The sequence below is a fragment of the Bacillus cereus group sp. BfR-BA-01379 genome, from assembly GCF_022663605.1.
Taxonomy (GTDB): domain Bacteria; phylum Bacillota; class Bacilli; order Bacillales; family Bacillaceae_G; genus Bacillus_A; species Bacillus_A mobilis.
Window position 1 is genome coordinate 1 of the sequence record NZ_JAKUFT010000022.1, and the last position, 57671, is coordinate 57671.

The window sequence follows — 57671 nt, forward strand, 5'->3', positions numbered from 1 at the left end:
AACAGGGTTCATATGAACAGGGTACACAACTTGTACGTCTTCATGCTTATCAACAAGACGTTTAATCGCTCGGAACATATTACGCATTGGCTCCCCTAAGTTTTCACGGCGGTGAGCTGTCATAAGTACAAGACGATCGTTTCCAAGTTTCTCTAATACAGGATGGCTATATGTTTCTTTTACAGTTGTTTTTAGTGCGTCAATCGCTGTATTTCCAGTGATGAAAATGCGTGACTCATCTTTATTTTCTTTCTGTAAGTTCGTTGCTGATTTTGCTGTAGGTGAGAAATGAAAATCTGCCATTACACCTGTTAGTTGGCGATTCATCTCTTCTGGGTATGGAGAATATTTATCCCATGTACGAAGTCCTGCTTCTACATGACCTACTGGAATTTGATTATAGAAAGCAGCTAAACTTGCGATAAATGTTGTCGTTGTATCACCATGTACAAGTACGATATCCGGCTTTGCTTCTTTCATTACTTTATCCAAACCTTCTAAACCACGCGTTGTAATATCAATTAAAGTTTGGCGATCTTTCATAATATTTAAATCAAAATCTGGCGTAATTCCAAAGATACTTAACACTTGGTCTAACATTTGACGATGTTGTGCTGTTACAGTCACAATCGACTCAATTTTGTCTGGATGCTTTTGCAACTCTAACACAAGAGGTGCCATTTTAATTGCTTCTGGACGTGTCCCGAAAATTGTCATTACTTTTAAACGTTCAGTCATTTCATTGCCTCTTTTCTTTCACTAGTTACAAATTCTATTATGACATATAAGAATATACATGAATACATGCCTTTTTAACGAAGAATAGAAAAGTCTCTCTTACAAATACTTTCTCTTCCAACCGAATAATAATCTATCCCTTGTTTCTTGACACCCTCAATAGTATAACAATTTCTTCCATCGAATAAAATAGGCTCTCTCATAAGTTGTTCGTACTTTTCTAGCGGATAAGCTCGGATAGCTTCCCATTCTGTCATGATAAAAGCCGCACTCGCTCCTCTAATCGATTCATCTATACATTCGCTATATTGTATAGTCTCTCCAAAGATATTTTTCATATTTAGAATCGCCTTTGGATCATATAGAACTACATCCGCACCTATATGAATTAATTCTTGTATCATAATAAGGGACGGTGCGTCTCTTATATCATCCGTATTTGGTTTAAACGCCGCTCCCAGCACCGCAATCCGCTTCTTATTCATATTTAATACTTTCTTCGCTTTCTCAATCAATAACAACTGTTGCTTATTATTCACTTCAATGACTGCTTTTAGCAAGCGAAAATCATGCGCCACATTCCCTGCAATTTGCACAAGGGCTTTCGTATCTTTCGGAAAACACGATCCCCCATAACCAATACCCGCATTTAAAAAAGACGCCCCAATCCTCTTATCCATTCCCATCCCTTGTGCAACGTCTAATACATTGGCCCCTACCTTCTCACATATATTTGAAATTTCATTGATAAAACTAATTTTTGTCGCTAAAAAAGCATTCGATGCATATTTAATCATTTCTGCACTTTTTATATCTGTAATATACATTTTTAAGCGTAATTCACTATACAAATTCTCTACTTTCCGTGCTGCTTCCTCATTATCTGCTCCAATTACAATACGATCTCCCTGAAAAAAATCGTAAATCCCTGAACCTTCCCGTAAAAATTCGGGATTCGATACGATATGTAATTCATATCTATTTTGTAATTTCTCCTCAATCCATCCCCTCATAACATCGTTTGTACCTACAGGAACCGTACTTTTCGTAACGACAATAATGTCTTTCGTCGCATATGCTCCGATATCATCACAAGCATTCCGAATATATGTTAAATCCGCTGTCCCATCTAATAAAGATGGGGTTCCAACTGCAATAAATATAAATTCTGCATCGTAAAATGCTTTTACTCTGCTTGTTGTAAAAGTTAAACAATCATTCGCACATGCATCATTTATTAATTCATATAAACCCGCTTCATAAATAGGCAAATCCCCTTGCTTTATACGTTCAATTTTCTCATCATTTATATCAAAACATGTGACTGAATGGCCTAACATCGCCAACCCTACTCCTGTAATCAATCCAACGTATCCGGTACCTATTATCGTAATTTTCATTTCCTTTTCGCACAGGAATATACAATAGAAAATATACGAATACATAGAATTCCCCCTGTGCTTCCCCCTCTCACATTAAAAATGCGAAAACTCTTTTACTTCTTTATTATATGAATTACTTTTTCCATTCTTTTTTAAGTTTTTGTAAAATTACATGCAAGAATATAGAATGAAACTTTATTCAGTGAGGGGCATTCATCCTCCAATAATTATTAGTTAAACCAATCGAAAGTTTACAGGAATTAAAGTTCCCAACTAAATTTTGAGGTGGAAGCCTTACTGTCCGTTCATGCGGATAAATTCCCACATTTTAACACGGAACTTACTCATTTCTACGTGTAACACTTATAATACTGAAATAAAAGTATTCACTATCGAAGAAAAAGAGAAAATGTCATATTCCAAAGCCCAATACAATTAACCTTCTCAAATGATTCAACATTCTGTATACAATTGTAATATATTCTATCTGCTTCCATTTACCGTAAATAGAAAAAAAGATTGAATTCTAATCTTTTTGTGATACCATATGTTATGAGCCTGTAAATAAACATCATAATTTTCAGATAAATGTACCAAAAAAATTTACGTTAGACTATAAAAGGGTGGGGTATTAATGGACTCACAAGTGATTTATGCCATTTTGGCATCTTTCATCACTGTACTCGTCGTTACTCCTTTAGTTATTAAGTTAGCTTTTAAAATAGGAGCAACAGATAAGCCAAACGCTCGTAAAGTACACCAAAAAATCATGCCTCGTCTTGGCGGATTAGCGATATTTATTGGTGTAGCTGTAGGATTTGTTGTCGGTGGCTTATATGAACAAAGAATGTTATCGATAACGCTAGGTGCGATTATCATTGTAATCATCGGTATTTTAGATGATATGTACGAGTTATCTGCGAAGGTAAAATTCGGTGGACAACTATTAGTTGCCATAATGATTGTAAAAAGTGGATTATTAGTGCAAGTATTATATATTCCAATCCTCGGGGATACTGAACTCGGATGGCTTGCTTATCCAATTACAGTATTTTGGATTGTAGGTATTACAAATGCAATCAACTTAATTGATGGCTTAGATGGGTTATCTGCTGGTATTTCATCTATCGTACTTGCAACGCTAGCATATATGGCCTTCACTAGCCCATGGGGCACTGGAGCCGCTATTATCTTACCACTAGCATTAATTACATTAGCAAGTACAATTGGATTTTTATTCTACAACTTCCATCCAGCAAAAATTTTCATGGGAGATACAGGCGCACTATTTTTAGGATACTGTATTTCTGTTATATCGTTACTTGGATTATACAAAAGTGTAACGTTATTCAGCTTTATCGTTCCAGTTATCATTTTAGGTGTACCTGTATTTGATACGACATTTGCAATTATCCGCCGTATCGTAAATAAAAAACCTATTTCAGCACCAGATAAATCGCATTTACATCACCGTTTACTTGCAATGGGCTTCTCCCATCGTAAAACGGTACTAATTATATACGCATTCGGTATCTTCTTTAGTGTAAATGCAATCATTTTCTCTAGTGCGACATTATGGTTATCCATTATTCTTCTTTTCGTTTTAATCTTCTTTACAGAGATTATTGCTGAAGTAATCGGGCTTGTACATGAACGTTACAAACCACTTATTTCCTTTTATAAAAAAGTGAAAAAACGAGAAGACTAATTGTAGTATAGCCTTTACTATTATGAAATATTCAAATAGCATCCTCTTTCTTATAAGAGGATGCTATTTTTTATTTTTTATTCCTCATTTCATATTTCCAAAATATAGTTTGTTTGAGAGTCCCACTATTGGAGAAAGATATACATAATAAGAAAAGGGTTATATTTTCTTTCTTACATCTTGATTGTCAAACTGAGGGTGAATGTTATGATCAAGCGAGTATTTCAATACATTATTTTATTTTTAACAATTACTATGTACGCATCATCTCATGCAGGGGCAACTACAATGCTTCCTGCTGAACATCATCCAAATACTGAAACTACCTCTCCTATCCAAAAAATCGCGTACTTAACATTTGATGACGGACCAAACAAATATACTACGCAAATTTTAAACATCTTAAAAGAAAAGAATGGAAAAGCAACTTTCTTTGTAATTGGTGGAAAAGTGCCACATTATAAAAAAACAATGCAACGATTAATTAAAGACGGACATTATATCGGACTTCACAGTATGTCGCACGATGTAAAACGTCTTTATACTGGTGATCCATCTGCTTTAATTACAGAAATGGAACAAACACAAACCATTGTTCAGCAAGTTACAAAATTAAATACACATCTCGTTCGTGTCCCATACGGTAGTATGCCTTACTTAAAAAAGAATTACCGTGATGCACTTGTATCCGCCCATTATAAAATGTGGGATTGGACAATCGATACATATGACTGGAAAAGCTATGACAATCCTTCTGCCATATTAGAAAGAGTACGTAATCAGAGCGATGAACAAGTCGAAGTGATTTTAATGCATGATTCGAGTGTAACCGTACAAATACTGCCACAAGTAATTGATTACTTACAGTCACAAGGATACAAACTTCTCCCCTATAATCCGTCTTCCCATCTCGAAGTGAACTTTTGGAAAGACACAAGATTGTAACAGCTTTAGTGCCTATATGCTAAAGCTGTTTTATTTTTCTCTTCCCACCCTTCCCATTTTTGTGTAAAATTTTAAATAGTGATGAAGTTTCGAGGTGAATAGAAATGAAACGAATAGATCTCATTTTTAACGCAATGCAAGAAGGAAATTATACAGAAGGTGTAACCGCGTCAGAACTCGCTACCCTGTTGCAGCTAGATCGCGCCAATGTAAGTAGCGACTTAAACAAACTTGTAAAAGATAAACGTTTATTAAAAACAAATACGCGTCCTGTTCGTTTTTATATAGAAACGAACGCTCCGTTGGAAACGCATTCAAATGAAATGACTTCATTAGATACATTTGCAATTGAAAATACAAGCCTTAAAATCGCAATCGAAAAAGCGAAAGCTTCTATTCTCTATCCCCCAAACGGTATGCATACTTTACTGCTAGGAGAAACAGGAGTCGGAAAATCTATGTTCGCTTCTTTAATGCACGAATATGCAATTGAAGTTGAACAGCTTCCTAAAAATGCACCATTTATCGTCTTTAACTGTGCTGATTACGCAAATAATCCACAGCTACTACTGGGGCAGTTATTTGGGATAAAAAAAGGAGCTTATACAGGGGCAAGTGATCAAAAAGGGTTAATTGAAAAAGCACATGAGGGGATCCTTTTCTTAGATGAAGTACATCGTCTTCCTCCAGAGGGACAAGAAATGCTTTTCACCTTTATTGACCGCGGGGTATACCGCCGCCTTGGAGAAACAGAAAACGAGCGTAAGGCACAAGTATTAATCATTACTGCAACAACAGAAGAACCAAATTCATTTTTATTAAAAACATTTACAAGACGTATACCGATGACTGTTACGCTACCACCACTTCGTGAGCGTACACATAAAGAACGCTTTGCTTTACTGCAACTATTTTTCACAAATGAAGCGATACGTCTGCGAAAAGAAATTCACGTTAGCCCGAATACAATGCGCGCCTTCGTCTTTTACAATTGTCCCAATAACATCGGGCAATTAAAAACGGATGTACAAATTGCCTGTGCGAAAGCCTATTCTGACTTCGTGACAAAGAAACGTGATTCTGTCTATGTTTCAAGTACAGATTTACCTTGGTATATGAAAGAAGGGCTATTCATTGAAAGAAAGAGCCGTCATCTATACCAAATACCAAATGAAACATTTGTATTTACGGGTAATGAAGGTTGGAGTAATCATAAAATAGAAAATGAAAAACAATCTTCTATATACGATTATATTGATTATAAATATGAAGAACTTCAAGCTCGCGGTATTGAAGAGGACGAATTAGAATTACTAATAGAAAATGATATTCAAAGCTTTTTCGTACAGTATTTTAACCAAATTTCTAAAAAGACGAGTCATGAAAATGTTTTTAAAATTGTGGATCGTAATATCGTTTCCGTTTGCGAAAAAATTGCGGTACTTGCTGAGAAGCATTTATCTAAGACGTTTGATGAAAAAGTATTTCTCGCTTTAAGCTTACATGTACAGACAACTCTACAACGTTTGCAAGCTGGGAAACAAATTCATCACCCACAATTAAATCAAATTCGTACAAAATATAAAGAAGCTTTTTCCGTAGCGATGCAATGCATTCAACTACTGGAGGATGAATTACAAATAACAATGCCTATTGATGAAGCAGGCTTTTTAACAATGTTCTTCGTTGTTGATCCAATTCCTGCCTCTCAAACAGAAGTAAAAGTATTAATATTAGCGCACGGTAACGGCATCGCAACAGAAATGGCAAACGTCGCAAACGAACTTCTCGGCATTGAGGAAGTAACCGGTATTGATATGCCGTTACATGAATCGCCGAAAGATTTCTTAGAACGTGTGAAAGTGTATATGAAAACACTCCAAAATGTAAATGGACTTCTCTTACTCGTCGATATGGGCTCGCTCGCTTATATTGGGGATATATTAGAAACTGAGTTCAAAATTCCGGTACGTGTTCTTTCCATGACAAGCACTCCACATGCACTAGAAGCAGCTCGAAAAGCACAGCTTGGCTACTCGTTAGATGCATTATATGAAACAGTGAAGAACTTAACACCGTTTTACTTAAACGTACAAGAAGAAAAGAAAAAACCACTATCACCAATGAAATCTGTTATTTTGACAGCTTGTTTAACTGGGGAAGGCAGCGCTTTAGCTATTCAAAAAATGTTAGAGAACTATTTGCGATTTGACAAAGACTTAATTGAAATTATTCCGATTAGTATCGTCCATGAAAAAGATTTAACGAAAATGATTGAGAACATAAAAAAAGAGCGGAATATCATTTGTATCGTCACAAATTTCGATGTGCAGGTACCATGCTTAACATATCATTTCCAAGACATTGTAAACTACACAGCGATTCAGTCAATTCAAGAATTAATTACGTATGAAGAAACATATGCAAAAATGGCTGATATTCTGGAACAACAAATGCAGCGGAACGACGGAGCATTACTTATTAAAACAATTCGTTACGCATTAAATACAATTCAAGAATTAATTTCCTTACAGCTAACTCCTGACAGCTTAATGGGTGTGATTCTGCATATGAGCTGTATGGTTGACCGTCTTCAAAAAGGAGAAAGCCTCCTCCCTCATCCAGATAAAGAGGAACGAAGACAAGATGAGTACTGGATGTATATGAAAGTGAAAAAAGCATTACAACCAATTGAAAATACATTTGAAATACAAATACCTGATGATGAAGTGTTTTATATTATGGACTTCTTCATTAAAAATCAGCCTGTAAAAAATTAACCGTGGTAGTTTTTTATGTATCGACCGTAACGCGAATTATATCAGCGTTTTTCAAAATATATCGATTTACCAACAATAACCGCTCAAATTTGCACCTTATAGAAAAAAAGGCTGTTCCAAAATATGGACAGCCTTTTTTCTACTTCTTTACTTTTCTGATTCTCCCCCTGATTTCACCCTTCTTATTGGACTTTGTATAAACATTTACATATACATTCGCCTGAATGATTTCTTGAAGTAGGTTATCAAACGCTCTCCCCTGTAAAGGCCCTTCAAAATCCTCCACATTGACTACACCAGTCACGACTCCTTCATTTACACTAATACCTTGCTTTAGCGGACCAAACAAATTTAAAACAACTGGACCAATTTGATCCGCTTTCCCTAAATGAATTTGGCATGATGTAACTTTTTCAATGTTTTTCAATATGATCCGATATTGTAATTTCTTTAAATCATTACTAAATATAAACTCCGTTACGCCATAAGCTTCTGTATTTACAGGAGGTATTTCCCTCTTGCCTGTTAACCTCGCAAAGAAATGTGTTGTCATACGGGCATTCTCCTTATATAAATTTCCCAGCACTACTTCTACTACTTTATGGTTTATACATAATCATTTATGACTTTTTCAAGTTTTAATTACGAAGAAAAGATTCACACAATCTTTACATTCGAATCGTTCCTTTTGCTTTACTACCTCTTGTATAATGCACATAAGAAAGCATTCTAGGAGGTTGTTTTGGAAAATAACAAATACACTTTTCACACATTATTAGAGATTTTTCTCGTCTCATTTAAATTAGGACTTACTTCATTTGGTGGTCCTGTCGCCCATCTCGGCTATTTCCACCACGAATACGTACAAAAAAGAAAATGGATGGATGAACGAAGCTATGGAGATTTAGTAGCACTATGTCAATTCCTTCCTGGCCCTGCTAGCAGTCAAGTCGGTATGGGGGTTGGATTATTAAGAGGCGGGGTATTAGGGGCTATTATTTCATGGATTGGATTCACTTTACCGTCTGTGCTTGTTTTAGTTTTCTTCGCCTCATTCCTTAATCAGTTCAATCTTGGAAGTGCTGGCTGGATTCACGGGCTAAAACTTGTAGCAGTTGCCATTGTTGCTCATGCCATATGGGGAATGGCGCAAAAATTAACGCCAGACCGAAATCGCGCGACAATTGCTATTGTAACTGCCGCAATCGCCTTATTATGGCCCAGTAGCTGGACACAAGTCATTCTCATTATAATATCTGGCTTTATCGGCTGGTTTTTATATCGTAACCAACCAATTAGCCAATCTCAAAATATAAAAGTACCTATTTCAAAAACGATAGCAGTTTCTTGTCTCGTCTTATTCTTCGGACTATTACTGCTGCTACCAATATTAAGACCGTTCTCTTATTACATCGCTTTATTTGATAGTTTCTATCGCTCTGGTGCCCTTGTATTTGGAGGTGGACACGTCGTACTGCCCCTTCTTGAAGGTGAGTTCGTACAAAACGGCATGATGACGAAAGAACAGTTTCTAGCTGGATACGGATTAACACAAGCCGTACCAGGTCCACTATTTACATTCGCCTCTTATATAGGAGCAGCGTTAAACGGGACACTTGGAGCCATACTTGCAACAATTGCGATCTTTCTTCCTGCTTTCTTACTCGTTATTGGTGTTTTACCATTTTGGGACAGTGTAAGAAAAATATCTTTCATACAAGGGGCACTACTTGGAGTCAATGCAGCTGTTGTCGGTATTTTATTAGCAGCTTTTTATGATCCTATTTGGACAAGCACAATTATGAACGCTGTAGATTTTGTTTTTGCGTCTCTTCTATTTTGCTTGCTCGCTTTTTGGAAAACACCACCTTGGGTTATCGTTATACTCGGAGCCTTTGGCGGATATATTCTATCCATCTTGTAAGCACAAAAAAACGACGGCATTATATAGCCGTCGTTTTTCTATTAAAACTTCACAAGTTCTATTCCTTCAGGCAACTCGCTCTCTGTTAAAATACGCAATTCTTTCACACGATCCATTACGTAAGAAGAGCGCTTCACAAGCTCTGGATCAATATAAGCTGGATGAACCATAATTTCTACCGTTTGTTCATCTTGTACTCTTTCTTTTAACTTCACAAAGTAATCTTCCGTCACACCATCCGCGTAAAAATCACTGTAAAACACGTCAGAAAACGGGCGTACTGCTCGCTCTTCCTCACAACGACGAATTGGAACATTATATGTAGCCGCTAACCTCTCAAGAACATCGTGCAAGATTGGTAATCCATGTACGTGATGATGGCTATCTAAATGAGTTGGTGTTAATCCGTAAGATAAGAACTTCTCAATTTGAGCAGTCCACTCTCTCTCAACTTCTTCTGGACTTACATTCCCTTTCCGTACAACGCTTTGTTTATGAAACAATCCATCGCTACTTACAAGTGATGGTACGTCTCCAAGAAGTGGTTCTCCTGCCGTTAATACGAGATGTACGCCTACTCCGAGTAGGTTATACTCTTTCGCTAAGCGCACCGCATGCTCTGTTCCTGGCATATTCATCATCATCGTCGTTGAATTTACCAGTCCATTTATATGTCCATCAATAATGCCGTAATTTGTACCTTCTGTAAGACCGAAATCATCTGCATTTACAATTAACTTAATCATCGTAATACCTCCTAATAGAATAAAAAAAGCGGGCTAAATAGCGCCGCTTTATTTCTCTACCTTTTTGAAGAACTGTGGAAGATATTCTTTATGTGCTTCCAACATTTCATCTAAAATTTGTTTTGCAACTTTATCTGATGGTACAAGTGGATTAATTGTCATAGCAAGCAGCGCTTTATGATAATCCCCTGTAACAGCAGCTTCAATTGTTGTGCGCTCAAATGATTTAATTTGCTGTACTAAACCACGAACTGGTACGGGAAGATCTCCAACTGCAATTGGTTTTGGACCTTCTTTCGTAATAATACAGTTCACTTCAACAGCCGAATCATGTGGTAAGCTTGCAATTGTTCCGTTGTTTCGTGTATTAACAGGCTGGATATCACCTTTATTATTGTAAATAGACGTAATTAAGCTACATGCTGCGTCACTATAATAAGCGCCGCCACGTTTTTCTAATTGTGGTGGTTTAATATCTAAGTTCGGATCTTTATACAACTCGAATAAATCATCTTCTAATTGTTTTACTACTTCTGCACGTGTACCTTTTTCAACTGAAGCTTCTTTCTCTTCTTCTAACATTTCACGTGTTTTGTAGTAATAACGATGGTATGGACATGGAATTGCACGAAGGCCGCGAATAAAGTCTGGCTCCCAGTTAAGCGCTGCAATATTTTCCATCGTAATTTGCTTTTCTGGATCTGTTACAAGCTCCAACACACGATCCATTACACTTACGCCATCTAAATATACATCTAGTCCGTATACCATATGATTTAAACCTGCGAAATCAACGTGGACACGACTTGCATCTACTTCAAGTAATCTTGCAAGACCCATGCGGATTCCGATTGGAACGTTACATAGACCAACTACTCTTTGAATATTTGTATAACGAAGGACAGCTTCTGTTACCATACCAGCTGGGTTCGCGAAGTTAATTAACCATGCATTTGGACAAAGCTCCTCCATATCCTTACAAATATCTAAAATAACAGGAATCGTTCTCAGCGCTTTGAATAAACCACCAGGACCATTCGTTTCCTGACCGATTACATCATATTTTAACGGGATTGCTTCATCTTTTGCACGAGCTTCTAATAAACCTACGCGAAGCTGCGTTGTTACAAAGTCAGCACCTTTTAATGCTTCACGACGATCCAGTGTTAAATGTACCTCGATTGGTAAACCAGATTTTTTCACCATACGTTTCGCTAAGTTACCAACGATTTCTAACTTTTCTTTTCCTGCCTCAATATCTACTAACCAAATTTCACGAACAGGAAGCTCATCATAACGCTTAATAAATCCTTCAATTAACTCTGGTGTATAACTAGATCCACCGCCGATTGTAGCAATTTTAATTCCAGTCATGCTTTATTCCCCTTTCGCTTCTAACTTTTTATAAAGGTCAATAAATTCTGCTGCTAATTCTTTCACTGTAATCGCATTCATTAAATGATCTTGTGCATGAATTAAGAGAACACTAATCTCTGTTTTTTCTCCTCTTGCTTCTGATTGTATGAGCTCTGTTTGGAAATGATGCGCTTCATTAATCGCTTCTTTCGCCTTTACCATCGCTTCATCAGCCTCTGCCATTTTCCCCTGTTTGGCAAATTGAAGTGCCTCCATTGCAAAGCTTCGTGCATTACCACTATTTAAAATTAATTGGAATGGAATTTGTTCTGCTGTAGTCATCATAATTACCGCCCTCTCTATTATGGTTCAACCGATTGAAATACCCCTTCAGTTTGAACATTTCTATTAAATTATTAATTTATGAATGATAGTTTGGTGTTCTTCTAGATGGGTCTCATCTTTTTGAACATGATATAAAGGTAATTGTTCTCACAGATAGTGTTATCTGTGAGAACAATTACTGTGTTACATAGGTACAGAGTTGTTATTTCCTTGTGCTGCTGCTTTTTCAGTACGAACAACAGAACGATCGCATAATACTACGAATGGATAGTAGATTACCATCGCAATTACAAAGTTGAATAACTGTAGAATTGCACCTGAAAGATGTCCACCTGTTACAAGATAACCACTAATAATTGGTGGTGTTGCCCATGGAATCATCACAACTGTTTTTGGTACCCATCCAATAGATATAGCTGTATAGGAAGTAATTACTAATACAATTGGTGTTACGATAAACGGTAAGAATAAAATTGGATTTAAAATAATTGGTGTACCAAAGATTACTGGTTCGTTAATGTTAAATGCACCAGGTCCAATTGATAAGCGAGATACACCGCGTAATTGTGCACTTTTTGCTACAAGTAATACCACTACTAAGAATGCTAATGTTGCACCAGAACCACCAAGATATACGAAAGTATCAAAGAATGGCTTTGTAATAATATTTGGAACATCAAATGCAGATGTACCACCTTGGAATAACTTCATATTTTTCTCTAATGCCGGTAGGTATAATGGCTCAATAATACCACCAACGATATTTGGCCCATGTAAACCGAAGAACCAAAGAAGATGAACAAGGATTACAATGATAATTGCACTTGGTAATGTCCCTGCTAAACTTTGCAGTGGTGATTGAATCGTATTAAAAATAAATTCATGAACACTTGTACCAGCTAATTTCACTGCTAATTGAATACCTGCAACTACTGTTAAGATAACAAATGCTGGAACTATAGCTGCGAAAGATCTTAAAACTGCTGGTGGTACTCCATCAGGCATTTTAAACGTAATGTTTCTTTGTACAAAGAAACGGAATACTTCAGTAACAAGGAGTGCTACGATAATTGCTACGAATAGCCCTTGTGCACCTGTCCAAGCTAAGTTCAATCCGCCTTCTTTCGGTGTTGTTGGCGTAAGAATAATTAACGCACCAAATGAAATAATACCTGCTGACAAACCATCAACGCCGTAAGATTTTGCTAAGTTATAACTTGTTGTAAATGCTATGATTAGTGCTAGAATTGCGAAAGAACCAGTCCACATTCCACCGCCAACTTGTTTCCACGTTTCACCAAACAAACCTTTCATGAAATCTTGGAAAACTTCAGACGGAAAACCATTAATTAGTGATGCCAGTGCACCAACTAAAATAAGTGGCATAACTGCAATAAATCCATCACGGATCGCAGCTAAGTGACGTTGCGATCCGATTTTACCAGCGACAGGAACAATATACTTCTCCATAAATGCAATAAATTTTTGCATTTCGCTTCCCCCCTAATTATTTTTTAAGTGTTAATGCGTGATCTAAAACTGCTTCTCCGTTCATCATGCCGTAGTGCATTGGATTAATAACATCGATTCCAACGTTTCTCTCATCAGCAAGCGTTTTCATTGAAGAAAGCATGTAACGAACTTGTGGTCCTAGTAATAATACATCTGCTTGATCGATATTTGTTTTTACTGCATCCCCAGATACAGCCCAAATCTTTCCTTCTAGACCGCGAGCTTTTGCAGCCGCTTCCATTTTTGTAACTAGTAAACTTGTAGACATCCCTGCTGAGCAACATAATAAAATATTCATTTGAAAATCCCCCTTGTGTAGTATAAAAAATTTATGTTTTATTTATTTTTCTTTACGCTATTTATTAATGCAATTAGCGTGCCAACTTTTTAAAACCACTAAAATCAGCACTTTTTCGACTGTTTTCTTTGTGTGTCAACGCTTTCAATTAGTGTGTCACCTAAAAAACACACAGTGTGTTATAAAACAACACGCTTTTAACACATAACTGTATGAAAATAGATTAGTGTTTAGTTGTCTAGTTGTGTTTAAAACAAAAACACAGTAATTTTTTTAAAAAAAGCGTAAAAATATTATATTTCAACTCAAATCAAAAACAAATACCTATTGAAGACACTCGTCTAGTTATTGTCCAGTCAAACTCTATTAAATTACATAGAATAGAAGAAAATAAAGTATTTTGAAAGGGGATTCCAATGCCAAAGCATAGAAAAAAGAATAGAATGAAGATTTATAAAATACAACTTCCAAATAAATGGTATAAACAAGAAGAGGATTCTGAATTAAATCCCAACACGGATACACTAGATCAACAGGACAAGCAAGAGAAACAAGATAAACAGGACAAACAGGACAAACAAGACAGACCTGACGAACGGGCTAAATCAGATAAACACGATGAGCATGAAAAGCAAGTACAATCGGAAAATGTAATAATAGTACCCACAAATTCACAAACCTTAGATGTATGGGATGAAATTTCTCTAAAAGAAATACAAACTGGTGAACATACAAGTTTATTTGAAAAAAAAAGTAATTATCAAAACATTAATTTACTCCAAGTAAGCGATATTCGTCTATATTTGGATAAGCAACTACAATTTAGTTCCGTCGATGAGCAAATTTATCATGAAGCACTTGTTCATCCGATTATGTCAAAGGTAATAGATCCTAAACGCGTTCTCATCTTAGGCGGTGGCGACGGTCTTGCTTTAAGAGAGGTTTTAAAATATGAAACAGTTCTACATGTAGACCTTGTCGACTTAGACGAAGAAATGATTACGATGGCTCGCAATGTTCCAGAATTAGTTTCTTTAAACCAACGTGCATTTTTTGATGAGCGTGCAAATGTTCATGTATGTGACGCAAAAGAATTTTTGAAATCTCCTTCCTCTTTATATGATGTAATTATTATTGATTTCCCTGATCCAGCGACAGAAATGTTAAGTACTTTATATACAAGCGAACTATTTGCTCGTATAGCTACGTTTTTAACAGAAGATGGTGCATTCGTCTGTCAATCTAATTCACCTGCTGATGCACCTCTTGTATATTGGGGTATCGGTAACACAATTGAACATGCCGGATTAACTGTGAAAAGTTATCATACAATCGTCCCTTCTTTCGGAACTGACTGGGGATTTCATATCGCTGCTAACTCTGCCTATGTACTCGATCAAATTGAGCAATTATATGTTGTTCCAACTCCTCGAACATTACCTTCTCTCCTTGCTCCTTTGTTTCAATTTAAAGAAGAAGTTTTAGAACACCGTAACCATGCCGTTTTAAATTCTGAATCTAATCTTACCCTACATCATTGCTATCAAATAGAAATGGAGTTTTGACAAGGAGGGTATAAATATATGGAATATTCTACGTTCGGGCGTCATATAATAGTAGATTTATGGGGTGTGGATTTTTCTCTATTAAATGATGTTCATTTTTTAGAGCATCATCTAATAGATGCTGCGAATCGCTCTGGTGCTCACGTTTTAAATGTAAATAACAAAGAATTCCACCCATATGGAGTAACGGTATTACTTTTATTATCAGAAAGCCATCTCTCTATTCACACTTATCCTGAAAAGAAATTTGCAGCAATTGATTGTTATACTTGTGGCACATCTGTCGATCCTCAAGAAGCCATTGATTCTATAATAAGCGTATTAAAACCAGAGCGTATGCATATAAAAAAATTAATTCGTGGTGTAGGAGAATTTGTTACTATCGATTAATTACCATTCCCATTTTCCACGAACAAGGAGGCTTGTTAATATGAAAATACCATCAGTGGAGCTCATAACACTCCACTGATGGTACGCACACATACATAATTTATTCATCTTAATTGATGATTTAGTTTTGTGATTTTTCGTTTCCAATATAACGTCATCATAAACCACAAACGACGCAAGTAATAATGAAAGTATCTTTACAAAACATAAAAAAACCTTGCATACGCAAGGTTCATTCCGATACTGACATCTTCCTATATAATTCTACAAATTCACTCGCTAATTCCTTCACCGTAATCGCATTCATTAAATGATCTTGCGCGTGCACCATCAGAAGGGTAACTTCGGTCTTTTCACCACCAGCTTCTTTCTGTATGAGCTCCGTTTGTACACGGTGCGCCTCTTTTAATTCCTCTAACGCTTCTTGTAATTTCGCTTCTGCTTCTGTAAATTCTCCACGCTTTGCGCAATCAATTGCTTCCATTGAACAACTTCTCGCATTTCCCCCATGCAAAATTAAGTGAAAAGCCTTCGTTTCTATCGTATCCATTTTAGTTCTTTACTCCCCCTTTTCTTCCGCCAACTTTTGTTTATCCCATATTTTTAAGAACGGTAAATAAATGAAGAATGCTAGTGCAAAGTTAACGAGTTGCAAAATAACACCTGAAATTTTTCCGCCTGATCCCAAATATCCACTAAATAGAATCGGTGTCGTCCAAGGTACAGCAGCTCCGCTCGGACGGGCAACTAGCCCCCATTCCATCGCAAAGTAAGAAACAATCGTTAATACAACAGGGACTACTATAAATGGAATAAGCAACAGTGGATTCATAACAATCGGCATTCCAAAAGTTACCATTTCATTGATATTAAATATACCGGGTGCAATTGACAATCTCCCTAAACTTTTTAATTGCTGACTTCTCGCAAACAATAACATTCCAATAACTAAAGCAAGTGTCGCACCAGATCCGCCCATATAAATCCATAAATCAAAAAACTGTGCAGTAATCGTATTTGGTATATCTTGCCCTGCTTGGTAAGCAACTCGGTTTTGATCCATTAACGACAACCAAACCGGACTCATTACACCACCAACAATAGTAGCTCCATGAATTCCACATGACCAAAGAACATGAACGAGAATAACAGCTATTATTGCGCCCCAAAGACTAGCACCAAGTACACTAAGTGGTTCCTGTAAAATTTGCCCCACAATATTATGGATACTGCCAAAAGAAGTATTTTCTATAATTAAGCGTAAAATCCAAATAACCGTTACAACAATAAATCCTGGAACAAGCGCGGCAAATGAACGTGTCACAGCTGGCGGAACTGTCTCTGGCATCTTTATAATTATCTTTTTTTGTACAATAAACCGATAAAGTTCAGTAGATATAAGTGCAATAATCATTGCAACAAATAACCCTTGGCTTCCCATTAACGCAGCTGGGATAGCACCTTCTACAAGTACACTCTCTTTTGTACTTGGTATAATATATGCAACTTGAAATGGCGTCGCAAGTAAAAACGTCACAAGCGACAATGCCCCGGATGCTAAAGCGTCCACTTTATAATATTCTCCAAGCCTGTAAGCGATTCCAAAAACAGCTATTAAAGCCATTATATTAAAAGTTGCACTAACTGGATACCCCAAAGCCCTCTGCCAATTCTCCCCAAACAAACCTGCCATAAAATCATTATAACCTGGTATTGGTAAAGCACTAATGATGAGGAAAAATGATCCTATAATTAAGAAAGGCATCGTCAATACAAGTCCGTCACGAATTGCTAGCAAATGCCTCTGTTCTGCAACCTTTCCCGCTACCGGCATTACATATTTTTCTAAAAACCGTATCATCTATCCCACTCTCCTCATGGTTTCATTAACAAAGCTGCTTGTAAGATAGCTTCTCCATTACAAAGCCCGTAATGGACAGATTGAATGACATCAACAGGTACTCCCTTTTCCTTACATAACTCTTTCATTTTCGGTAATAAATAACGTACTTGCGGTCCAAGTAAAAGCACATCAGCTTCATCTATGTGACTATTTACTTCAGAACCTGATACTGCCCAAATCTTTACCTCTATCCCTTTTGCCTCTGCTGCTTTCTCCATTTTAGTAACAATCAAACTGGAAGACATTCCCGCTGCACAGCAAAGTAAAATATTCATCCCTTTTCCCTCCCCCTTTTTCCAAACCTAAGTTACGGCGCATCCTTTGCCACCACTAGGTTACAAATATATATGTCTAGATTTCCTGCTGTATGCCGAGCTTAAAAACAAAAATTTCTCGGTTTTCACGCTATTCTATCTATCATTATTCTCCTAGTAAAGAGGACCCTAACTCGCTATAATAATTCAGTATGATTTTTTTAATTGATAGGAGGATATATTTATGAAGGCATATCGCTTTCCACTTATTTTATTATCTTCTATCCTAATTGGTGGTTTCATTGGTTATTTCATGGGTGCCGATGCAGTTGCTTTAAAGCCGCTTGGTGATATTTTCTTAAACTTAATGTTTACGATTGTTGTACCTCTAGTGTTCTTTAGCATCGCGGCATCTATTGCTAATATGGATGGATTAAAACGTTTCGGTAAAATTATGTCTAGTATGGCTGGGACTTTCTTATTTACAAGTATTTTAGCTGCTATTTTTATGATTATTGTCGTGAAAGTATTCCCGCCAGCACAAGGTGTTGTATTAGAACTAACGCAGCCTGATAAAGCTGAAAAAGCAGTTAGTGTTGCAGATCAAATTGTTGGTATTATAACAGTATCTGACTTCTCGAAATTACTATCTCGTGAAAATATGTTAGCTCTTATTTTCTTCTCTATCTTAATGGGAGTTGCAACTTCAGCAGTTGGTGAAAAAGGAAAACCATTCGCCACATTCTTACAAGCTGGTGCAGAAATTTCAATGAAAGTTGTATCTTTCATTATGTACTACGCTCCAATCGGACTTGCTGCTTACTTCGCAGCATTAGTTGGTGAATTCGGACCACAACTTCTTGGAACTTACTTCCGAGCAGCAATGGTATACTATCCAGCGTCTCTAATTTACTTCTTTGTATTCTTCACGTTCTATGCATACCTTGCAGGTCGCAAACAAGGTGTACAAGTTTTTTGGAAGAACATGGTATCCCCTACAGTTACATCACTTGCAACTTGTAGTAGTGCTGCTAGTATTCCAGCGAACTTGGAAGCAACGAAGAAAATGGGTATCTCTTCTGACGTTCGTGAAACAGTTGTCCTTCTTGGATCTACACTTCATAAAGACGGATCTGTTTTAGGCGGCGTATTAAAAATTGCTTTCTTATTCGGTATTTTCAACATGGAATTCGAAGGACCGAAAACATTAGCAATCGCACTTGTTGTTTCCCTATTAGTAGGAACAGTAATGGGCGCTATTCCAGGCGGCGGTATGATTGGTGAAATGTTAATCGTTTCTCTATACGGCTTCCCGCCAGAAGCATTGCCAATTATCGCAGCAATTAGTACAATCATTGATCCTCCTGCAACGATGTTAAACGTAACAGCAGATAACGCTTGTGCCGTAATGACAGCTCGCCTTGTAGAAGGTAAGAACTGGATCAAAAATAAATTTGCTTAATAAATAGAAAGAGGATGCTCCGACCGAGCATCCTCTTTTTTATTGTTAATCCATTCCGCCACAAATTTGTTATAATCTTCACAAATATTCCACACCCATCATCCATTCTCCGTACTATAATCATGTATGGAAAAGGAGATGGACATGATGACACAAAGCGCACCAGAATTTAAAGTTTTGCAAAGCATCGCATTCCTTGCTGTCGTTTTGCAAAGTTCCTTATTATATACAATGAATCAAGGAAATGTCTTACTTGAGCAATCCCTCATTATGGGCATGCTATTCAACCTTGCAAAATTTTCAGCACCTGCATTCATATTTATCGTTGGCTTTCACTTAATTCGGCAATATACGAAGCAACTAGCCTACACAGAATATATTTATGAAAAAGCCGCACATTTACTCATTCCTTATTTCTTCTGGTCTATTCTTTACTTATTAACAACAAACGATATGATTACACTACAAAGTGGTATAAAAAGTTTATTACTCGGAACAGCTGCACCCCATCTTTGGTACGTGATTATGATGTTCCAAATTCACTTATTGTTCCCTTTACTATGTACACTATTTTATTGGTTTCAAAAACGAACAGAAAATAAAAAAGACATATATAAATATATGACCATCTTTGCTTCTCTATATTTCCTCTTAATGTGGTATTCTTCTCACTACATTTTTAATGGAGAAAAATTGACTAGCTCAACCATTTTACATTATACAGACCGTTCCTTCTTCTTCTACTCATTCTATTTCGTCATGGGAGGAATCGCTGCTGTCGCATTAAAAACGTGGCGTACATTTGTCATGAAACATATCCCGCTTATTACAATATTATTTTTCATCTTATTTTTATTCATTAATTATGAGTTATTTAGTTTTTACGGAGCAAACTCTATTCATTTAACCGTTTCGACTTATTTGAAACCGTCTATGTTTTTATATATCGTATGCGAAATTATTATACTTTACGTGCTATCTATTACAATCGTACAGCGACGCGGTTTCTTATATAAAGCTTTACGATTTATCGGAAATTACACGTATGGTGCTTATTTAGCTCATTTTTTCTTCTTGCAACTATGCACAAAATTTCTTTCATTATTCACACTGCAAGAAAACACAATATTATATAGCCTATTATTATTTACAATAACGGCCACAATCTCAATTTCAGCAATGGTCATTTGTAGTACACTACCATTTCATACGTGGATTGCAGGACCTTCTCCTACGAAAAATGTGAGATGGGCTAAGATTATACTTCGAAAAAATCACGAAAAGGTATTCAAACCATATCTTTGATATAATAGAATTCCATATAAGAAAAGAAAGTAGGACACACCTATGATTAATCAAATTGGACAAATTATGTTATATGTAAATAATCAAGATGAAGCAGTACAATTTTGGACTGAGACAGTAGGATTCCAAATTATTGCGGAAGAAAATAACGGACAAGGCTTTCGCTGGATTGAAATTGCACCAACGAAAGAAGGAGGCACAAGCATCGTCCTTCACGATAAAGCGTTAATTGCGAAGATGCAACCTGAATTAAACTTAAATACGCCTTCACTTATGTTCTTCTCTAATAACTTAGATCAACTGTATAAAGATCTTTCTGAGAAAAACGTTACAGTTGGACAAGTTGTAGATTTACCTACAGGTAGAGCATTCAACTTTGCTGATAATGAAAACAATTACTTTGCGGTAATGCAGCGCAAATAAAAAAGAAGCTATCCTAAAAAATGGATAGCTTTTTCATTTTAAGAAACTTGTTCTGCATGCGTTTCCCTATGTTGTATATAACTCGTGATCCAAGCAATTCCACCAGCAACAACGAGATAGCATAACAATACTAAAATTTGCATTTGTAATTGCGACCAATCTCCTAAAGAAATCACATCTTGTAGCCCTCTAAGAGAATGGGACATTGGGAGAAATTGTCCAATCTTGCTAAGAACAGCTATATTTAATTCTCCTGGGAAAGTTCCCCCGCTCGTCGCTAATTGCAAGACGAGAAGCGTTACCGCTAAGAACTTTCCAACAAGACCAAATACCGTTACTAACATAAGAATAAACGTCATGAATGTAAAGGAAATAACGATACTTGATAAAACAAAGAGTGACACACTTGCAACTTCTAATTTCATAACTCCTAGTACAACCACATCCACAAGTAATGCTTGAATAAGCCCAATTACATATACCAATCCTAGTTTATTAATAAAATGTACCGTTCCGCTTACCTTCATATTTTGCCTACGGCCAAGCGGTAAAATATTTGATGCCATAATGCCGCCAACATAAAATGCAAGTGATAAGAAATATGGTGCAATACCTGAACCGTAATTAGGCACATCAGAAACTGTCGACTTCACTAATTGAACTGGCTCTGAGAACATCGTATTGCGTGCATCATCATTGCGAACATCCGCTATCTTCTCTGCGCCCTCTCCCAATTTCGTGGAGAGCTCTTTCGCACCATCGTCAAGTTTAACAAGTCCACTTTTTAACTTACCAGCACCGTTATTTAACTCTGTTCCGCCACTAGCAAGCTGATTTACACCTTTTTGCAGGGATATATATCCGTTCCCCCACTTCGTAAATCCATCAGCCAAATTCCCCGCACCATCTGCGATCTTTTTCGTTCCAGTAGTAGCCTCATTTAACTTAACACCAAATGTATTCATGCCCTCTTCAACCTTATGCTGACCAGCCGCAATCTTCTGCGCACCTTGTGTCAATTGTTGTTGGCTATTATTTAAAGTGCTTGTTGCTTTAGCTAATCCATTAGAAGTAGCAATGATTTTTTGAAAAGCAGGGTCTTGCTGCACTTCTGGATGACTTTTCACGTACTCTTCTAGTTGTTGTTTTACACTATTCGCTGCATTGTCCGCTTTCACTTGCCCTTCAGCAAGTTTCTCACTTCCATTCACCCATTTAGTTGTACCAGTACTTAATTCATTAACCCCTGCTTGTAAAGTTTTTTCACCTTGAGCTAATAATTCCATACCGCTATGAAGTGAGTTCGCTCCCTGACTTAGCTCATTTGCTCCGCCAGTTAAGGCAGATTGGCTAGAAGCAAGTTTTTCGCTTCCCTCTTTCACTTTTGATGTCCCATCACTAAAACGCTGAATACCATCTGCAAGCTGATTTGCGCCATTTCTTGCATCTGTCGTTCCTTCATGTAACTTGTCAGCACCATTACTTGCATCACTCAACCCTTGTGCTAAGTCTTGAAACTTTGAAAAGACACCTTCTGTATAAGATTTCGTAATACTATTTGAAATTTTTGTTTTCATATTTTCAACAGCTGTCGTTCCAATTTGAGCTGCTACAAAGTTTTTACCTGGATTTACTTTGTACTGAAGCTGCGCTGGCTCTGGTTTCTCATCCATAAGTGTACTTACCTTTTGAGAGAAATCCTCTGGAATCGTAACAACCATATAATACTTATCTTCTTTTAACCCTTCATCCGCATTTTTTTCTGATACGAAATGAAAAGCTAGTTCCTTATTCTCTTTTAAATTTTTTACAAAATCGTCTCCTGCATGAATTGTTTTTTCATCCATCGCAGCACCCTTATCTAAATTTACAATCGCCACAGGTAATTTATCTAATTTTCCATATGGATCCCAATATCCAGCTAAAAAGAATCCTGAATAAATTAAAGGAACGATCAATAAAAAAATTAAAGCGATACGTCCATGTTTATGGTGCCACATCGCTTTCCAATCTTTAAATATAAGTTGAATTCCCTTCATGAAACATACTCCTTCTCCTAATTTCACACCATTAGAATGGTTTAACAGATTTACTATACACGCCACCTTCCATACTGTATAATACATCTTTAATTATTAATTCATTCCTTTTGGTCTATAGAAAGGAGAGTCAAAATGGAACTTCTTCAACTAAAATATTTTCAGATAGTCGCACGATTAGAACATATGACAAAAGCGGCTGAAGAATTACATATCGCACAACCTTCTCTCAGCAAAACAATCGCTAGATTAGAAAAGGACTTAGGCGTCCCGTTATTTGATCGCCAAGGTCGACAGATTACATTAAACTCTTTTGGAAAAGTATTTTTAAAACGCGTAGAGCGTATTTTTCATGAATTAAGTGAAGGTGAACGAGAAATTAAAGATTTAGCTGAATTACAACAAAGCTCTATTACACTGGCGGTTTCTATTCCGAGAATATTACCAGAACTACTCGGTTCTTTTCTACTAGAGCATCCTAACGTTCGATTCCAACAGTTTCTCGCATCTACTCCTTCTATGAAACGACAACTAGATAATATAGAAATTGACTTTTGCATTTCTTCTGTACCAATTGAAGGCGAGGAAATTATGTGGGAACCACTTATTACAGAAGAAATTTTCTTAGTCGTCCCTTCAGGTCATCGTTTATCAGGACGGAAAAGTATCCATCTGCATGAGGTAAAGGATGAACCATTTATTAGTATGAACACTGGTTACGGATTTCGGCACTTAACGGATGAATTTTGCAGGGAAGCTGGTTTCACTCCACATATCGCTTTTGAAGTAGATGAACCAACCGTGATTAGCGACCTTATTAAGCAAGGCCTAGGCATCGCCTTTGTCCCAAGTTTAACTTTATTAAAAAACTCTACTTTAGCATTAAATAAGTTACGTATTATTGAACCAAATTGCGAGCGAACTATCGGCTTAAGTTGGTCGAAGAAACGCTACTTATCGAAAACTGCTCAGCAATTCCGTAAGTTTGTGATTGAGTACTTCTCTAATATTAAGGTGTAAAATTATATCAACAAATAACGACACAAATAGAAGGTGCCACCCCAAAAGGGGATAACACCTTCTATTTTTTATTCTTCTCCAATTCTATTTCCGCTAAAAGTGGCAATACGTTATCAAAAATATGCGTATTATTATTTTCACCTGTTACGTATCCACCGTAATATCTACTAAATACATTGTGGTTTCGGAATGTGACCATATGATCATATAATTCCTTTGCAAACTTTGTATCACCTGTTTGTAGTACGTACAAGATCGTTAGTCCGTAAGCGGCTGGCGATTCATAATTCACAGTTTGTTTTCCCGTTTCTAAATTGTAACGACCGTATAGCTTTCCATCCTTCTGGAATTTCTTCTTTATAAATTCTAAATAAGCATCTGATGAAAGGCCACCTAAACTTCGATGATACGCAACGTATGATTGGTCAATAAGATTCACTTCTTTATCGTACGTAAATGTACCATCTTCTTTATACTCTTTTGGGAATGCCCAGCCATGCCTTGGATAATCTGCTAAAAATTGAACAACTTCCTGATATTGCTGAGCAGAAACTTTGCCGTACTTCTTCATATACGAGAATGCGTGCGGATTTAAGTATGATGTAGTTGCAAAATTATTTTGTTTCCCTGCATCTGCATCATAATAATCAACGTAATAATTATCTTTCTTATTATAACGAATTACAGCATCACTCAATTGATCTGCCAGGTTTTTATAACGCTCTTCCTTATACATTTCATAAGCACGATATAATTGTTCTATAATACGAAGATCATCTATAAGTGCGTTTGTAGCTGACTGCATTTCTCCCTTTTCAGAGATTTTCCATATAACAATGTGATCCTTATGTACAAAACTATTTTGAATAACTTTAACTTGTTCATCGAATAACGCTTGATCGTCTTTATCCAATGTATATTGTAGCCATAGTCCTGCTGATTCCGATAAAGCTTCACGGCCTTTCGCTTCACCCTTACCTGCCTTTGTATCCGCTAAACGATATGTGGCAAGCGTCCCATTTTCATTCACCATATGTCTTAAAATAAAATGTTCTGTACGGTTTCCTTGTATAGCCGCCCAAAATACAATGCCACCTAAAGCGATTAAGAGAATAACTCCAATCCCTATGTATAAACGTTTCCGCAATCTTCTCACCTCCCCATTAAGACTAACCTTAATTTTACCAGAACATACATGAATGTAAAAAAGACAATCTATTAGATTGTCTCCCGTTCCTCTATCCCTCACAAGCCTCTTTAGAAGGTCTATATAGCGATGCTACAAGTCGATCATATTCACGACGCGTAATCTCTTTATTATACAGCTTCAATAATAAATCTCTATGCTCTTTTGAAAATGCCATCTTTTTAATGACTTCAGGATACATAAAACATCCTCTCCATTTCACATAAACTTCTTCACCTCTAAAATCAGAACTTATGTTCGCATAAAAGATTATAAAATATTCCTTACTAAAAAACAAACAAAATATTATTAAATATTAACTTCTTTCTATTTAGAATATTCAAACATTATATTACCATATCCACTTTTTAAATACATATATATTTTTGGTAGTTTTTTTGAATAAATCTTCCAATTCAATCAGAAAATAATGGCAAAAAAGAAGAGGAGTTTACATATGGATACGGTAACATTAGCAAGAGCGTTTTTTGGTTCTTCATTAGCATTCCACATTATCTTTGCAACACTTGGTGTGGGACTTTCATTGATGATTTTTATAAGTGAAATACTCTATCACTGGAAGAAAGATTCCGATTATGCCATTATGGCGAAAAGATGGACGAAGGCGTTTGCCATCCTTCTCGGTGTAGCAATTCCAACTGGAACAATTGTTGGTGTGCAAATCTCACTTCTTTGGCCTGGTTTTGCCAAAATTGTTGGACAGGTTATTTCTGTTCCCTTTCAAATTGAGATTTTCGCTTTCTTTTTAGAGGCTTTGTTTATGTCCATTTATGTATATGCAGCTGACAAACTACCTCCATTCATGAGATTAATCTCACTATTCTTCGTCATGATTGGTGCCACGGCATCTGCCGTGCTTATTACATCAGCAAATACATGGATGAATACACCCGCAGGATTTTCAATGGGACCAGATGGATCCGTTTTTAACGTTGATCCGTGGAAAGCTTTCTTTAATCCGAGTTTTGGCACAAGCGCATTCCACGTTGTGATTACAGCCTATACAACTGGAGCTGCCGTCATTGCCTCTATCGCTGGATTTAAATTATTAAAGAAGAATTTAAGTAAACATGAAGTGGCATATCATAAAAAGGGACTACTGTTAGGACTCGTCGTGACATTTATTACAGGTGCTACGATGTGGCTTTCAGGACACGAATCAGCGATTGCCTTACATAAGCATTCCCCTGAAAAACTTGCATCTGCTGAAGCTTTATTTGAAACGACATCACATGCACCGTTATCAATTGGTGGAGTTGTAGATCCTAACACACTTGAGCTAAACTACGCACTAGAAATTCCGAACATGCTTAGCCTATTAGTGGGACTCGATCCTAGCACCGTCGTAAAAGGACTCAAGGAATTCCCACAAGAAACATGGCCACCATTTTATACACATACACTATTCAACTTAATGGTCGGCACCGCTGCTTTTACTTTTGCAGTTGCAGCAATTGCCCTCTTATATTGGTACTTTGTTTACCGAAAAAAAGGAACAGAATTACCGAAGTGGCTTCTTTGGGGAGCTGCTGCATGTGGACCAATTATGATGCTCGGTATTGAATTCGGGTGGATTTTCAGCTGTAGTGGTCGTCAACCTTGGACCATTTATGGTATGCAACGGACAGTCGATGCTTCTACACGCGCTGATTTTGTCGGTCCTTTATTTATTCTATTCATCATTTTGTATATTGGACTCGGTATTTTAACGGTTTTTGTACTACGGACATTCTTTAAGAAACATCCGCTTACAAATGATTTACATCACGAAGGAGGCGATTCTCGTGCATGAGGAAAGTATTGCAATCATCATCTTATGGGCTCTTATTTTCGTATACAGTATATTAGGGTCCATCGATTTTGGAGCAGGTTTTTGGGGCATGGTATACGCAAAACATCCCACTCTCGCTGCCAAGCTTGCCAATCGATACTTATCACCAACCTGGGAAGTAACAAATACATTTCTCGTATTTGTCGTTGTCGCTTTTCTCGGCTTCTTTCCGAAAGCTGCTTTCACCCTTGCTACAGTGATGTTCGTGCCAGTTATGTTAATTTTAATACTCATTGCAATTCGTAGTACGTTCATGGTATTTGCCTACTCTCTGCCAAAGTATCAATTCCTCCTTCGGGTGATTTCAGGTATTACTGGGCTCTTAATTCCAGCCTTATTAATTACCGTTTTACCCGTTACAGAGGGAGCTTATATTACAATGTCTGAAGGAAAAGAAGTACTTCTGTATGGAAAACTTCTTTCTAGCCCGGTTATCTACTGCTATATGCTCTTCGGACTAACTTCGGAACTATTTCTCTCCTCTCTCTTTCTTGCTGATTTTGCGAGAGAGCAAGGTTCAGAAGATTCGTATAGAATTTATAGAAGAAACGCCATTATCCTTGGTCCTGCAACACTCGTTACGGCGATTATCGCCCTCGTTGTAATGGATCCGGAAACACACTGGCTTATGCAAGGACTCATAAAGCAATTCCCATGGTTTACAGTTTCTATCGTTTTATTCGTTATCGGGTACTCTTCTCTTTGGTGGACAAACAAGAAGTATGGCACACTAGGATACCCTCGCATCGCCGTTTTAGCAGTCGTCGCTCAATATGCATTTGCAAGTTACGCTTACGGTGTCGCGCATTTACCTTATATTATTTATCCTGATGTAACTGTATTTACAAGTTTTACAACGACAGAAACATTCTATGCATTGCTTATTCTATACGCAATTGGAATCGCAATTTTACTACCAGGATTTATTTTCTTCTGGAATTTATTCTTGAAGGATCGAACTTTTTTGAAGGAAAAATAATATAGTTGGGAGTCTGTTCCAAAAGGCATTTTGGAACAGACTCCTTTTTTCATGTTTTGTCGATAAGTCGATATATTTTAAAAATCGCTGATATATTTTGCGTTGTGCCAATATATCTCCATAATCGCCCATATAAATTTCATTTACTATCTTACTGCCCCCAAATTTATAGACGCCTCTCACAATAGTTATTTCACTATTCGTGACACTTGTCCTTTCGCTTGAAAAACACATATTCACTTTATTCCATTATATGTCTAGTTCTTCCTATTTTTTGTTGAATATACTATCAATATAAACTTGAGACAAGCTACATTTGTTCAAGGGAAAATAGAAAGGTAGGCAAAATATGAGCATTGAAATATGGATTACTATTATTGTATTCTTCTTAACGATGATTGTTATCTTTTGGCGACCCCGTGGTTTAAATGAGGCGTGGCCGGCAGCAATTGGCGCTGGCATTATCTTGATTACTGGACTTGTATCAAGACCAGACGTCATGGACATTATTAGTAAAATTGGCGGTGCCTCTATAACAATATTAGCGACCATCGTTATGGCGGTTATATTAGAAAGTTTCGGCTTCTTCCACTGGTCCGCAGCGAAACTTGCAAATTTAGCAAAAGGATCTGGTCGCCGTTTATACTGGTATATTCAGTTATTATGTTTTCTTATGACTCTTTTATTTAATAACGACGGTAGTATTTTAATTACAACTCCAATTTTAATTCTTCTTCTAAAAAACCTTCAATTAAAACCGCATCAACAAATCCCTTATTTATTAAGCGGTGCTTTAATCGCCACTGCCTCTAGTGCACCAATTGGTGTAAGCAATATCGTAAACTTAATCGCATTAAATATTGTGAATATGACTCTTTATATGCACACAGCTATGATGTTTGTACCTGCAACATTAGGACTACTGTTTATGTCATGGCTTATGTATACAGTTTTAAAGAAAAAGCTACCAGAAAAATTACCTGTTTCTTCATATGATATCGAAGAAATTTTCTTCACGAAAAACTTCCATCCGTTAAAAGGAAAAAATTCCGTTGATACGAAACAAAAACGCACAAAATTCATGTTAAAAGTATTAGGCTTCGTCTTCCTTATGCGCTGTCTTCTATTCGTTGCATCCTTCTTATCGATTCCAATCGAAATTGTTGCTGTACTCGGTTCACTCGTTCTTCTCATCTGGAGATGGTACTACTTACGAACAAACCCAGTCGATATTTTGAAAAAGACACCGTGGCACATTTTAATTTTCGCATTCTCTATGTACGTCATTATTTACGGGCTTCACAACGCAGGATTAACAGCGGCGCTTGTAAATTGGCTTGAACCAGTTGTAAGTCAACATCTACTCTATGCTAGCTTTGCAATGGGTGGACTCGTCTCCCTCCTCTCTAACGTCTTCAATAACCATCCTGCACTTATGATTGGTACAATCACATTAACAGAAATGGGACTAGACCCAGTCACATTAAAAACTATCTACCTCGCAAACATTATTGGTAGTGACATCGGTTCACTATTATTACCAATTGGTACACTAGCTTCCCTCATTTGGATGTATATCCTGAAACAAAACAAAATTAAAGTAAAATGGAAAGACTATTTAAGTGTATCCCTTATCGTTATTCCTCTCACAACAGTCGTCACATTATTCCTCTTATACTACTGGGTACACCTCTTCTTCGCCTTATAAACGACAGAAGCCCGCTTTGCTACCGTCTTAGCAAAGCGGGCTTCTTCTATATTTAAGTTAGGTACTACAGTGTGATCAATCAAGTAAAGAGGTGTAACGTGTTATTGGTATAAATGACTACCAGTGTCTTTAAATTCTTTCGCTTTCTCTTTCATCCCTTTTTCAATTGCTTCTGTCGTTTCTAAATCATTTTCTTTCGCATATTCACGAATATCATGTGAAATTCTCATACTACAAAACTTCGGTCCACACATGGAGCAGAAATGAGCTGTTTTCGCGCCTTCTGCTGGCAATGTTTCATCGTGATACTCCATCGCACGTTCAGGATCTAAAGATAAATTAAATTGATCGCGCCAACGGAATTCAAAGCGAGCTTTTGAAAGTGCATCATCACGCTGATGAGCCGTTTTGTGCCCTTTCGCAAGATCAGCCGCATGTGCAGCGATTTTGTACGTAATAACTCCCTCGCGAACATCATCTTTATTCGGTAAACCTAAATGTTCTTTCGGCGTTACATAACAAAGCATCGCTGTTCCAAACCAGCCAATCATCGCAGCTCCAATTGCGGATGTAATATGGTCATAACCCGGTGCAATATCTGTCGTTAACGGCCCAAGTGTATAGAACGGCGCGCCCTGACAAATATCAAGTTCTTTCTCCATATTCTCTTTAATTAAATGCATCGGTACATGCCCAGGTCCTTCGATCATCACTTGCACATCATGTTTCCAAGCAATCTTCGTTAATTCACCAAGTGTTTCAAGCTCAGAAAACTGCGCTTCATCATTTGCATCTGCAATCGAACCTGGACGTAATCCATCTCCAAGAGAGAACGAAACGTCGTACTGCTTCATAATTTCACATATCTCTTCAAAATGAGTGTATAAGAAGTTTTCTTTATGATGGAATAAACACCACTGTGCCATAATTGAACCACCACGTGAAACGATACCTGTCGTACGCTTTGCAGTAATCGGAATGTAACGAAGTAATACGCCCGCGTGAATCGTAAAGTAATCAACGCCTTGCTCCGCTTGCTCAATTAACGTATCACGATACACTTCCCACGTTAAATCTTCTGCAATTCCGTTTACTTTTTCCAGCGCTTGATAGATTGGTACAGTCCCAACTGGTACAGGCGCGTTACGAATAATCCACTCACGCGTCGTATGAATATTTTTACCTGTAGATAAATCCATAATTGTATCCGCACCCCAGCGCGTTGCCCACGTCATCTTCTCTACTTCTTCTGCAATAGAAGAAGATACAGCAGAGTTTCCGATATTTGCATTGACCTTCACGTGGAAATTACGTCCGATAATCATCGGCTCTGCTTCCGGATGGTTAATATTCGCTGGTAAAATAGCACGGCCTTCTGCGATTTCCTTACGAACAAACTCAGGCTCTACTCCTTCACGAATCGCAACATATTCCATCTCAGATGTAATGATGCCATTACGCGCATAATGCATTTGCGTAACGTTTGCCCCTTGCTTCGCTCTAAGTGGTTGGCGATCCATTTGCGGAAAAACAGGTGTATGTTTCGAAGCCACTTTCACACCGTCATCCTCTGGTTTCACTTCGCGCCCTTCGTATGCTTCTACATCTCCGCGCTCCAGGATCCAAGAATGGCGCGGCGTTGGAATTCCCTTTTCCAGCTCCACTTTATACGCAGGATCTGTATAAGGACCGCTCGTATCATATACACGTATTGGCGGATTCGGAATGCCGTTCGTTTCACTTTGTTCAATCTCGCGCATCGGCACTTTCATACCCGCGCGTGGTCCATCCACATACACTTTCTTACTTCCTGGTAAACTCGATTTCAATTCAATTTGCTCAGCTGAAACAGACTGTTTCATAACCTTTGTTGCCCCCCTGTACGTGACAAGGACGAGATATGGCCAGCGTATGCCAAAATAAAAAGAGCCAGGTCCATAAAAAAATAAGGACCTGGCTCATAAAGACATCATTATGTAAAGCCGTTAACTTCCCTACGCTGGTACGAGCCAGATCAGGTCCAAAGGGTTAAGAAGTTCACACGCTTCTCTCTCAGCCTACGCATACGTTAGGCACCCCTAGTTTATCACTGATTTAATTTTCAATACTTTCCCATCATACACGATAATCTGAAAAATGCAAAGTTTATTTCTTTTGTTGTTTATGGAATCATCCACGTTAAATAATATGCCTGTACATACGTCATAATACCAACAATAATAACGAAGAATAAACTATGCTTCACTGTAAAGCGGAATAAATCTGATTCCTTTCCAGCAAGTCCAACTGCCGCACAAGCGATTGCAATCGATTGCGGAGAAATCATTTTTCCAGTTACACCGCCCGTTGTATTTGCTGCAACAAGAAGTACTTCAGATACACCGACTTGCTGCGCTGTAATCGCTTGTAAATTCGAGAACAGTGCATTCGCTGATGTATCAGATCCTGTTAAAAACACACCGATCCAGCCTAGGAATGGTGAGAAGAACGGGAATAGTCCGCCAGTTCCTGCAAGTGCTAATGCTAATGTAGAAGATAGACCAGAATAGTTTGCGATAAATGCGAATCCTAATACGAATCCGATAGATAGAATTGGCATCTTAAGCTCATTTAGCGTTTCTTTAAATGTTACTACTGCATCTTTTGCACTCATTTTCAAAATAAAGATAGAAATGATACAAGCAATTAAAATTGCTGTTCCCGTCGCTGATAAAATATCTAATTTCAAGATTGCTTCATAAGGCGTCGGTTTATTTACAATTGGCTCTGCTTTCATTACTAGATTGTGTAAGCCTGGAACTTCAAACTTAAACACAAGGCTTTCCAAAGCACCACCTGGAGCAAATAACGCTTTAAAGAAACTTTGGCTCCAAATGACTACCATCACAGTTAAAATAATGAATGGAGACCATGCTTTTACTACTTTTCCTACTGTTAGTTTCGGCATAGATGTTGCTGTCGTTGTCACAGCTACTTCACTATTTGCTTCTTTAGACTGATAGATTTCTTTCGGCTGCCAAACTTTTAAGAATAGCGATAAACTCACTAAACTTACAAGTGCTGACGTAATATCCGGAAGTTCTGGTCCTAAGAACGTCGCTGTAATGAACTGCGTAATTGCAAATGAGCTACCCGCTACAAATAGAGCTGGCCATGTTTGTTTTACTCCTTTAAATCCATCCATTAAAAATACGATAAAGAACGGAACAAATAATGATAAGAACGGTAATTGATGTCCAGCCATTTGTCCAATTTTATGTGGATCAATACCTGTTACTTGTCCAGCAACTGTAATCGGAATTCCCATCGCTCCGAACGCTACTGGTGCAGTATTTGCGATTAAACAAAGACCTGCCGCATATAAAGGATTTAAGCCAAGACCTGCAAGAAGCGCTGCCGTAATTGCTACTGGTGCACCAAATCCTGCTGCCCCTTCCAAAAATGCTCCAAATGAAAAACCGATTAAAATAACGAGTAAACGATGGTCATTTGTAATGGATAATACAGATGCACGAATGACATCGAATTGACCTGTTTTTACAGATATTTTATATAAAAATACCGACATAATGATAATCCAAGCAATCGGCCATAGTCCGTATAAGAAACCATATCCAGTCGCTGCCATTGCCATCGTGAACGGCATCTTATAAGCGAATAACGCCACTAAAATTGTAAGTACAACTGTAATAAATCCTGCCACATACCCCTTCATGCGGAAAACTGCTAAAGCTAAGAAAAAAAAGATAATCGGAATAAGTGCGACCGCTGCCGAAATCCAAATGTTTCCGAACGGATCATAAACTTGTGTCCATGTGTTCATTGTTCTCTCCCCCTAAAGAATCCCCTTTTAAATAGAATAACCTCGTCAATAGACTATCAGGTCATCATACCTTTAAGTCTAAAAATAAAAAACGCCTAAGAAAACGTTTTCATTAATTCTATCACAACAATTTCCATTTCAAAAGATTTTTTTGAAAATTTTATTATTTACTATAGAAATCTTACAAAAACGTCACGTTCTTGTAATGTTCATCGATAGGAAGCTCGCTACATTTCCTGCATAATAAAGGTATAACAACGGACATTATTTATGAGGTGATATATATGAACGGAAACAAAATATTAGCAGCTTTATCATACTTTAGTGTATTATTTGCCCCTATCTTATTCCCTATTATTGTGTGGATTGTGGGCGATTCTGAAACAAAACCACACGCAAAACGCGCTCTATGGACACACATCATTCCAAGCATCGCGTCATTTATTGGATTCATTATTCTAGGAATTATGGGTATCGGATCTGATCAACCAGACGTAACACTTGGAATTGGAGCAATGATTGTCTTATGTATTTGCGGCATTATTAGCTTATACTACTTCATTTGGAACATCGTAAAAGGTATTAAAATACTGAAAGCTTAATTTTAAACAAACGTTTGATTAAAACAGCATGCATAATAATAAATAAAAGGTTATCGACGATACAACAACTTTTTAATAAGAAAAAACCGTCCCAAAATACCTTTTGGGACGGTTTTTTTATCTTCTGCGTTTCTTCTTTTTTCTCATCATTTTCTTGCGGCGCGTATTCACTTTATCCGCTATAATGTGAAGCGTACTCGCTACGACAATTCCCATTACGAACGTTATAATTTCAACCTCATGTTTCTTCGCAATTTCTATTAAATTCCCGTCAAGCGCGATTATATTTAATAGGAATAAAAACGGAGAAAATACAATTAACATGTATGCAATACGAATCACATCACCAAGTATAATTGTATGTGTAAAGAAGGAGCGATGCGGCATTACCTTTTTATACGGATACCAAAATATACGTAAGAATCCCCATTTATTATACGCATTACTATACGTATCTAAATCCGGCGTTAAAAATGTAGTACCTACTAAAAAGCCAATTGCAAAAGTTAATAAAAAATCAAAGCTTGTTAATCCATACGAAAAGAGCATAAACAAAACAACCGGAAGGGATATTAAGTTTATTTTCGTATGCGTTCTTCCTGATGGCATAATGCACTTCCTCGCTTACGTTCGCCCTGTCACCATATGACAGTTCTCACCTATTGATCTAATTTCTGATCGATAAAGGATGTGTCTATATCCGAACCAAACCATTCTGCCAACTTCACTCGTGCCTTATCTTTCACATCTTCATTGACGTATATCGACGCTTGTAATAGCGCAGCCATTAACGCCCCTAAATCATCCGTATAACCAATTCCAGCAATGAAATCCGGAATCGCATCAATCGGTGCAATAAAATAAGCAAGTGCTCCAATTACAATAATTTTCACTCGTTTTGGAACATCCGGTTTCTGCAAAACGTAAAACAATAATAAACTTGCATAAATGACCGATTGCCCTGCTTGCTTTGCAACATGTTTCACTTTCTTCCAAAACGCTTCAACTGAAAATTTTTGTTCCATGTAAAAGCCTCCCTATTTTTTTAAAGAAATAAGCTACAATATGTTATCAGTAAAAGTTCATCAAAATTACACATAATCTATCAATGAACTTTCATTGTAACAAACAAACGAAAAAAGAACAAGTGTTCGTTAATTTTCCCGTACTTTCCTTCATATAATAGGTTTCTAGATAACCGCTTACCCATCGTCATTTCTTATTTCTCAACCTAGAAAATTTTCAATTCCACTTAACATTCTGCTCTACCTTTGTTATATTTTCTAGTTGACGGACATATAAACGAATGTTAAAGTTTTCTCTGGTAGTGACAAATCTCATACAAAAAATGTAAAATGTTATAGTGTTTCTCAGAAATGAATTTTGTTGTATAATACAGAAATGACGTTATACTTATGAGCAGCAAAAGAAACCAAAAGGGTATGCATAGTTATAGTCGTATATGGGTGAATATAGAACCTCTAATTATGGCCAAGAAAACTATGTATTTTTTATTTTAGCATTTTTCGCTCCAAAATCGACCAAGCCTGATAGAGAAAGGGTGGAAATGAATGAAAGAAACCTTGAAATCACAATTTCAAAATGTGCGTTTCACTGTATTCGTAGCTTTAGCCGTATGGTTGAAGACATATATTATTACACGCACAAGCTTTGATTTAAAACTTGAATCTTTCATGCAAGAATTCATTTTATTCCTTAGCCCATTAGCAGCATCATTACTGCTTGTTGGCCTTGCATTATTTGCAAAAGGGAAAAAACGTAACTATATAGCACTTGGAATTAATTTTGTCTTAACAATCATTCTTGTTGGTAACGTAATGTTCTACGGATTCTACAATGACTTCGTTACTTTACCTGTACTAGGACAAACATCTAACTTTGGGAGTTTAGGTTCTAGTGTGAAAGAATTGTTTAACTACAAAATCATCCTTGCATTTGCTGATATTATCGTATTCTTCATTTTATTGAAGAAGATGAAGAATTTTGCACCGACAGAACGTGTAGCACGCCCAATGCGTTCCCTATACTTCGTGTCAACAGTTGCTATTTTCTTCGCAAACTTAGGACTGGCAGAAGCCGAACGTCCTGAACTATTAACACGTTCATTCGACCGCGTTATGCTTGTTAAAAACTTAGGTTTATATGTACACCAAGTATACGACCTTGGCTTACAAGCAAAATCAAGTTCACAAAAAGCTTTTGCTGACGGTAGTAAGTTACAGGAAACAGAAAACTATGTAAAAACAACACAAAGCAAACCAGATCCAAATATGTTTGGTACTGCAAAAGGGAAAAACGTAATTGTTGTCTCTCTTGAGTCACTACAAACATTCTTAATTGGTGCAACAGTTAACGGACAAGAAGTTACACCATTCTTAAACCAATTTACGAAAGAAAGTTATTACTTTGATAACTTCTTCCATCAAACTGGGCAAGGAAAAACATCAGATGCTGAATTCTTAGTAGATACTTCCATGTATCCACTAGACCGTGGTGCTGTATTCTTCACACACGGTAATAACGAATATACAGCAACTCCAGAAATTTTACGTGAGCAAGGATACCACACATCAGTATTCCACGCGAACAACGCAACGTTCTGGAACCGTAACATTATGTATCCGGCACTTGGTTATGATCGTTACTACAACGAACTTGACTACAAGATTACGCCAGAAACGAAATTAAATTGGGGATTAAAAGATATCGAATACTTCGATCAATCTATCGATATGTTAAAAGAAGTGAAGCAACCGTTCTATACTCGTTTCCTTACTTTAACAAACCATTACCCATTCACTTATGATGAAAATACGAAATTAATCGATGAATACAATTCTGGTGATGGCGTATTTGACCGTTACATGGTAACTGCTCGCTATTTAGACGAAGCAATGAAACACTTTATTGAGCGTCTAAAAGCAGAAGGTATTTACGACAACTCAGTTATCGTATTCTACGGTGATCACTACGGTATTTCTGAAAACCATAACCGTGCAATGGCACAGTTCTTAGGAAAAGAGGAAATCACTGCATTTGACCATATGAACTTACAAAAAACACCGATGTTTATTCACGTTCCAGGTCAAAAAGAAGGTAAAACAATTTCAAAACCAACTGGTGAAATTGACATTAAACCAACAATTCTAAATTTACTTGGTGTAGATTCTACGAATCAAGTTCAATTTGGTCATGATGTATTCTCACCTGATAATAAAGGATTCGTCGTTCTTCGTGACGGTAGCTTCATTACAGATAAGTACATGTACACGAACAGTACATTCTACGACCGTACTACTGGCGAAGTTGTACAATTACCAAAAGAAGAATCTCAACCACTCATTGATCGTGCCCAAAATGAATTGAACATGTCTGACAAAATCATTGAAGGTGACTTACTTCGCTTCTCTGAAAGTAATAAGACCAAAACTGGTGAAGTAAAGACAGCTATTAAAGAAGAAAAGAAGAGCGCTGAGTAATCTCAGCCTCTTTTTTTTTATATTTCTCCATACAACCACTTATATTCATTAACTTTAACATTACATAACCTTTACCAAATATTCACATAGAATTAATGAACCATCTCTATAATAAAATATGTAAGCAAGGTTCTATATATTTCTTATCTCTCATCTTTAATAAGATCCCTTAAAGAAATATAGGAATCGTTTATTTCTACTTTCTTATAATTGTCTTTCAATGTGTTTTGTTTCCATACACAAAACATTCAATAAGACGATGTCCCTATGAAAGATAGCTACCCTCCTTGTGCAGCATTCCATAAGAATGTTGCTTTTTTTTATCCAAAAGCAGGATTCTTATTTCTTATTTTCGAATTTGTATATACAAAATGCTGTAAATCACTACTACTTCTCTACCATTTACAAATACATATACGTCATATGTAAAGAAGTACTCACATAAAAATTACTATAGTGATTTTTATTTCGAATGAAGGCTTCACTTTACTTATGCACTTACGAAAGGATGGGACAGAAATTGGCATACGAAAAATTTGTACTATGGAATGATGCAGTTATTGATACAACAAAACATCGCGCGTACATAGAACTTGAAGAAAGAGGCTTGCAGTTTGGAGATGGTGTCTACGAGGTTATTCGCCTATATAAAGGGAACTTTCACTTATTAGATCCGCATATCACAAGATTATATCGCTCCATGGAAGAAATAGAATTATCACTCCCTTTCTCAAAAGCAGAACTTATTATCCTACTTTACAAACTAATTGAAAGTAATAATTTCTACGAAGATGGAACGATTTATTTGCAAGTATCTCGTGGTGTACAAGCTCGTACCCACACATTCTCATATGACGTCCCGCCGACAATCTATGCCTATATTACAAAGAAAGAAAGACCCGCGTTATGGATTGAATATGGTGTACGTGCTATATCAGAACCAGATACGCGCTGGCTACGCTGTGATATCAAATCGTTAAATTTATTGCCCAATATATTAGCTGCTACAAAGGCTGAACGCAAAGGTTGTAAAGAGGCTCTTTTCGTACGAAATGGTACTGTAACTGAAGGAAGCTGTTCTAATTTCTTTCTCATAAAAAACGGAACTCTCTACACACATCCAGCCAATCACCTTATTTTAAATGGCATCATTCGTCAATATATCCTTTCTTTAGCGAAAACCCTTCGCATTCCTGTACAAGAAGAACTATTTAGCATTCGCGATGTTTATCAAGCGGATGAATGTTTCTTTACAGGAACGACGATTGAAATTTTGCCGATGACTCACCTTGATGGAACTGCAATTCATGATGGTCAAGTTGGCCCTATCACAAAAGTGCTACAAAGATCCTTTTCTCAAAGCTTGCTACAATCCAACATGTCTTCTTAAACACGAATAATTTCTTTTCTTTCTACACTCAACATATGTATTTAATTGGAAATCAAGGTATAGATTTATGCCTTGATTTTTTCTTGTAATCTTTTTGTCATATTCAGATTCCCGCATAAGTCTTGACAGTAATCGACATGCTCTTTAGAATTTTTAACAGTTGGTAAATATTTCTTCACTACATTACAGACAGAAAGGAATCGACAAATTATGAAAAAATACCTTGCCGGTCTTGCGGCAGTGTCTGTAGCAGGAGGAGCAGCACCTACACTGGATAGTGTTCAAGCTGCCCCTGAACAAAATACACAAAAAGCTGCTACACAAACTGTCCAAGCTTCCGCATCAAACAGCTCATCTTATACGGTAAACACTAGCGTATTACATGTTCGTGCAGGATCTAGTACTTCTCACAACATCATCTCACGCGTGTATAACGGTCAATCTTTAAACGTGGTTGGCGAAGAAAATGGTTGGTTCAAAATTAACATTAATGGACAAACCGGCTTTGTTAGCGGCGAATTTGTATCAAAAAATGGAGCAAGCAACACTAATGTAAATACATCAGGTGGAAACAATAAAGTGACTGCTGATGTATTACGTGTACGTACCGCTCCAAACACTTCTAGTTCTGTTTCAGGACGTGTATATGAAGGACAAACATTAAACGTAATTGGGCAAGAAAATGGTTGGGTGAAAATCAACCATAATGGACAAGTAGGTTATGTAAGTAGCCAATTTGTATCTGGTGCTTCTTCAAATACGGGTTCTTCAAACAACAATACGAATAATAACAACCAAGAATCTGTAAAACCAGCAAGTGGAAACTATACAGTAAATGTATCTTCCCTTCGTGTTCGTACAGGTCCTAGCACTTCTCATACAACTGTAGCTTCTGTTACAAAAGGACAAGTCGTACAAGTTGTTGGCGAAGTTCAAGATTGGTTCAAAATTAATTACGCTGGACAAACTGCTTACGTAAGCAAAGACTACGTAACAAAAGGCGGTTCTAGCGACAACATTACACAAGGTAACAACCAAGATAACAAACAAGAACAAAATAATAATGTAACTGTTCAAACTGGTGGTACTTACGTTGTTAACGCAACATCTCTACGCGTTCGTACAGGCCCTGCTGCTTACCATAGTGTAATTGGTGGCGTGTTAAATGGGACTACATTAAACGTAGTTGGATCTGAAAACGGTTGGTTTAAAGTAAACTATCAAGGAAAAACAGGCTTCGTTAGTAGCGAGTTTGTAAAATTCGTTAAAGGTGGCACTGCTACTCCTGAACAGCCAAAACAACCAGATCAAGGTGCAATTGGTGACTACTACATTAATGCTTCTGCCTTAAACGTACGTAGCGGCGAAGGTACAAATTATAGAATCATAGGCGCACTTCCACAAGGCCAGAAGGTTCAAGTAATCTCTGAAAACTCTGGATGGAGTAAAATTAACTACAACGGTCAAGCTGGTTATATCGGAACACGTTACCTTTCTAAAACACCAGTTGGTGGCGCTGTAAATAATAAGCCTAACGAGAACCAAAGTAACAACAACAACAACAATAATAATACAAGCAATAATAACGGCGATAGTTCTTCCCTACTTGCATACGCAAAAGGAATGCAAGGCGTACCATACGTTTGGGGCGGTACTTCTGCTACTGGTGTTGACTGCAGTGGTTACATCTACCACGTATTTAAGAAATTTGGTCATAATATTAGTCGTCAAAGTGTTGCAGGATATTGGAGCAGCTTACCACAAACTTCAAGTCCACAACCAGGTGACTTAATTTATTTCAAAGACACTTATAAAGCAGGTCCTTCTCATATGGGTATTTACCTTGGAGGCGGATCGTTTATCCAAGCTGGAGATAAAGGTGTAGCAATTGCTTCACTAAGTAACTCTTATTGGAGTAAGCACTTCTTAGGTTATACGAAAGCACCTTAAGTTATATTTTTAGAGCCTTCTAGATTACTAGAAGGCTCTTTTTAGTATATGTCACCTATATCCCCGAAAAAATAATGTATCTATTTCCCTATTTCATACACTATATTCTGCAAAAACAACCCATAACGTTATCATAATGTATATTTTCACATAAAAAACATAACCTATTTCATGCCCATTCATTTTATATGTGTTTTTTTAAAGAATTTTCTTTTTATTTAAACTTTTCGTTAGACGTTTGACCTCTGATGTCCATTATGATAAGTTACTTAAGATGTTATATTCGTAAACGTATAGACAACTGGTTTATACACTTTTTTTACTATGAGGAAGGAGCATACACTGCATGAATCTTTTATGGGGAATTGGCGGCGTGATTGGAGTATTAGCAATTGCTTTCTTACTATCTTCCAACCGCAAAGCTATTAATTGGCGCACAATTTTAATCGCGCTAGCATTACAAATGTCATTTTCATTTATCGTATTACGATGGGATGCTGGAAAAGCAGGTTTAAAATACGCTGCAGATGGCGTTCAAGGATTAATTAATTTTTCTTACGAGGGAATTAAGTTCGTTGCTGGGGATTTAGTCAACGCAAAAGGCCCTTGGGGATTTGTTTTCTTCATTCAAGCACTACTTCCAATCGTATTTATTAGTTCATTAGTTGCAATCTTATATCATTTCGGTATTATGCAAAGATTTGTCAGTGTCGTTGGTGGCGCATTAAGTAAACTTCTTGGAACTTCTAAAGCTGAAAGTTTAAACTCTGTAACAACTGTATTTTTAGGACAAACTGAAGCTCCAATCTTAATTAAACCTTACTTAGCACGTTTAACAAATAGTGAATTCTTTACTATTATGGTAAGCGGTATGACAGCTGTTGCCGGATCAGTTCTTGTCGGCTATGCAGCAATGGGTATTCCGTTAGAACACTTATTAGCAGCAGCAATTATGGCAGCTCCATCAAGTTTATTAATTGCGAAACTAATTATGCCTGAGACAGAAAAAGTAGATAACAACGTTGAGCTTTCTACAGAACGTGAAGACGCAAACGTTATTGACGCAGCGGCACGTGGTGCATCTGAAGGTATGCAACTTGTTATTAACGTAGCAGCAATGTTAATGGCCTTCATCGCGTTAATCGCTTTATTAAATGGTCTACTAGGATGGGTTGGTTCTTGGTTCGATATTAAACTTAGTCTTGATTTAATCTTCGGCTACTTACTATCACCATTTGCAATCTTAATCGGGGTTTCTCCAAATGAAGCTATACAAGCAGCAAGCTTTATCGGTCAAAAACTTGCAATCAACGAATTCGTTGCATATGCAAACTTAGGACCACACATGGCAGAGTTCTCTGCAAAAACAAATTTAATTTTAACATTCGCAATCTGTGGATTCGCAAACTTCTCTTCTATCGCAATTCAATTAGGTGTAACAGGAACATTAGCTCCTACTCGCCGTAAACAAATTGCACAGTTAGGGATTAAAGCAGTTATCGCTGGTACATTAGCGAACTTCTTAAATGCAGCAGTTGCAGGTATGATGTTCCTATAAAATGATGTAAAGTCTCCTCTTTCTAAAGGGGGGGCTTTTTATTATGCTCTTTATTTTTTTGGTATATTTTCAATACTTCATAATGAAATATAAAAACATTATGATACAATAATTAGTAAGTCTGTTTATTTTTTCTTACAAAAGAGGGATACTACTTATAGTTGCTCTGTAAAAATAACCTAGTCATCCGGTCTATTTCTTAATAATTGCGCATACTACAAGTATCCTTGCATGAATTATCTTTAAGGAGGAAAGTTTTGTGAAAGATAACTTCTATAAAGTCCTCTCTATGTGGATTTTACAAATTTTATTTTATTTTACAACTGTACATGTAACGCAATATGAGCATGCTCTCATTTTCACAATTATATATGTAATTGTTAATGTACTATTTCTATTATTGACTGATAAAACCGCATTTGTTCTCTTCATATTAGGAACCATTACTTCGGTATTCTATCTGTTCTACCAAGCTTGGCTTTACTTATGGAGTACATCAGAACAATGGGAATACATTATTACTCACTTCCTAATGGCAGCAAACTTCTTCATCGTATATATCTCAACTCATTTATTAAAGAAGGTTATTCATGAAAATAAAGAATTAACCGAACGTGTGAGGACGTTAGAACAATACATTGGAGAATCAAAATTATTAACAAGACAAGAATTCGAAAGACGACAAGCATTATTAATCACCGCAATGAATCGTCGTAATGAAACAGGCGTTATTATTTACTTTGATTTCAATTCCTTTAGTAAATATACGAAGGAAAGTGTTATGGACCGTGTAGCTTCATTATTAGTTGAAACAATAAGAGATGACTTTGACCTTGCTGCTGAATACGATAATAATAAGCTCGTTATTTTATTACAAAACACAAATGAAGCCGGTGCTGACATTGTAATGAACCGTCTAAAGCCAAAAATGGAGCAATGGCTTGCTGCTGAAGCGATCCAAGATATAAAAATTTCACGCGAGCAAATCGGGAACAAAGGACAGACGTTATTATGATGACACTCGTTATACTGCTTTTATTCCTTCTGTTTTGCGTACTCGTTTTTTGGATTAGCATCACATTTTCGATTAAGTATATACTTATCTTTACAGCCTTTCTATTCTCTGCCTTACTTGTTTATTATTCTTTCTTAACACTCGCAGGCTTAATTCACCGAAATAGTAAACGAAAAGATCGTACGCTAGAACAGTATCCAAGCGTCGATATTTTAATACCTGCCCACAATGAAGGCGTCGTTATTAAAGATACTTTAGAGGCGATGGCGAGGATCGAATATCCAGGCAAACTAACTGTTTATTTATTAAACGATAACTCTCAAGATGAGACACCTGAAATTGGTGACGATTTCGATAAGGCTTATGCTCATATTCGTCACATTCGTGTTCCAGCAGGTGAGCCAAAAGGGAAATCACGTGTATTAAACTATGGTCTTAGTATTTCAGATGGTGAATACTTCTGTGTGTATGATGCAGATAACCAGCCTGAACCACATGCACTGCGAATGCTTGTAGAACACGCTGAAACAACCGAGGATGCTGTTGGAGCTGTCGGTCACGTTCGTACTGTAAATGAAAATAGAAACTGGCTAACACGAATGATTTCGTTGGAATTTCAAATCTTCCAGCTCCTTATGCAATCCGGACGCTGGTTACTATTCCAAACAGGTTCACTAACAGGAACAAACATGCTTCTTCGCCGCTCTGCATTAGAAGAGCTTGGCGGTTATGACCCGTATGCAATTGCAGAAGACGCTGAATTAACATTACGAATTACACAAAAAGGCTATCTCCTGCCAATCGTTCCAGAATCGATTACATGGGAACAAGAACCTGAGCATTTAAAAATCCTTATTAAACAGCGTACACGTTGGCTCCAAGGGAACTTGTATATTTTAGAAAAAATGTTTTCTTCCTTAAGTTTCTTTAAAGGAAAACTTCTCGTCCATTCCTTACAACAAGTTTTAGTGTATGTTATATTTTGGCTATTCTTAATCATTTCGAACGTTTGGTTTGTAATTGGGTTACTCGGGATATTCCAAATTCAATATAGCATTCCGCTACTATTTATGTGGTATGTCGCATATATTACATATGTTTCTCAATTATTTAGTGCCCAGAGTGTAGAACGAACCTTTACACCAACTAATATTTTTATTAGTGTTATCATGTACTTTACGTACGCACAACTCTTTACGTACTTATTTATTCGTAGCTTAATTTTATACTTACGTGCAAAGAGCAAAAAACAAGTCATTGGCTGGGATAAAACAGTTCGATTCAAAAAAGATAAATAATAAAAATAAGCACAGAGCGCCGTATGCTCTGTGCTTATTTATTGCCGTATAAATTATATATCAGACAATACCCCTTAGCTGAAAGTAATTTCACGTCCATCCCCCAACGAACGATTGACCTTCATTTATATACGAAAAAGTGATTGCTATTTTTGTAGAACCAATTGCTTCTCTAGCTGTTCTTTGCGCGTTTCAGTCTTAGGTTCCGTGCTTTCTTGGACACTACGATGTGCCACACGTTTCAAACAAATATGCTTCCACTTTCTTTCGTAACGTTTCATTATTCTAGATGTCCCCCTTGAATGCGCTTTAAAACTATTTGAAATCGCTTACAGGAAATAATATAGCACATATACATAAACGTGACAACACATTTCCGACAATTTTTTGTCAAAAATATGAATAGAATTTACAAATTATCGGAATTTGTCGAAACGTACCGATTTTTCTTTATATAAAAGGCATACTACTTATATAGTAAAGTATTTTATTTCCCTGACTTGCTGTTAAAGTTCCTTCTATATAAAAAAGAGCTGATACATAATCAGCTCTTTTTCCTTCTATTATTTATGACGCTTCGTACGCCCTTCTTTTTGTAACTCTTTAAATAATGCTGCCATCATAAAGAAAATAACGAAGACGAATGGGAATGCTGCTATGATAGCTGCCGTTTGTAAGGCTTCTAATCCACCTACATATAATAAGATAGAAGCTAACGCTGCTAAAACGATACCCCAAACCATTTTAATGCGGTTTGGTGGATTTAAACTACCATGTGTCGTTAACATCCCTAAAACGAATGTCGCAGAGTCTGCAGATGTAATAAAGAATGTAGAAATCAGAAGAATTGCTAGAACAGATAAAGCTGATCCAAAGCTTCCCATCTGATCAAACATAGCGAATAATCCTACTTCTGTTCCCATCTCTTTCACTTTTTCAAAGATATGTGCAGCACCAAACAACTCCATATGAATACCAGTCCCGCCGAAAACAGAGAACCAAAGCGCACCGATTACAGTCGGTACGAGTAACACACCGATAACAAACTCACGAATGGTACGTCCTCGTGAAACACGAGCAATAAACGTACCTACGAATGGTGACCATGCAATCCACCATGCCCAATAGAAAATTGTCCACGACTGAATCCATTGGTTTCCGCCTTCATCTAATGGACTTAAACGGAAGCTCATGCTTGGCAATTCCTGAAGATAAGAACCGATTGTTGAAGTGAAGTAATTCATAATAAAGTTTGTTGGACCTGCAAATAATACAATAATCATAAGTGCAAACGCCAAAATAATATTCGCATTACTTAAATATTTAATTCCTTTATCAAGACCTGTTTGCGCAGATAACATGAAAAGAACGGTTACGATTGCAATAATAACTAACTGTGTCGGCAATGAATTCGGAATAGATGTTAAATAACTAACACCACCTGCAATTTGTTTTGCACCAAGACCTAATGATGTTGCAACACCAAACACAGTTGCGAAAACAGCTAACACATCAAATGAATGAGCAATACGTCCATGTTCCCCGCCTTTAAATAACGGACCTACTGTCGCACTAATCGTACTTGCTTTTCCTTTTCTAAAAGTAAAGTAAGCAATACACAGCGCTACAAATGCATATAGTCCCCACGGATGTAATCCCCAATGGAAAAATGAAAAGCGTAGTGCAAGACGCGCACTTTCCTCAGTTGCACCTTCTCCAAATGGAGGTGCGTACAAATGGTTTAACGGTTCGGCAACGCCCCAGAAAACTAAGCCGATACCCATACCAGCGCTAAATAGCATAGCAAACCATGTCATATAACTATAATCAGGCTCATCATCATCTTTACCTAAACGAATAGAACCGTATTTCGAAACAATTAAAAAGATAGACACACCTAATATAATAGAAACAGAAATAATATAGAACCATCCAAACTTACTAACTAATGCAGTTTGAATTGCGGTTGTTACATTTCCTAGGCTACCTTTTCCAATAATAGATTCGGGAATAATCCCCCAAATTGTAAATGCAATACATAATGTTAATGAAACGATGAATGTTTTTGTCAGTTTCCTCATCAAATCCCCCTTCGTAGGTTTCACTTTTGTAAATAACATCAATTCCGATATGTAAAATCGGATAGAAAACTATGATTTTTGCGGTGATTTTCTTACTTTCACCTTCACCAATTCGAATTCTTATGGACAGCCTTACCTTCCGTATAATCTTTTTACTCTGCAAGAGCTACAAGATCGAAATACTGCTGTCAAATTGTGCGAGAAAAATGCGGATGGGAATATGTTTTCCCAAAAAAGGATGTGTTACAGATGTAAAAAAGGGCATTTTTCTTCCTTGCAACCCTTTCTGTTTGTAACAATTATGCGGTTTTTTTGCTAGTATATAGCACGTGTTTATAGTTTCACAAACAAAATGTTTATGTTTATATAACTATATTACCCATAAAACGGTAAAATACTCAAGGAATGTAATCGTTTAGTAAACATCATGTAACACTCCTGTAACATTTTTATTTACGCCGAAAACAATATGTTGTATTAAATATTTTGAATATAAGTAGAAACCTAATAATCATATGGAATGAAAAACGCTTTCCTATATTTTTTGTTATATTACAGGATGTTAACGACTGATTACGAATGGTTTGTAATTGTGTGTTTTCCCGAAATCCGAAAAAATCTGTTGCTATAATGAGGACACGAAAACAAACGCAATGGAGGCTATCATGAAAAAATTAATTGGAATAGCAACAGCAGCAGTTTTTGGTCTTGGGATTTTCACATCATCTGCTAATGCAGAAACTGTTGTAACAACAGACGTACTGAATGTACGCGAAAACCCTACTACGGAATCAAAAGTTGTCGGTAAATTACTAAACGGTAATAAAATAGATGTTCAAAATACAGAGAACGGATGGTCAAAAATCACTTTAGATGGTAAAGACGCATTCGTAAGTACAGAATTTACAAAAAGCATCTACTACGTAACAGCTAACGTATTAAACGTACGTGCTGAAGCGAACACAAACTCAGAAATTCTTGGGACGCTTAAGAAAGACGATATGATCGAAACAACGAACCAAGTACAAAATGAGTGGTTACAATTTGAATATAACGGGAAAACAGCTTATGTTCACGTTCCTTTCTTAACAGGTACAGCACCTGTTATTGAGAAACAAGAACAACCTGCTCCTGCTAAAACTGTAGCACCAGCTAAAGCGCAAGCACCTGCAGCACAAGCAAAACCAGCTGCTAAGCCTGCTGTGAAAGCTGCTGAAACTAGCACACCTTCTGGTGGTCGTGAGTTAACAGTTGTAGCTACAGCATATACAGCTCACCCAAGTGAAAACGGTGGCACATACGGCGGCCGTGTATTAACTGCAATGGGTCATGACTTAACAGCGAACCCAAACATGAAAATGATCGCTGTTGATCCAAAAGTAATCCCATTAGGATCTAAAGTATGGGTTGAAGGTTACGGAGAAGCTATCGCTGGAGATACTGGTGGTGCAATTAAAGGTAACCGTATCGACATCTTACTTGGATCAGATAGTGCTGCTCAAAAATGGGGACGCAAAACTGTTAAAGTGAAAATTTTAAAATAACCAATGACTGCTAAAGCCGGTTCTCTTTGTTGAGAGCTGGCTTTTATTTTTTTATAATAGCTATAAGGAGGTTATGTCCATGAATGTACAAGCAAAAGTAGACTGGATCGGTACACCAAAACCGTATATATATAAGGATGAAGTAACATACGACGCTACTTCCATTGACTTTTCACTCGCTGGTGATGACAATCGATATAAATTAATTGTGCTCAGCTCTGAAGAAAATACACATTACAAAATTGTCCAATATGGAATCAAACCCGGCTCACAAAAGCCATTTCCTATCGACATTCCATTCGAACAAAACATGTTACCAATCATAGAACAAATATTACATGATCCATATGTACAAGCGATAGTAAAGGAAACGCGCTCATAATTGTAAAAAAGGATACCACCTAGCTGATTTTTTCGGCTAAGTGATATCCTTTTATTTTCCCTTCGTGAAAACGAGTAGAGAAAAATATATCAACGGTTCGACACGAAATATCGATTTACTAGCAAAGATTCACAAAAAAAGAGGCTGTTCAACAATATTGAACAACCTCTCTTCTTTATTAGCGAGTCGGACCAGATACTTCCTCTGACTTAAGCGTATTATTCGCTCCAAGAGAATGGTACAGTATCTTTCCATTTCCATTAACAGTAACGATATGGTCATTATTAAAGCTTTTGAACTTTACAGACCCATCACCGTAACGAATATGGTACTCTTCGTATGTCGTTACTTTATATTTCGTAGCACTTTGACGCTCTATATTACGAACATCCATCGTTAATAAGTCTTCTGTAATTCCTTTTTTGTGTAGATACTGTATGTAATCACGGTCTTCCTTGTACGATTTCCCGCTCTTATCATAATTATTTTCAATTAGACTAAAATCATTTAGTGAAATCGCACGTACATTATCATAAATATGATTTCGTACAAAATCACCAACTGCCAAACTAGAAGCTTCTTTCGGGAATTTTAAGTAATATGTACTTTGTTCTCCCACTTTCATACTTTCAGATTTAATTACACCGTATTCAGCGTTTTTTTCTAAATGCACCTCTACTGTTTCATCTGTCGGGACAGGACCAAGTTTATAACTTCCGCGGCTCAACTTCCCGCGCTTCTTACCATTTACAAATACATTTGCATCATTTTCATCAGAAGAAATCGTTACATAATTTCCTTCTAGTGATAATTTAACATCCACCTTCGCATCTTTTTCATCTGCCAAGTCCACTTCTTTTTCTGTTTCTAAATCAGTTAGTTCCATCTTCGCTTTTGCCTTTACAACGTAAGAACCAGGGAAATATGGACCAACTTCTTTTGAAGTTTTCTCATTTGATAACTCTATCTCTTTCTTATCATTCACATAAATTTCAGCAGTCTTCGCAGTCGTGCTTACATTCATATAATAAGATTTCATATTAAATTTATACTTCGGATATAAGAACCATTCTTTCCCGTCTTCTATAATTTGACCATCTTTAAATGATGGTTTATCGCTTGCTAGTTTTTGATCCACTGTCTCTCTTTGTAAATAAGATAGCAGTTCTTTATTATAAGAAGGGTTTTCTTTTAAATAACGGATGTACCCCTTAATATCTTCAGCTTTAAATTTCAAGCTCGGATCATCTACTTTTACAAACTCATCAATTGCATTCGCATCTTTCTTTTGGAATGCTTCAATCATAACATTGACCTGTTTTTCTTTTGAAAATTTGCTTGCACCAAATTTATACGCGCCAAACAATATAGCAAAGATAACCACAAATCCTATAAGTAACACTATATTTTTCTTACTTTTCACTGGCTTTATATCTCGTTGTACTTCCGAACGAGAAGAAGCTGTTTGATCAGCAATGACTTCTACCTTACTTCCACACTCCGGACAAAAGTTCAAATGACCTGCAACTTGTTTATTACATTTCCCACAAAACTTCAAATGGCTCTCCCCCTTATTTTTTTACTAACTTCATACCCGCGAATGTTAATGCGTAAGAAAGAAGAAAACTCCCTACTATTAAATACATCGTGCTACTTTGAATAGAGAATAATGGTCCGGAAATCCCCGCAAATTCCTTCATAACTTCTTTACTTCCCGAAGCCTCAATATGAATTTTGGCCAACCCATTTACACAAAGCATCATCACAGTATAAACCGCACTAAACACAGCAATAGTTACGTACATATTTTTCATCGGATATTGAGCCAGTTTCATTCCAGCTCTAAATAGTAAAATACATGGTAATAAAATTAATAATCCCCACCAGTGCATATAGAAATTGAAGTCATCAATTTCTTTTACTCGTTTAAGATTCGCTCCATTAGCAACTTCCAGATCTTTTAATGACGTACCATTTATTGATATTCCTGACATATAAGATAAATGCAATGGACCTTTTTCTATTGAATATCTTCTCATTTCTTTATCCATATATCCCCATTCAATTGCTGTTGGAGCAAAGTGAGCCATATTCCACATGTATGGTGTTGCTTCTAATGAAATTAATGTTTTATATGTTTTCTCAGGAAAATCAATTGGTCCCATTGACTTTGAACTGCTAAATAAAATTGTAATAAGTATAATACCAAATGTAATAAGCAATCCTTTTAATACAGTTACTACACTATAATAAATGGATGTTGCATAAGGAACACTTCGACTAATAGAAGATAATAGACGGTGTGGCCCTGCTTTAATGCACATCCCAATAAAGGTAAATAATAAACCAAATATAATGCCATACAATAAACTAACAACATGAGAATAACCAACATCGATTGTCATCGATTGATAGAATTGAGAAATTGTCGTAGAAGAACTTGCAATAAAGCTTACAATACACAAGAAAATCCCATATACAATACCTATGGTACTTGATGTTATTACCTTCTCACGCCAAACAGCAGAAGGGGCACTTCTCTCTACAAAGAATCCAATTCCACCTAATATAAGTGCCGGAATAATTAACAAGATAAACAATGGGAAATGAAGGATAAATGACATCGTGTATGCCCCACTCCCACTAACTTCAAGGCCTATTAAATGATACATTAAAATTAATGGTGCTATGCCGATGAAAGATTGATCAACTGTAGCCATATTCAGCATACCGTTCATATTTGTAAACATCGTTCTCACTAGGTCGTTAATCGCCGCATCGACAATTAAGCTACCAATCCAACCGGCGATAAACATACATACAATTGCAAGCCCACCACCAAGTAAACCTTTTTTTAAACTGCTTCCAGATGAACTTACATGTAATTGTAAATCTTCGTCTGGTAATCTCGTTTTCATTTCTTTTTTCATAATAACAAATAAGGAATCCCCGCATTTCTCACAATACGTAGCAGTTCCTTTACTTTCCACTCCACAAGTTCGGCAATACCTTGAGTCTTTCGGCGCTAACGTAACTTCACTTTCTACACTACCTGTACTTGATCCATCATGCGTACAATAATTCGCTACATCCGACTGTTCTAAACCACAAGTTTTACAATACATGTTCCTCACTCCTTACTTTGCTTCATACCACAAACTGGACAGAATGTAGCCTCTGTTGCAATTTGTTCACCACATGAAGTACATGATCCATTTTCAGCATTTTTTGATTGAAGGAGTAACTCATTTTCTTTTCCGCACTGTCCACAAAATTTATCATTTAATGATAATGGGCCGCCACAGCTACACTGCCCTTTCTGCCCTTGATTCTGTAGATTAGCAATTTGCTTACGCGTGTTATAAATAGCAACATCCAGCTCTTGTACTGGTTCTATAATATTTTTTAACACATCTACTCGGACTTCATCATTACGGAGTTGCATATATGCCGTTTGACCAAGTTCAAGCAAAATTTCAGTTTTCGCTTGTAGTTTCTCTTGCGTAATTTTCTTTAATTGCGCAACCTCCTGAGCTACTTGCAATTTCATCTTTCCTTGCTCGATTCCCTCTTGCAATTTGTTCATACCGCTACCAAACTTCGCTTGTAAATCTGACAAATTATTTCTCCTCCTATACATATATAGTAATATACAAAATTAATATTATATATATTACCATGATTTTCAATTTATGTAATCCAAATTTCATTTTTTCTGTTTTGAGCATTTTTTGTTTATAATGGTAAAGGAAAGAAATATGTGTACGGAGGAATATTATGCTGCAACACTCAATTACAAAAGATGAAATTATGATGATTGCGAATGAGTTCGTTCAAGGACTAGATCCACAGCAAACAGCTGATCAGGAACATGTCGCTACAGCTCGGCACCTATATCGTAGTGGCGTTGTCTACAACGTTGACTTTGATGGTTATACACTATCAGGAACTGTAGATGCTGAAGGCAGCGTATATAGCGTCCATATCCCAATTCGTAACGTCGCTGAAAGCTATTGTGATTGCTTTGCACCAACACAATGTGAGCATATGCTCGCTGTGTTATTATCTGCAGCGTCGAGTTTCGGGCAAGTAGGAGATGTATTAACTTTATTTAAAAATAATACGAAACCTTCCCTTCCTCCTATTCGAACTGCAAGACAAGTGTTGCAATCATCAGCTTTTGAAGAAACGGATTATAAAAGTTGGCACTCATATTTTGATAACGAATATGAATCATTTAAAAAAGAACAAGCTCGGCTTACTTATAAACAAATGTATTTTCTTATGAGTATTTTTACGGACTTCTATACGAAACTCGAGCGGAAAGCTCCGCGCATTGTTGCGATACATGAATTGTTCAGGCTACATGCAGCGCTTTATTGCTTTCAAAAATTACTAGAAGAGATTCAGGACTTCGAAGCAAATAAAACGTATTCTTATCACCAGCCTGTTAACGTCGTTCGCTTATTTGTAGATAAAGTGGAATCCATCGTTCGGGACTTACAATCAGAAGCGATTCCTCCAGAGTCTGACGCAATTTTGCACGAAACAGCTCGTCTCGTTCACGAAGTATTCTTCTCCACCGACGCCTATACGCAAGAGAGATTTTTTATTTATCGTCACATATGGAGTGAACTCTTACACAAGAAAGAGCAACTGCAGGAAGAAGAAAAGCGAATCAATACGAAAATCAATCCACTTTCCAAAGCATTAGCATCTTCTCATCTACTCTTTTTAAATGACGAAGACCTATTAGCAATGAACTTACTCAAGAAACAGCCTGCTTCTGTTGTCAGCCTGTACTTCTATTGGTTAGAAGAGCTATTAAATGCAATGCGGTGGGATCGTGCAAAAAACTGGCTTTCCTTTACGTATAAGCAAGTGAAGAAAACGATACATGAGCACGAAAATACAATTTTCATAAAAGATATCGTTCGCTTATTTGTCATCATGTATGAAACGTATGCAACTCATACAAATGAACAAGCCGGACTCGAAATGATTTTGCAAGAGCTATTACCATATAGTTTCGCAAACTATGAGCAATACGTACTCGCGAAAAAGCAATATCGTACATGGGCAGAACTTCAGCTCTTACATGGATTTGAAGCCATTGAACTTTTGAAAGAGCCTCTGAAAGATATTGAAAAAGAAGATCCAGAAGCGGCCCTTCCTCTTTATCACCTTGCTGCTACCGAGGCCATTGAAGAGCGAAATCGTAAATCATATAGACGTGCAGTTCGTTACTTAAAGAAATTACGTACATTATATAAACGATTGAAGCGCACTGATGAATGGGATGCTTTCATTATTCACATCGCAAACTTACATTCACGTCTGCGTGCACTACAAGAGGAATTACGGAAAGGAAAATTAATCGATGATCAATCAAACTGAAGTAACAATTAGGCTCCAGCACGTTAGTCAAGGTTGGTTCCTTTGGGGAGAAGATGACAGCGGTACTCCCTTATCCGTAACAATTTGGAAACGAAATGCATTTACATGGCACTCCACTTCCTTCTACGGCACGTTTCTAAAAGAAGCAACCTTTGAAGGAAAACAAGGTGTTATGCTAACAAGCGCACAAGCATTTGAATACATCGCTAATAAACCGATGAACTCCTTTGCCCATATTCAAATGAACGGCCCTATTACAGCACTTACAGAAGATGCGAACGAATTATGGGATGCCTTCATCAGCGGTAATTTCGTACCTGATATGGAGCGTTGGTCTCAGCAACCATCTTGGAAAGTTCAAAATACCCCAATCGAAGATGACACATTGGCATCTCTTTTCTCGACTGCGGTAAATGAAAGCATATTACAAGATAACCGTTCGAACGACGGATGGGAAGATGCCAAGAGACTTTATGAACATTACGACTTTACGAAAAGACAATTGGATGCAGCACTACATGAAGAAGATTGGCTTCGAAAAATTGGTTACATTGAAGACGACCTTCCCTTTACAATCGGACTACGGCTACAAGAGCCACAAGAAGAATTTGAAATGTGGAAGCTTGAAACAATTGTTACACCAAAGCGCGGGGCACATCGCATATATGTATATGAAAGTATCGATTCTTTACCAAAACGATGGCACGATTATGAAGAGCGTATTCTTGAAACACAAGAAGGCTTCAGTAAGCTCGTACCGTGGTTAAAAGAAGACGAGACATTCCGAAGTGAGCTCTTTGAAACGGAAGCATGGAACTTCTTAACAGAAGCAAGTAACGAATTACTCGCTGCAGGTATTACGATTTTATTACCATCATGGTGGCAAAATTTAAAAGCAACAAAACCAAAATTACGTGTACAACTGAAGCAAAACGCTACGCAAACGCAATCTTTCTTCGGTATGAATACGCTCGTTAATTTTGACTGGCGCATTTCAACGAACGGCATTGATTTATCAGAAAGCGAATTTTTCGAGCTCGTTGAGCAAAACAAACGATTATTCAATATAAATGGTCAATGGATGAGACTGGACCCAGCCTTTATTGAAGAAGTGCGAAAGCTCATGAACCGTGCCGATAAATATGGACTCGAAATGAAAGATGTCCTTCAGCAACATTTATCAAACACTGCTGAGGCAGAAATTGTAGAAGAAGATAGTCCATTTACCGATATTGAAATCGAACTAGATGGATATTATGAAGAGCTATTCCAAAAACTATTGCACATTGGAGATATTCCAAAAGTAGATGTTCCTTCTGCACTAAACGCAACACTCCGTCCATATCAACAACACGGCATTGAGTGGTTATTATATTTAAGAAAGCTTGGATTCGGCGCATTATTAGCTGACGACATGGGACTTGGAAAAAGTATTCAAACGATCACTTACTTACTATATATAAAAGAAAACAATCTCCAAACAGGACCTGCCTTAATCGTGGCACCGACATCTGTTCTTGGAAATTGGCAAAAAGAATTTGAGCGTTTCGCGCCAAATTTACGTGTTCAGTTACATTATGGAAGTAACCGAGCGAAAGGCGAATCATTTAAAGACTTCCTTCAATCAGCAGATGTTGTATTAACATCTTACGCATTGGCTCAGCTTGATGAAGAAGAACTTAGTACGTTATGCTGGGATGCTGTTATTTTGGATGAAGCGCAAAATATTAAAAACCCACATACGAAACAGTCGAAAGCAGTACGAAACTTGCCAGCAAATCACAAAATCGCTTTAACCGGTACACCTATGGAAAACCGACTTGCCGAACTTTGGTCTATTTTCGACTTCATCAATCATGGGTATCTCGGCAGCTTAGGACAATTCCAGCGCCGCTTCGTCTCACCGATTGAAAAAGACCGTGACGAAGGAAAAATCCAACAAGTTCAACGTTTTATCTCACCATTTTTACTGCGCCGAACGAAGAAAGATCAAACCGTCGCATTAAACTTACCAGATAAACAAGAACAGAAAGCTTACTGCCCACTTACTGGTGAACAAGCTTCCTTATATGAACAACTTGTTCAAGATACATTGCAAAATGTTGAAGGATTAAGTGGGATTGAAAGACGCGGATTTATATTACTAATGCTAAACAAGCTCAAACAAATTTGTAATCACCCTGCTCTTTATTTAAAAGAAACAGAACCAAAAGACATCATCGAACGTTCCATGAAAACGAGCACGCTAATGGAACTCATTGAAAATATAAAAGATCAAAATGAAAGTTGTTTAATCTTCACACAATACATCGGTATGGGGAACATGCTAAAAAATGTGTTAGAAGAACATTTCGGTCAGCGCGTCCTCTTCTTAAACGGTAGTGTACCGAAGAAGGAACGTGACAAAATGATCGAGCAGTTCCAAAACGGAACGTATGACATTTTCATCTTATCGTTAAAAGCAGGTGGAACTGGCTTAAACTTAACCGCTGCCAACCATGTCATTCACTACGACCGTTGGTGGAATCCAGCTGTAGAAAACCAAGCAACAGACCGCGCATATCGTATTGGTCAAAAACGCTTCGTTCACGTTCATAAACTGATTACAACGGGGACACTCGAAGAAAAAATTGATGAAATGTTAGAAAGAAAACAATCACTAAACAACGCCGTCATTACAAGCGATAGTTGGATGACCGAACTATCTACAGACGAGCTAAAAGACTTACTTGGTGTATAAACAAAAGGAGCTAATCTCAAAAGATTAGCTCCTTTTTCTATTCCAAAACCAATTACTTATTAGAATCCCTGTTAATCCGCCGCACGTATCCAGTAATGAATCTTGCCACATCGGTGTACGATCTCCCGTAGTCCATTGATGAATTTCATCAAATGTTGCATATCCCGCAACGAAAAGAAGAGCGTATATAAAGCACCTTTTTCTCGAATAACCCGATCGATGAAAAGCATAATACGTCAATGAACCAAGCATAAAGAACACCATAAAATGAGCACCTTTACGAAGGAAAAACTCAATAAATCCGCCTACACCTTTATTTGCAATGCTAACAGGTGTACCACCGCCATAATCGATAGATACCCATGAGAAATGCTCTTTCACAAACTCAACATTTACACATTGTTCAATATCCGAACGCATATCCTGGTTTTTATATGGTTGTGCCGAGGAATAGAAAATCAACCCCATCCATAGTAAAACTGGAATCCAAAATAACCATTTACGATTCATTCTTCCGAAACCCCTCTCTTAGTCTTTTAAGCGTACCAAAAAAAAGAATAAATTTCACGCC

Annotated in this window: 47 protein-coding genes and 1 riboswitch; of the genes, 24 read left to right on the forward strand and 23 right to left on the reverse strand. The window is 37.0% G+C overall.

The genetic code is table 11. The features are described 5' to 3' along the window. On the reverse strand, positions 1 to 738 hold a 738-nt coding region (gene wecB, locus MR113_RS10810; protein ID WP_242254138.1), incomplete at its 3' end, for a non-hydrolyzing UDP-N-acetylglucosamine 2-epimerase. Positions 739 to 812: 74 nt separating this feature from the next. Then, positions 813 to 2183, reverse strand: coding sequence for a UDP-glucose dehydrogenase family protein (locus MR113_RS10815; RefSeq protein ID WP_242254139.1), 1371 nt, complete (start codon positions 2181 to 2183; stop codon positions 813 to 815). A 571-nt stretch (positions 2184 to 2754) separates the two neighbouring features. Here MR113_RS10815 and MR113_RS10820 point away from each other — a divergent pair. From MR113_RS10820 to MR113_RS10830, 3 genes are all read left to right on the forward strand, one after another. After that, positions 2755 to 3828 (forward strand): glycosyltransferase family 4 protein, encoded by a 1074-nt coding sequence (locus MR113_RS10820; RefSeq protein ID WP_016718934.1) that lies wholly within the window; start codon positions 2755 to 2757, stop codon positions 3826 to 3828. A 207-nt stretch (positions 3829 to 4035) separates the two neighbouring features. Then, entirely contained in the window at positions 4036 to 4773 is a 738-nt protein-coding gene (locus MR113_RS10825) for a polysaccharide deacetylase family protein (RefSeq protein WP_242254140.1), read from the forward strand. A 104-nt stretch (positions 4774 to 4877) separates the two neighbouring features. Further along, the gene (locus MR113_RS10830) at positions 4878 to 7553 is read left to right on the forward strand and encodes a sigma-54-dependent transcriptional regulator (RefSeq protein WP_242254141.1); all 2676 of its coding nucleotides are present in this window, start codon (positions 4878 to 4880) and stop codon (positions 7551 to 7553) included. A 139-nt stretch (positions 7554 to 7692) separates the two neighbouring features. On the opposite strand, the gene exsM is transcribed toward MR113_RS10830, so the two are convergent. Next, positions 7693 to 8106, reverse strand: a complete 414-nt coding sequence (gene exsM, locus MR113_RS10835) for an exosporium regulatory protein ExsM (RefSeq protein WP_242254142.1) — start codon at positions 8104 to 8106, stop codon at positions 7693 to 7695. A 189-nt stretch (positions 8107 to 8295) separates the two neighbouring features. Between exsM and MR113_RS10840 the strand changes: the two genes are divergently transcribed. Then, complete coding sequence (locus tag MR113_RS10840) at positions 8296 to 9477, forward strand: chromate transporter (protein WP_242254143.1); 1182 nt, start codon at positions 8296 to 8298, stop codon at positions 9475 to 9477. A gap of 41 nt (positions 9478 to 9518) precedes the next feature. On the opposite strand, the gene chbG is transcribed toward MR113_RS10840, so the two are convergent. The 5 genes from chbG to MR113_RS10865 form a co-directional block, all read right to left on the reverse strand. After that, positions 9519 to 10223, reverse strand: a complete 705-nt coding sequence (gene chbG, locus MR113_RS10845) for a chitin disaccharide deacetylase (protein WP_242254144.1) — start codon at positions 10221 to 10223, stop codon at positions 9519 to 9521. 48 nt (positions 10224 to 10271) lie between these two features. Next, positions 10272 to 11597, reverse strand: coding sequence for a 6-phospho-beta-glucosidase (celF, locus tag MR113_RS10850; RefSeq protein ID WP_000145768.1), 1326 nt, complete (start codon positions 11595 to 11597; stop codon positions 10272 to 10274). Between the two features lie 3 nt (positions 11598 to 11600). Next, positions 11601 to 11924, reverse strand: coding sequence for a PTS lactose/cellobiose transporter subunit IIA (locus tag MR113_RS10855; RefSeq protein ID WP_000989050.1), 324 nt, complete (start codon positions 11922 to 11924; stop codon positions 11601 to 11603). A 183-nt stretch (positions 11925 to 12107) separates the two neighbouring features. Next, positions 12108 to 13415, reverse strand: a complete 1308-nt coding sequence (gene celB / locus MR113_RS10860; RefSeq protein ID WP_061679344.1) for a PTS cellobiose transporter subunit IIC — start codon at positions 13413 to 13415, stop codon at positions 12108 to 12110. Between the two features lie 16 nt (positions 13416 to 13431). Then, on the reverse strand, positions 13432 to 13734 hold the full coding sequence (locus MR113_RS10865) for a PTS sugar transporter subunit IIB (protein WP_001023569.1): 303 nt from the start codon (positions 13732 to 13734) through the stop codon (positions 13432 to 13434). A 416-nt stretch (positions 13735 to 14150) separates the two neighbouring features. Between MR113_RS10865 and MR113_RS10870 the strand changes: the two genes are divergently transcribed. Together MR113_RS10870 and speD are read left to right on the forward strand one after the other, a co-directional pair. Then, positions 14151 to 15299, forward strand: coding sequence for a polyamine aminopropyltransferase (locus tag MR113_RS10870; protein ID WP_242254146.1), 1149 nt, complete (start codon positions 14151 to 14153; stop codon positions 15297 to 15299). Between the two features lie 18 nt (positions 15300 to 15317). Then, positions 15318 to 15689 (forward strand): adenosylmethionine decarboxylase, encoded by a 372-nt coding sequence (gene speD, locus MR113_RS10875; RefSeq protein ID WP_242254148.1) that lies wholly within the window; start codon positions 15318 to 15320, stop codon positions 15687 to 15689. A 232-nt stretch (positions 15690 to 15921) separates the two neighbouring features. On the opposite strand, the gene MR113_RS10880 is transcribed toward speD, so the two are convergent. From MR113_RS10880 to MR113_RS10890, 3 genes are read right to left on the reverse strand one after another with little or no spacing between them, the layout of a single operon-like run. Further along, entirely contained in the window at positions 15922 to 16239 is a 318-nt protein-coding gene (locus MR113_RS10880; RefSeq protein WP_000379646.1) for a PTS sugar transporter subunit IIA, read from the reverse strand. A 9-nt stretch (positions 16240 to 16248) separates the two neighbouring features. After that, a complete protein-coding gene (celB, locus tag MR113_RS10885; protein WP_242254150.1) occupies positions 16249 to 17550 on the reverse strand; it encodes a PTS cellobiose transporter subunit IIC in 1302 nt (433 codons plus the stop codon). A 14-nt stretch (positions 17551 to 17564) separates the two neighbouring features. Next, entirely contained in the window at positions 17565 to 17867 is a 303-nt protein-coding gene (locus tag MR113_RS10890) for a PTS sugar transporter subunit IIB (protein WP_242254152.1), read from the reverse strand. Between the two features lie 223 nt (positions 17868 to 18090). Between MR113_RS10890 and MR113_RS10895 the strand changes: the two genes are divergently transcribed. The 3 genes from MR113_RS10895 to MR113_RS10905 all read left to right on the forward strand — a co-directional run bounded on the left by MR113_RS10895 (position 18091) and on the right by MR113_RS10905 (position 21036). Beyond that, a complete protein-coding gene (locus tag MR113_RS10895; protein WP_242254154.1) occupies positions 18091 to 19308 on the forward strand; it encodes a dicarboxylate/amino acid:cation symporter in 1218 nt (405 codons plus the stop codon). 147 nt (positions 19309 to 19455) lie between these two features. Then, on the forward strand, positions 19456 to 20613 hold the full coding sequence (locus MR113_RS10900; RefSeq protein WP_242254156.1) for an acyltransferase: 1158 nt from the start codon (positions 19456 to 19458) through the stop codon (positions 20611 to 20613). Between the two features lie 42 nt (positions 20614 to 20655). Next, on the forward strand, positions 20656 to 21036 hold the full coding sequence (locus MR113_RS10905; RefSeq protein WP_000609849.1) for a VOC family protein: 381 nt from the start codon (positions 20656 to 20658) through the stop codon (positions 21034 to 21036). Between the two features lie 38 nt (positions 21037 to 21074). Here MR113_RS10905 and MR113_RS10910 read toward each other — a convergent pair whose 3' ends face one another. Beyond that, positions 21075 to 23075 carry a YhgE/Pip domain-containing protein gene (locus tag MR113_RS10910; protein WP_242254158.1) on the reverse strand — a complete coding sequence of 667 codons (2001 nt, stop codon included), beginning with the start codon at positions 23073 to 23075 and terminating at the stop codon, positions 21075 to 21077. Between the two features lie 135 nt (positions 23076 to 23210). On the opposite strand from MR113_RS10910, the gene MR113_RS10915 reads away from it, so the two are divergent. Further along, positions 23211 to 24095 carry a LysR family transcriptional regulator gene (locus tag MR113_RS10915; RefSeq protein WP_242254161.1) on the forward strand — a complete coding sequence of 295 codons (885 nt, stop codon included), beginning with the start codon at positions 23211 to 23213 and terminating at the stop codon, positions 24093 to 24095. 61 nt (positions 24096 to 24156) lie between these two features. Here the strand turns inward: MR113_RS10915 and MR113_RS10920 are convergent, their stop codons facing one another. Beyond that, positions 24157 to 25242 (reverse strand): transcriptional regulator, encoded by a 1086-nt coding sequence (locus tag MR113_RS10920; RefSeq protein WP_242254163.1) that lies wholly within the window; start codon positions 25240 to 25242, stop codon positions 24157 to 24159. Between the two features lie 91 nt (positions 25243 to 25333). Continuing rightward, a complete protein-coding gene (locus tag MR113_RS10925) occupies positions 25334 to 25483 on the reverse strand; it encodes a hypothetical protein (protein WP_000283173.1) in 150 nt (49 codons plus the stop codon). Between the two features lie 255 nt (positions 25484 to 25738). On the opposite strand from MR113_RS10925, the gene cydA reads away from it, so the two are divergent. The 3 genes from cydA (at position 25739) to MR113_RS10940 (ending at position 29820) form a co-directional block, all read left to right on the forward strand. After that, on the forward strand, positions 25739 to 27094 hold the full coding sequence (gene cydA / locus MR113_RS10930) for a cytochrome ubiquinol oxidase subunit I (RefSeq protein ID WP_242254165.1): 1356 nt from the start codon (positions 25739 to 25741) through the stop codon (positions 27092 to 27094). Further along, on the forward strand, positions 27087 to 28112 hold the full coding sequence (locus MR113_RS10935) for a cytochrome d ubiquinol oxidase subunit II (RefSeq protein WP_000544166.1): 1026 nt from the start codon (positions 27087 to 27089) through the stop codon (positions 28110 to 28112). Before cydA ends, MR113_RS10935 begins: the two co-directional genes overlap by 8 nt. 349 nt (positions 28113 to 28461) lie before the next feature. Further along, positions 28462 to 29820 carry an arsenic transporter gene (locus tag MR113_RS10940; RefSeq protein WP_242254167.1) on the forward strand — a complete coding sequence of 453 codons (1359 nt, stop codon included), beginning with the start codon at positions 28462 to 28464 and terminating at the stop codon, positions 29818 to 29820. 101 nt (positions 29821 to 29921) lie between these two features. On the opposite strand, the gene thiC is transcribed toward MR113_RS10940, so the two are convergent. Both thiC and lldP read right to left on the reverse strand, forming a co-directional pair. After that, a complete protein-coding gene (gene thiC, locus MR113_RS10945) occupies positions 29922 to 31682 on the reverse strand; it encodes a phosphomethylpyrimidine synthase ThiC (protein WP_242254169.1) in 1761 nt (586 codons plus the stop codon). 112 nt (positions 31683 to 31794) lie between these two features. Continuing rightward, a riboswitch (TPP riboswitch) is annotated at positions 31795 to 31910 on the reverse strand. A gap of 71 nt (positions 31911 to 31981) precedes the next feature. After that, positions 31982 to 33643, reverse strand: a complete 1662-nt coding sequence (gene lldP, locus MR113_RS10950; RefSeq protein WP_242254171.1) for an L-lactate permease — start codon at positions 33641 to 33643, stop codon at positions 31982 to 31984. 284 nt (positions 33644 to 33927) lie between these two features. Here lldP and MR113_RS10955 point away from each other — a divergent pair, with 284 nt between their 5' ends. After that, the gene (locus MR113_RS10955; RefSeq protein WP_061679359.1) at positions 33928 to 34245 is read left to right on the forward strand and encodes a magnetosome magnetite crystal formation protein family; all 318 of its coding nucleotides are present in this window, start codon (positions 33928 to 33930) and stop codon (positions 34243 to 34245) included. A 117-nt stretch (positions 34246 to 34362) separates the two neighbouring features. Here MR113_RS10955 and MR113_RS10960 read toward each other — a convergent pair whose 3' ends face one another. Continuing rightward, entirely contained in the window at positions 34363 to 34854 is a 492-nt protein-coding gene (locus MR113_RS10960; protein ID WP_242254172.1) for a metal-binding protein, read from the reverse strand. Positions 34855 to 34904: 50 nt separating this feature from the next. After that, entirely contained in the window at positions 34905 to 35270 is a 366-nt protein-coding gene (locus tag MR113_RS10965; RefSeq protein ID WP_242254173.1) for a YkvA family protein, read from the reverse strand. A 546-nt stretch (positions 35271 to 35816) separates the two neighbouring features. Between MR113_RS10965 and MR113_RS10970 the strand changes: the two genes are divergently transcribed. The 6 genes from MR113_RS10970 (at position 35817) to MR113_RS10995 (ending at position 44956) form a co-directional block, all read left to right on the forward strand. Beyond that, a complete protein-coding gene (locus tag MR113_RS10970; RefSeq protein ID WP_242254174.1) occupies positions 35817 to 37745 on the forward strand; it encodes an LTA synthase family protein in 1929 nt (642 codons plus the stop codon). 508 nt (positions 37746 to 38253) lie between these two features. Continuing rightward, positions 38254 to 39135, forward strand: a complete 882-nt coding sequence (locus MR113_RS10975) for a D-amino-acid transaminase (protein WP_242254175.1) — start codon at positions 38254 to 38256, stop codon at positions 39133 to 39135. Between the two features lie 210 nt (positions 39136 to 39345). Next, positions 39346 to 41085 carry a C40 family peptidase gene (locus tag MR113_RS10980; RefSeq protein WP_242254176.1) on the forward strand — a complete coding sequence of 580 codons (1740 nt, stop codon included), beginning with the start codon at positions 39346 to 39348 and terminating at the stop codon, positions 41083 to 41085. A gap of 346 nt (positions 41086 to 41431) precedes the next feature. After that, complete coding sequence (locus MR113_RS10985; protein ID WP_088098439.1) at positions 41432 to 42643, forward strand: NupC/NupG family nucleoside CNT transporter; 1212 nt, start codon at positions 41432 to 41434, stop codon at positions 42641 to 42643. A gap of 259 nt (positions 42644 to 42902) precedes the next feature. Then, the gene (locus tag MR113_RS10990) at positions 42903 to 43658 is read left to right on the forward strand and encodes a GGDEF domain-containing protein (RefSeq protein ID WP_242254177.1); all 756 of its coding nucleotides are present in this window, start codon (positions 42903 to 42905) and stop codon (positions 43656 to 43658) included. Beyond that, positions 43655 to 44956, forward strand: a complete 1302-nt coding sequence (locus MR113_RS10995; RefSeq protein WP_242254178.1) for a glycosyltransferase family 2 protein — start codon at positions 43655 to 43657, stop codon at positions 44954 to 44956. Before MR113_RS10990 ends, MR113_RS10995 begins: the two co-directional genes overlap by 4 nt. 563 nt (positions 44957 to 45519) lie before the next feature. On the opposite strand, the gene opuD is transcribed toward MR113_RS10995, so the two are convergent. Continuing rightward, entirely contained in the window at positions 45520 to 47037 is a 1518-nt protein-coding gene (opuD, locus tag MR113_RS11000) for a glycine betaine transporter OpuD (RefSeq protein ID WP_242254179.1), read from the reverse strand. Positions 47038 to 47702: 665 nt separating this feature from the next. Between opuD and MR113_RS11005 the strand changes: the two genes are divergently transcribed. Further along, a complete protein-coding gene (locus tag MR113_RS11005) occupies positions 47703 to 48581 on the forward strand; it encodes a cell wall-binding protein EntA (protein ID WP_046955549.1) in 879 nt (292 codons plus the stop codon). Positions 48582 to 48660: 79 nt separating this feature from the next. Beyond that, positions 48661 to 48963: a DUF3910 family protein gene (locus MR113_RS11010; RefSeq protein WP_098238603.1), complete on the forward strand. Its 303-nt coding sequence runs from the start codon at positions 48661 to 48663 to the stop codon at positions 48961 to 48963. 178 nt (positions 48964 to 49141) lie between these two features. Here the strand turns inward: MR113_RS11010 and MR113_RS11015 are convergent, their stop codons facing one another. From MR113_RS11015 to MR113_RS11025, 3 genes are read right to left on the reverse strand one after another with little or no spacing between them, the layout of a single operon-like run. Continuing rightward, complete coding sequence (locus MR113_RS11015; protein WP_242254181.1) at positions 49142 to 50521, reverse strand: zinc ribbon domain-containing protein; 1380 nt, start codon at positions 50519 to 50521, stop codon at positions 49142 to 49144. A 13-nt stretch (positions 50522 to 50534) separates the two neighbouring features. Next, on the reverse strand, positions 50535 to 52088 hold the full coding sequence (locus tag MR113_RS11020; protein WP_242254183.1) for a hypothetical protein: 1554 nt from the start codon (positions 52086 to 52088) through the stop codon (positions 50535 to 50537). Between the two features lie 5 nt (positions 52089 to 52093). Further along, positions 52094 to 52582, reverse strand: a complete 489-nt coding sequence (locus MR113_RS11025; RefSeq protein WP_242254185.1) for a zinc ribbon domain-containing protein — start codon at positions 52580 to 52582, stop codon at positions 52094 to 52096. A gap of 158 nt (positions 52583 to 52740) precedes the next feature. Here MR113_RS11025 and MR113_RS11030 point away from each other — a divergent pair, with 158 nt between their 5' ends. Next, complete coding sequence (locus tag MR113_RS11030; RefSeq protein ID WP_242254187.1) at positions 52741 to 54360, forward strand: SWIM zinc finger family protein; 1620 nt, start codon at positions 52741 to 52743, stop codon at positions 54358 to 54360. Beyond that, positions 54344 to 57100 carry a DEAD/DEAH box helicase gene (locus MR113_RS11035; RefSeq protein WP_242254189.1) on the forward strand — a complete coding sequence of 919 codons (2757 nt, stop codon included), beginning with the start codon at positions 54344 to 54346 and terminating at the stop codon, positions 57098 to 57100. Before MR113_RS11030 ends, MR113_RS11035 begins: the two co-directional genes overlap by 17 nt. Positions 57101 to 57124: 24 nt before the next feature. Here the strand turns inward: MR113_RS11035 and MR113_RS11040 are convergent, their stop codons facing one another. Next, positions 57125 to 57610 (reverse strand): VanZ family protein, encoded by a 486-nt coding sequence (locus tag MR113_RS11040; RefSeq protein ID WP_242254191.1) that lies wholly within the window; start codon positions 57608 to 57610, stop codon positions 57125 to 57127. Positions 57611 to 57671: the final 61 nt, after the last annotated feature.

Excerpts from the sequence above, each read along its gene's own strand:
- MR113_RS10895 (WP_242254154.1), top strand. The coding sequence starts at position 18,091 with ATGAAGGCATATCGCTTTCCACTTATTTTATTATCTTCTATCCTAATT.
- MR113_RS10910 (WP_242254158.1), bottom strand. The coding sequence starts at position 23,075 with ATGAAGGGAATTCAACTTATATTTAAAGATTGGAAAGCGATGTGGCAC.
- celB (WP_242254150.1), bottom strand. The coding sequence starts at position 17,550 with ATGATACGGTTTTTAGAAAAATATGTAATGCCGGTAGCGGGAAAGGTT.
- MR113_RS10865 (WP_001023569.1), bottom strand. The coding sequence starts at position 13,734 with ATGAATATTTTATTATGTTGCTCAGCAGGGATGTCTACAAGTTTACTA.
- MR113_RS10825 (WP_242254140.1), top strand. The coding sequence starts at position 4,036 with ATGATCAAGCGAGTATTTCAATACATTATTTTATTTTTAACAATTACT.
- MR113_RS10970 (WP_242254174.1), top strand. The coding sequence starts at position 35,817 with ATGAAAGAAACCTTGAAATCACAATTTCAAAATGTGCGTTTCACTGTA.
- MR113_RS11005 (WP_046955549.1), top strand. The coding sequence starts at position 47,703 with ATGAAAAAATTAATTGGAATAGCAACAGCAGCAGTTTTTGGTCTTGGG.
- MR113_RS10960 (WP_242254172.1), bottom strand. The coding sequence starts at position 34,854 with ATGCCATCAGGAAGAACGCATACGAAAATAAACTTAATATCCCTTCCG.
- MR113_RS10955 (WP_061679359.1), top strand. The coding sequence starts at position 33,928 with ATGAACGGAAACAAAATATTAGCAGCTTTATCATACTTTAGTGTATTA.
- celB (WP_061679344.1), bottom strand. The coding sequence starts at position 13,415 with ATGCAAAAATTTATTGCATTTATGGAGAAGTATATTGTTCCTGTCGCT.
- MR113_RS10975 (WP_242254175.1), top strand. The coding sequence starts at position 38,254 with ATGGGACAGAAATTGGCATACGAAAAATTTGTACTATGGAATGATGCA.
- MR113_RS11020 (WP_242254183.1), bottom strand. The coding sequence starts at position 52,088 with ATGTATTGTAAAACTTGTGGTTTAGAACAGTCGGATGTAGCGAATTAT.
- cydA (WP_242254165.1), top strand. The coding sequence starts at position 25,739 with ATGGATACGGTAACATTAGCAAGAGCGTTTTTTGGTTCTTCATTAGCA.
- exsM (WP_242254142.1), bottom strand. The coding sequence starts at position 8,106 with ATGACAACACATTTCTTTGCGAGGTTAACAGGCAAGAGGGAAATACCT.
- MR113_RS11040 (WP_242254191.1), bottom strand. The coding sequence starts at position 57,610 with ATGAATCGTAAATGGTTATTTTGGATTCCAGTTTTACTATGGATGGGG.
- opuD (WP_242254179.1), bottom strand. The coding sequence starts at position 47,037 with ATGAGGAAACTGACAAAAACATTCATCGTTTCATTAACATTATGTATT.
- MR113_RS10905 (WP_000609849.1), top strand. The coding sequence starts at position 20,656 with ATGATTAATCAAATTGGACAAATTATGTTATATGTAAATAATCAAGAT.
- celF (WP_000145768.1), bottom strand. The coding sequence starts at position 11,597 with ATGACTGGAATTAAAATTGCTACAATCGGCGGTGGATCTAGTTATACA.
- MR113_RS10980 (WP_242254176.1), top strand. The coding sequence starts at position 39,346 with ATGAAAAAATACCTTGCCGGTCTTGCGGCAGTGTCTGTAGCAGGAGGA.
- MR113_RS10965 (WP_242254173.1), bottom strand. The coding sequence starts at position 35,270 with ATGGAACAAAAATTTTCAGTTGAAGCGTTTTGGAAGAAAGTGAAACAT.
- MR113_RS11010 (WP_098238603.1), top strand. The coding sequence starts at position 48,661 with ATGAATGTACAAGCAAAAGTAGACTGGATCGGTACACCAAAACCGTAT.
- chbG (WP_242254144.1), bottom strand. The coding sequence starts at position 10,223 with ATGATTAAGTTAATTGTAAATGCAGATGATTTCGGTCTTACAGAAGGT.
- MR113_RS11030 (WP_242254187.1), top strand. The coding sequence starts at position 52,741 with ATGCTGCAACACTCAATTACAAAAGATGAAATTATGATGATTGCGAAT.
- MR113_RS10925 (WP_000283173.1), bottom strand. The coding sequence starts at position 25,483 with ATGTATCCTGAAGTCATTAAAAAGATGGCATTTTCAAAAGAGCATAGA.
- MR113_RS10880 (WP_000379646.1), bottom strand. The coding sequence starts at position 16,239 with ATGGATACGATAGAAACGAAGGCTTTTCACTTAATTTTGCATGGGGGA.
- thiC (WP_242254169.1), bottom strand. The coding sequence starts at position 31,682 with ATGAAACAGTCTGTTTCAGCTGAGCAAATTGAATTGAAATCGAGTTTA.
- MR113_RS10890 (WP_242254152.1), bottom strand. The coding sequence starts at position 17,867 with ATGAATATTTTACTTTGCTGTGCAGCGGGAATGTCTTCCAGTTTGATT.
- MR113_RS10915 (WP_242254161.1), top strand. The coding sequence starts at position 23,211 with ATGGAACTTCTTCAACTAAAATATTTTCAGATAGTCGCACGATTAGAA.
- speD (WP_242254148.1), top strand. The coding sequence starts at position 15,318 with ATGGAATATTCTACGTTCGGGCGTCATATAATAGTAGATTTATGGGGT.
- MR113_RS10855 (WP_000989050.1), bottom strand. The coding sequence starts at position 11,924 with ATGATGACTACAGCAGAACAAATTCCATTCCAATTAATTTTAAATAGT.
- MR113_RS10985 (WP_088098439.1), top strand. The coding sequence starts at position 41,432 with ATGAATCTTTTATGGGGAATTGGCGGCGTGATTGGAGTATTAGCAATT.
- MR113_RS10995 (WP_242254178.1), top strand. The coding sequence starts at position 43,655 with ATGATGACACTCGTTATACTGCTTTTATTCCTTCTGTTTTGCGTACTC.
- MR113_RS11035 (WP_242254189.1), top strand. The coding sequence starts at position 54,344 with ATGATCAATCAAACTGAAGTAACAATTAGGCTCCAGCACGTTAGTCAA.
- lldP (WP_242254171.1), bottom strand. The coding sequence starts at position 33,643 with ATGAACACATGGACACAAGTTTATGATCCGTTCGGAAACATTTGGATT.
- MR113_RS10815 (WP_242254139.1), bottom strand. The coding sequence starts at position 2,183 with ATGTATTCGTATATTTTCTATTGTATATTCCTGTGCGAAAAGGAAATG.
- MR113_RS10870 (WP_242254146.1), top strand. The coding sequence starts at position 14,151 with ATGCCAAAGCATAGAAAAAAGAATAGAATGAAGATTTATAAAATACAA.
- MR113_RS10820 (WP_016718934.1), top strand. The coding sequence starts at position 2,755 with ATGGACTCACAAGTGATTTATGCCATTTTGGCATCTTTCATCACTGTA.
- MR113_RS10940 (WP_242254167.1), top strand. The coding sequence starts at position 28,462 with ATGAGCATTGAAATATGGATTACTATTATTGTATTCTTCTTAACGATG.
- MR113_RS10900 (WP_242254156.1), top strand. The coding sequence starts at position 19,456 with ATGACACAAAGCGCACCAGAATTTAAAGTTTTGCAAAGCATCGCATTC.
- MR113_RS10830 (WP_242254141.1), top strand. The coding sequence starts at position 4,878 with ATGAAACGAATAGATCTCATTTTTAACGCAATGCAAGAAGGAAATTAT.